The organism is Streptomyces sp. CoH27 (assembly GCF_020181035.1).
Classification (GTDB): domain Bacteria; phylum Actinomycetota; class Actinomycetes; order Streptomycetales; family Streptomycetaceae; genus Streptomyces; species Streptomyces camelliae.
Window position 1 is genome coordinate 316,677 of the sequence record NZ_JAIQYY010000001.1, and the last position, 57,445, is coordinate 374,121.

At 73.0% G+C, this 57,445-nt stretch carries 50 protein-coding genes and 1 pseudogene (1 of these 51 running past the window's edge); 24 read left to right on the forward strand and 27 right to left on the reverse strand.

The annotated features are described in order from the left end of the window. On the forward strand, positions 1–510 hold a 510-nt coding region (locus LE548_RS01520; protein ID WP_308029667.1), incomplete at its 5' end, for a hypothetical protein. 164 nt (positions 511–674) lie between these two features. Continuing rightward, positions 675–2,117: a DUF4157 domain-containing protein gene (locus LE548_RS01525; RefSeq protein ID WP_225094731.1), complete on the forward strand. Its 1,443-nt coding sequence runs from the start codon at positions 675–677 to the stop codon at positions 2,115–2,117. 91 nt (positions 2,118–2,208) lie between these two features. Here the strand turns inward: LE548_RS01525 and LE548_RS01530 are convergent, their stop codons facing one another. From LE548_RS01530 to LE548_RS01555, 5 genes are all read right to left on the reverse strand, one after another. Beyond that, positions 2,209–4,959 carry an alkaline phosphatase family protein gene (locus LE548_RS01530; protein ID WP_225094732.1) on the reverse strand — a complete coding sequence of 917 codons (2,751 nt, stop codon included), beginning with the start codon at positions 4,957–4,959 and terminating at the stop codon, positions 2,209–2,211. Between the two features lie 4 nt (positions 4,960–4,963). After that, a complete protein-coding gene (locus LE548_RS01535) occupies positions 4,964–6,328 on the reverse strand; it encodes an ABC transporter permease (protein WP_225094733.1) in 1,365 nt (454 codons plus the stop codon). Continuing rightward, positions 6,325–7,338, reverse strand: a complete 1,014-nt coding sequence (locus tag LE548_RS01540) for an ABC transporter ATP-binding protein (protein ID WP_225094734.1) — start codon at positions 7,336–7,338, stop codon at positions 6,325–6,327. The genes LE548_RS01535 and LE548_RS01540 overlap by 4 nt, the downstream gene beginning before the upstream one ends. 212 nt (positions 7,339–7,550) lie before the next feature. Further along, positions 7,551–8,645 (reverse strand): enoyl-CoA hydratase/isomerase family protein, encoded by a 1,095-nt coding sequence (locus LE548_RS01545; protein ID WP_225094735.1) that lies wholly within the window; start codon positions 8,643–8,645, stop codon positions 7,551–7,553. A gap of 414 nt (positions 8,646–9,059) precedes the next feature. Beyond that, on the reverse strand, positions 9,060–9,695 hold the full coding sequence (locus tag LE548_RS01555; protein WP_225094736.1) for a hypothetical protein: 636 nt from the start codon (positions 9,693–9,695) through the stop codon (positions 9,060–9,062). Between the two features lie 386 nt (positions 9,696–10,081). Between LE548_RS01555 and LE548_RS01560 the strand changes: the two genes are divergently transcribed. Continuing rightward, entirely contained in the window at positions 10,082–14,170 is a 4,089-nt protein-coding gene (locus LE548_RS01560) for a CHAT domain-containing protein (protein WP_225094737.1), read from the forward strand. A gap of 103 nt (positions 14,171–14,273) precedes the next feature. Here LE548_RS01560 and LE548_RS01565 read toward each other — a convergent pair whose 3' ends face one another. From LE548_RS01565 to LE548_RS01580, 4 genes are all read right to left on the reverse strand, one after another. Continuing rightward, a complete protein-coding gene (locus LE548_RS01565; protein WP_225094738.1) occupies positions 14,274–14,429 on the reverse strand; it encodes a hypothetical protein in 156 nt (51 codons plus the stop codon). Positions 14,430–14,601: 172 nt separating this feature from the next. Next, positions 14,602–16,299 (reverse strand): DUF885 domain-containing protein, encoded by a 1,698-nt coding sequence (locus LE548_RS01570; RefSeq protein WP_225094739.1) that lies wholly within the window; start codon positions 16,297–16,299, stop codon positions 14,602–14,604. 70 nt (positions 16,300–16,369) lie between these two features. Continuing rightward, entirely contained in the window at positions 16,370–17,200 is an 831-nt protein-coding gene (locus tag LE548_RS01575) for a M55 family metallopeptidase (RefSeq protein WP_225094740.1), read from the reverse strand. Positions 17,201–17,248: 48 nt separating this feature from the next. Continuing rightward, positions 17,249–18,259 carry an alpha/beta hydrolase gene (locus LE548_RS01580; RefSeq protein WP_225094741.1) on the reverse strand — a complete coding sequence of 337 codons (1,011 nt, stop codon included), beginning with the start codon at positions 18,257–18,259 and terminating at the stop codon, positions 17,249–17,251. 124 nt (positions 18,260–18,383) lie between these two features. On the opposite strand from LE548_RS01580, the gene LE548_RS01585 reads away from it, so the two are divergent. Then, positions 18,384–19,301 carry a hypothetical protein gene (locus LE548_RS01585; RefSeq protein WP_225094742.1) on the forward strand — a complete coding sequence of 306 codons (918 nt, stop codon included), beginning with the start codon at positions 18,384–18,386 and terminating at the stop codon, positions 19,299–19,301. Positions 19,302–19,351: 50 nt separating this feature from the next. Here the strand turns inward: LE548_RS01585 and LE548_RS01590 are convergent, their stop codons facing one another. The 5 genes from LE548_RS01590 to LE548_RS01610 all read right to left on the reverse strand — a co-directional run bounded on the left by LE548_RS01590 (position 19,352) and on the right by LE548_RS01610 (position 25,963). Next, positions 19,352–19,867 (reverse strand): hypothetical protein, encoded by a 516-nt coding sequence (locus LE548_RS01590; RefSeq protein WP_225094743.1) that lies wholly within the window; start codon positions 19,865–19,867, stop codon positions 19,352–19,354. Positions 19,868–19,997: 130 nt separating this feature from the next. Continuing rightward, on the reverse strand, positions 19,998–23,618 hold the full coding sequence (locus tag LE548_RS01595) for a hydantoinase B/oxoprolinase family protein (RefSeq protein ID WP_225094744.1): 3,621 nt from the start codon (positions 23,616–23,618) through the stop codon (positions 19,998–20,000). An 85-nt stretch (positions 23,619–23,703) separates the two neighbouring features. Next, complete coding sequence (locus tag LE548_RS01600; protein ID WP_225094745.1) at positions 23,704–24,561, reverse strand: biotin-dependent carboxyltransferase family protein; 858 nt, start codon at positions 24,559–24,561, stop codon at positions 23,704–23,706. Further along, the gene (locus LE548_RS01605) at positions 24,558–25,214 is read right to left on the reverse strand and encodes an allophanate hydrolase subunit 1 (protein ID WP_225094746.1); all 657 of its coding nucleotides are present in this window, start codon (positions 25,212–25,214) and stop codon (positions 24,558–24,560) included. Before LE548_RS01605 ends, LE548_RS01600 begins: the two co-directional genes overlap by 4 nt. After that, on the reverse strand, positions 25,211–25,963 hold the full coding sequence (locus LE548_RS01610; protein WP_225094960.1) for a LamB/YcsF family protein: 753 nt from the start codon (positions 25,961–25,963) through the stop codon (positions 25,211–25,213). The genes LE548_RS01605 and LE548_RS01610 overlap by 4 nt, the downstream gene beginning before the upstream one ends. Before the next feature lie 177 nt (positions 25,964–26,140). Between LE548_RS01610 and LE548_RS01615 the strand changes: the two genes are divergently transcribed. Genes LE548_RS01615 through pcp form a run of 3 tightly spaced genes read left to right on the forward strand, consistent with a single transcriptional unit; the run spans position 26,141 to position 28,522 of the window. Continuing rightward, positions 26,141–26,860, forward strand: coding sequence for a DUF969 domain-containing protein (locus LE548_RS01615; protein WP_225094747.1), 720 nt, complete (start codon positions 26,141–26,143; stop codon positions 26,858–26,860). Continuing rightward, the gene (locus LE548_RS01620; protein ID WP_225094748.1) at positions 26,857–27,831 is read left to right on the forward strand and encodes a DUF979 domain-containing protein; all 975 of its coding nucleotides are present in this window, start codon (positions 26,857–26,859) and stop codon (positions 27,829–27,831) included. Before LE548_RS01615 ends, LE548_RS01620 begins: the two co-directional genes overlap by 4 nt. A gap of 40 nt (positions 27,832–27,871) precedes the next feature. After that, complete coding sequence (pcp, locus tag LE548_RS01625; protein WP_225094749.1) at positions 27,872–28,522, forward strand: pyroglutamyl-peptidase I; 651 nt, start codon at positions 27,872–27,874, stop codon at positions 28,520–28,522. Between the two features lie 28 nt (positions 28,523–28,550). Here the strand turns inward: pcp and LE548_RS01630 are convergent, their stop codons facing one another. The 4 genes from LE548_RS01630 to LE548_RS01645 form a co-directional block, all read right to left on the reverse strand. Continuing rightward, on the reverse strand, positions 28,551–29,171 hold the full coding sequence (locus LE548_RS01630; RefSeq protein ID WP_225094750.1) for a phosphatase PAP2 family protein: 621 nt from the start codon (positions 29,169–29,171) through the stop codon (positions 28,551–28,553). A 156-nt stretch (positions 29,172–29,327) separates the two neighbouring features. Beyond that, positions 29,328–30,578, reverse strand: a complete 1,251-nt coding sequence (locus tag LE548_RS01635; RefSeq protein WP_225094751.1) for an MFS transporter — start codon at positions 30,576–30,578, stop codon at positions 29,328–29,330. Continuing rightward, positions 30,578–31,333 (reverse strand): GntR family transcriptional regulator, encoded by a 756-nt coding sequence (locus LE548_RS01640; protein ID WP_225094752.1) that lies wholly within the window; start codon positions 31,331–31,333, stop codon positions 30,578–30,580. The genes LE548_RS01635 and LE548_RS01640 overlap by 1 nt, the downstream gene beginning before the upstream one ends. Positions 31,334–31,925: 592 nt before the next feature. Continuing rightward, the gene (locus tag LE548_RS01645) at positions 31,926–33,119 is read right to left on the reverse strand and encodes an acyl-CoA dehydrogenase family protein (RefSeq protein WP_225094753.1); all 1,194 of its coding nucleotides are present in this window, start codon (positions 33,117–33,119) and stop codon (positions 31,926–31,928) included. Between the two features lie 243 nt (positions 33,120–33,362). Between LE548_RS01645 and LE548_RS01650 the strand changes: the two genes are divergently transcribed. The 3 genes from LE548_RS01650 (at position 33,363) to LE548_RS01660 (ending at position 35,930) form a co-directional block, all read left to right on the forward strand. After that, positions 33,363–34,754 carry an MBL fold metallo-hydrolase gene (locus LE548_RS01650; protein WP_225094961.1) on the forward strand — a complete coding sequence of 464 codons (1,392 nt, stop codon included), beginning with the start codon at positions 33,363–33,365 and terminating at the stop codon, positions 34,752–34,754. Between the two features lie 160 nt (positions 34,755–34,914). Further along, positions 34,915–35,175, forward strand: a complete 261-nt coding sequence (locus LE548_RS46380) for a rhodanese-like domain-containing protein (protein WP_374116000.1) — start codon at positions 34,915–34,917, stop codon at positions 35,173–35,175. After that, entirely contained in the window at positions 35,172–35,930 is a 759-nt protein-coding gene (locus LE548_RS01660) for a sulfite exporter TauE/SafE family protein (RefSeq protein WP_225094754.1), read from the forward strand. The genes LE548_RS46380 and LE548_RS01660 overlap by 4 nt, the downstream gene beginning before the upstream one ends. Before the next feature lie 140 nt (positions 35,931–36,070). Here LE548_RS01660 and LE548_RS01665 read toward each other — a convergent pair whose 3' ends face one another. Continuing rightward, entirely contained in the window at positions 36,071–36,358 is a 288-nt protein-coding gene (locus tag LE548_RS01665) for a metal-sensitive transcriptional regulator (RefSeq protein WP_225094755.1), read from the reverse strand. A gap of 84 nt (positions 36,359–36,442) precedes the next feature. On the opposite strand from LE548_RS01665, the gene LE548_RS01670 reads away from it, so the two are divergent. Continuing rightward, entirely contained in the window at positions 36,443–37,033 is a 591-nt protein-coding gene (locus LE548_RS01670) for a rhodanese-like domain-containing protein (RefSeq protein ID WP_225094756.1), read from the forward strand. A 215-nt stretch (positions 37,034–37,248) separates the two neighbouring features. Beyond that, entirely contained in the window at positions 37,249–38,535 is a 1,287-nt protein-coding gene (locus LE548_RS01675) for an FAD-dependent oxidoreductase (protein ID WP_225094757.1), read from the forward strand. A gap of 25 nt (positions 38,536–38,560) precedes the next feature. Here LE548_RS01675 and LE548_RS01680 read toward each other — a convergent pair whose 3' ends face one another. Together LE548_RS01680 and LE548_RS01685 are read right to left on the reverse strand one after the other, a co-directional pair. Next, complete coding sequence (locus LE548_RS01680; protein ID WP_225094758.1) at positions 38,561–39,547, reverse strand: M56 family metallopeptidase; 987 nt, start codon at positions 39,545–39,547, stop codon at positions 38,561–38,563. Positions 39,548–39,566: 19 nt separating this feature from the next. Then, complete coding sequence (locus tag LE548_RS01685) at positions 39,567–39,977, reverse strand: BlaI/MecI/CopY family transcriptional regulator (protein ID WP_225094759.1); 411 nt, start codon at positions 39,975–39,977, stop codon at positions 39,567–39,569. Positions 39,978–40,118: 141 nt separating this feature from the next. On the opposite strand from LE548_RS01685, the gene LE548_RS01690 reads away from it, so the two are divergent. The 5 genes from LE548_RS01690 (at position 40,119) to LE548_RS01710 (ending at position 45,163) form a co-directional block, all read left to right on the forward strand. Further along, positions 40,119–41,501, forward strand: a complete 1,383-nt coding sequence (locus LE548_RS01690; protein WP_225094760.1) for a glycosyltransferase — start codon at positions 40,119–40,121, stop codon at positions 41,499–41,501. Then, the gene (locus LE548_RS01695) at positions 41,498–42,295 is read left to right on the forward strand and encodes a polysaccharide deacetylase family protein (protein WP_225094761.1); all 798 of its coding nucleotides are present in this window, start codon (positions 41,498–41,500) and stop codon (positions 42,293–42,295) included. The genes LE548_RS01690 and LE548_RS01695 overlap by 4 nt, the downstream gene beginning before the upstream one ends. 88 nt (positions 42,296–42,383) lie before the next feature. Continuing rightward, positions 42,384–43,052: a DedA family protein gene (locus LE548_RS01700; protein ID WP_225094762.1), complete on the forward strand. Its 669-nt coding sequence runs from the start codon at positions 42,384–42,386 to the stop codon at positions 43,050–43,052. A gap of 117 nt (positions 43,053–43,169) precedes the next feature. Beyond that, a complete protein-coding gene (locus LE548_RS01705; protein ID WP_225094763.1) occupies positions 43,170–43,895 on the forward strand; it encodes a polysaccharide deacetylase family protein in 726 nt (241 codons plus the stop codon). A gap of 83 nt (positions 43,896–43,978) precedes the next feature. Then, positions 43,979–45,163, forward strand: coding sequence for a hypothetical protein (locus tag LE548_RS01710; RefSeq protein ID WP_225094764.1), 1,185 nt, complete (start codon positions 43,979–43,981; stop codon positions 45,161–45,163). Between the two features lie 15 nt (positions 45,164–45,178). On the opposite strand, the gene LE548_RS01715 is transcribed toward LE548_RS01710, so the two are convergent. The 5 genes from LE548_RS01715 to LE548_RS01740 all read right to left on the reverse strand — a co-directional run bounded on the left by LE548_RS01715 (position 45,179) and on the right by LE548_RS01740 (position 49,275). Then, the gene (locus tag LE548_RS01715; RefSeq protein ID WP_225094765.1) at positions 45,179–46,456 is read right to left on the reverse strand and encodes a P-loop NTPase fold protein; all 1,278 of its coding nucleotides are present in this window, start codon (positions 46,454–46,456) and stop codon (positions 45,179–45,181) included. Positions 46,457–46,546: 90 nt separating this feature from the next. Further along, complete coding sequence (locus LE548_RS01720) at positions 46,547–47,122, reverse strand: TerD family protein (protein WP_225094766.1); 576 nt, start codon at positions 47,120–47,122, stop codon at positions 46,547–46,549. A 131-nt stretch (positions 47,123–47,253) separates the two neighbouring features. Beyond that, on the reverse strand, positions 47,254–47,538 hold the full coding sequence (gene tatA / locus LE548_RS01725; protein ID WP_225094767.1) for a Sec-independent protein translocase subunit TatA: 285 nt from the start codon (positions 47,536–47,538) through the stop codon (positions 47,254–47,256). A 63-nt stretch (positions 47,539–47,601) separates the two neighbouring features. Further along, positions 47,602–48,297: a lytic transglycosylase domain-containing protein gene (locus LE548_RS01730; protein WP_225094768.1), complete on the reverse strand. Its 696-nt coding sequence runs from the start codon at positions 48,295–48,297 to the stop codon at positions 47,602–47,604. Positions 48,298–48,891: 594 nt separating this feature from the next. Further along, entirely contained in the window at positions 48,892–49,275 is a 384-nt protein-coding gene (locus LE548_RS01740; protein ID WP_225094769.1) for a nuclear transport factor 2 family protein, read from the reverse strand. Between the two features lie 104 nt (positions 49,276–49,379). Here LE548_RS01740 and LE548_RS01745 point away from each other — a divergent pair, with 104 nt between their 5' ends. The 3 genes from LE548_RS01745 to LE548_RS01755 all read left to right on the forward strand — a co-directional run bounded on the left by LE548_RS01745 (position 49,380) and on the right by LE548_RS01755 (position 51,102). Then, entirely contained in the window at positions 49,380–49,937 is a 558-nt protein-coding gene (locus tag LE548_RS01745) for a TetR/AcrR family transcriptional regulator (RefSeq protein ID WP_225094770.1), read from the forward strand. Between the two features lie 96 nt (positions 49,938–50,033). Further along, positions 50,034–50,396, forward strand: coding sequence for a 5-carboxymethyl-2-hydroxymuconate Delta-isomerase (locus tag LE548_RS01750; RefSeq protein ID WP_225094771.1), 363 nt, complete (start codon positions 50,034–50,036; stop codon positions 50,394–50,396). Between the two features lie 52 nt (positions 50,397–50,448). Beyond that, positions 50,449–51,102, forward strand: a complete 654-nt coding sequence (locus LE548_RS01755) for a maleylpyruvate isomerase N-terminal domain-containing protein (protein ID WP_225094772.1) — start codon at positions 50,449–50,451, stop codon at positions 51,100–51,102. A 60-nt stretch (positions 51,103–51,162) separates the two neighbouring features. Here the strand turns inward: LE548_RS01755 and LE548_RS01760 are convergent, their stop codons facing one another. Next, complete coding sequence (locus tag LE548_RS01760) at positions 51,163–52,050, reverse strand: MBL fold metallo-hydrolase (protein ID WP_225094773.1); 888 nt, start codon at positions 52,048–52,050, stop codon at positions 51,163–51,165. 215 nt (positions 52,051–52,265) lie between these two features. Here LE548_RS01760 and LE548_RS01765 point away from each other — a divergent pair, with 215 nt between their 5' ends. The 4 genes and pseudogenes from LE548_RS01765 to LE548_RS01780 all read left to right on the forward strand — a co-directional run. Next, positions 52,266–53,474: a sugar MFS transporter gene (locus tag LE548_RS01765; protein ID WP_225094774.1), complete on the forward strand. Its 1,209-nt coding sequence runs from the start codon at positions 52,266–52,268 to the stop codon at positions 53,472–53,474. Between the two features lie 170 nt (positions 53,475–53,644). Beyond that, a pseudogene (locus tag LE548_RS01770) lies at positions 53,645–55,653 on the forward strand (beta-galactosidase). A gap of 110 nt (positions 55,654–55,763) precedes the next feature. Further along, complete coding sequence (locus LE548_RS01775) at positions 55,764–56,828, forward strand: LacI family DNA-binding transcriptional regulator (protein ID WP_225094962.1); 1,065 nt, start codon at positions 55,764–55,766, stop codon at positions 56,826–56,828. 168 nt (positions 56,829–56,996) lie between these two features. Further along, positions 56,997–57,445: the beginning of an ABC transporter ATP-binding protein gene (locus LE548_RS01780; protein WP_225094775.1), read on the forward strand. Its footprint extends 499 nt past the window's final position; only the first 449 of its 948 coding nucleotides appear in the window; the start codon lies at positions 56,997–56,999; its stop codon lies beyond the right edge, outside the window.

Sequence of the window (57,445 nt, forward strand, 5' to 3'; positions counted from 1 at the left end):
TCCGGCTATAACGAGCGTTATAGGAGGCAGTCCATGACCGTCATCACCGTCACCACCTCGAAGGGGCGTCTGAATCGCGAGCAGCGTCGCGTGCTGGCCGAGACCCTGACGGACGCGGTGCTGGTCCCCGAGGTCGGCCGGTTCGCGCCTGCCGCGCGGGCCGGCTTCCAGGTGCACTTCGCGGAGCGCGAGCCGGACATGATGGCCATCGGCGGCCGGCTGCTGGCGGATGCCGGTCCGGGAGCCGACGTCATGGTGATCGATGTGACGGTGATGGACGGCGACTGGCCGGGGGAGGTCCGGGCCGAGGTCATCGAGCGCGTGCTGGCCGCGCTGGCCGAGGCGTGCGGTCTGCCGGAGCCGTCGCCGGCCTGGTGGGTCACCTTCCGGGTGATCGAGAAGGGCAGCTGGGGCTCGCGCGGCGGTGTGCTGTCCGTCCTCTCCCTCCTCGACAGCGGGGTGTTCAGCGCGGAGAAGGCCGAGGCGATCCGGGCCGCCCTCAGCGGCTGAGGCCGGTGGGACGGACTCCGGCCCGCGAGGGCAGCGGCCACCGGCCGTTCGTGCCACGGAACCGCCCGGCGGTCCCCGCACTCTGCCCGCCGGTACATGGCCGTACGTCACGCCGCTCCGGTATACCGGGAGGGCAGGTACACCGGCGCCGGGGAGCAACCGCCTTGTACGACCGCACGAGCAGCCGCGCAGCGAACCGCACCAGCGCCGCGACGACCCGGAAGGCCCTGGGGCGGGCGGTCGTGCCCGCCGAGGCCCTGCTCGCCCTGCAGCGCTCGGCCGGGAACGCGGCCGTCGTCCAGATGGTGCGCCGGTCCGGGGCGCACGGCCGGCACCGGCACGGCCCCGGTGAGGACCAGGAGCAGTACGCGGTGCAGCGCTCCGCCGTGCACGACGTCCTGCGCGGCAGCGGACGGCCGCTCGGTGTGCGGGACCGCGCCGAGATGGAGGCGCGCTTCGGCGCCGACTTCTCCGATGTGCGCATCCACACCGACGCGGCCGCCCAGGCCTCCGCCGCCGAGGTCGGCGCGGCCGCCTACACCTCCGGGAGCCACATCGTCGCCGGTGCCGCCGGCCTCGACCGGCACACGCTCGCCCATGAACTGACCCACGTCCTGCAGCAACGCTCGGGGCCCGTGGCCGGGACCGACCGGGGCGACGGGCTTCGGGTCAGTGACCCGGCGGACCGCTTCGAGCGCGAGGCCGAGGCCACCGCACGGCGGGTGCTGAGTGCCCCCGCGTCGGCGGGGCACGCGCTCACCGGACCGCACCCGGCGCGGGCGACGGCCGTCCCCGGACAGCCGGCCGGCATTCAGCGCGTCGAGCACCCGGACAAGATCGACGACGAGGTCCAGCGGATTTTCGCCCAACTCCAGGACGGTCTGGACGACTACCTCACGCACTACGGCACCTGGAGTGCGGGGGACTACAAGTGGATCACGAGGAATGCCGATGTCGCCGACATGATCGAGACCCTCGATTTCTATCTGGGCGAGCCCGACGGGCGCAGCAAGGGTGAGCTCCGCACCGCCCTCGCGGCGCGCATCCGCAGCGATCTGACGGACACCGCGGCGCAGACGATGGCGGACACGCGGACGGCGAGCCGCGACGCGAAGAACAAGCTCGTCCTCGGCCGCACCGGCGACACTTTGCGCTGGGCGGACCGGCAGAAACTCAAGGCGGAGGGCGGCGACCGGCTGCCGCTGAGCGCGCGGCTGGGCAGGAGGCTGAACACCGGAAAGTGGTCCGTACCCGTCAACTACGCCTTCATGGACGGCGGTATCGAGGAACGCGCGGTCTTCAAGATCCTGACCGATCTGGGGCCCCGGCTCGAAACCATGCTGATCAGCGGAGCACTTGACGCGAACAACTTCTGGGACGAGGTCGAGAAGCAGGGGAACAGCGCCCTGTGGGACACCGGCAAGACCGCCGACGAGGGAGGACCGCAGGCGATGCTGGGCCACGAGATCCTCCAACTGCTGCGGGCGGGCTACCGGTTCTACGGGCGGGACAGCCGGTACGCCCAGGGCTCCCGCCTGGTCGCGGTACATCCCGACAAGCCGGCCGTCGACCCCGAGGACAAGACGCAACCGCTCACCCTTCCCTGAACCCGCGCCGGTGGCGCCGCCGTCCGAAAGCACAGCGGCCCCCGGCCGGCGCTGCTGCCGGTCGGGGGCCGGTGTGCCGGATCGGCCTGGGTCAGCCGTCGTTCTCCGCGGACGGGATGTAGGCGCCGGGCACGTCGTTCGGCGCGTAGATCCTGTTCTCACCGGGGTACGGCTTGGTCCAGTTGTGGGTCTCGTACCACGTGAGGTGGTTCATCTGCGCGGGGTTCGCGTAGTCGGGCACGGCGTTCGGACCGGTCAGCCGCTGCTGCGACTTCCAGGTGTTCCACTGGGCCACGAGCGACTTCTTGTCCGCCGGGACCTTCGTCGCCGGGACGAGAGCCGCCTTGGTGTTCTGCGTGGCCGGGGTGTCCACACCGCAGGACGGCGGGGTGCTCAGGCCGTCGGTCAGCGAGGTCCGGTTGGGGAGCGCCGTGAACGGCGTGTAGTCCGGGTGGCTGGTGAAGGCGCCGCGCATCGGGGTGGCCGCGGTGTCCTTCTGGTTCATCGGGCGGATCCCGAGGATCTGCTCGATGGTGCGGATCATGGTGATCTGCGAGTAGTAGTGGCTGTCGACCGTGTCGTGCTGGGCCCACGGGCTGATGATCTGGATCGGCGCGCGGTGGCCGTCGACGTGGTCGAGGCCGGCCTGGGAGTCGTCCTCGACGACGAAGATCGCCGAGTCCTTCCAGTACTTGCTGTGCGAGATCTCGTCGACGATCTTGCCGGTCGCGAGGTCGTTGTCCGCGACCTGGGCGGCGGGGCTCGCCGGGCCACCGGTGTGGTCGCTGGAGAGCCAGAACATGTTCAGGTTGGCCGGACCGTTCTTCTCGAAGTCCTGCTTCCAGATCTGCTCCCGGTAGACGTCCGGGACGCTGGTGTCGAACTTCGGGAAGCCGGGCACCGACACGCTGTTGAGCGACGGGATCGGCGAGGAGGAGTTCAGCGGATAGGCGGTGCCCTGCCCGGTCGCGGCCATGTTCTTGGCGTCGCAGTACAGGTTCTGCCAGGTCGCGCCGGCCGGCTTGGTCAGGAATTGCTGGAACTCGCCGAAGTCCCGCACGGACTTGCCGGCCGCCTGGGCGCCGGACCACAGGAAGCCGGTCTTCTGGTGGCCGAGGGCGTCGTCCTCGGTGTCGTAGCTGCGCTGGTACTCACCGGCGGAGGACTCGGTGTACTCGGGGTTGTCGGCCTGCATCAGCCAGTTGTGGCCCTCGGCCGAGTTGGTGCCGATGTCGTAGGTGTTGTCGTAGAGCCCGAACTGCTCGGCCAGCGCGTGCTGGTTGGGCGTCACGTTCTCGCCGAACTGGGTCAGCGACGGGTCGCCGTTGCCCTTCGGGATGTCGCCGTAGACCTGGTCGTAGGTCCGGTTCTCCTTGACGATCAGGAAGACGTGCTTGATCGTCGAGGGGTCGCCGAGCCGCGTCGGGACCGGCACGGGCCGGGCCTTGCTGTTCCTGGTCGCCAGCCGGACCGCGCCCGCCGTCCAGCCGTTCTGCTGGAAGACCTTGCGGGTCTCGGACCTGATGACCCGGTCGCTGGGCAGCGCGAACTGCGTCAGGCTCGACGTGGTGTCGTGGGTGTTGTGGCCGGCGCTGTCAGGGCGGCGGGCGTCGATGCCGCGGGTGTTGGAGACGACGACGGTCTTGCCCACGGTGGTGATCTCCGCCGGGAAGTAGTCCGTCGGGAGCAGGCCGACGTAGGAGACGGGCTCCTGCGCGGAGGTGTAGCGGTAGACGGCGACCGCGTTGGCACGGCCGAGCGTCACCAGCAGGTGGCCGTCGTCGGTGAGGGTCACCGCGTTCGGCTCGTAGCCGACCGAGGCCTCCGGCCAGGGCTGGGTGGAGATGGTCTGGACGACCTTGTCGTTCTTGGTGTTGATGACCGACACGTTGTTGTCCGCCGTGTTGGTGACGAACACCGCGCCGTTCTTGGCGTACACGGCGGTCGGGTGCAGACCGACGTCGATGCTGCCGACGGCGGCGGACGGGTTCTTCAGGTCGATCACGCTGACCGTACCGGTGGTGGCGGCACCGGTCTTCGGGTTGGCCGGCACCTGGGTGCCGTAGGAGTTGATCGTGGTGTCGCCGGCCTTCGCCGGACGGCCGCCCTCGTTGCTGACGTAGAGCTTGTCGCCGACCTGGACCATGCCGCGCGGGGCGTTGCCCACGGACCAGCTCTGCTTGACGGCACCGGTCGCCGCGTCGATGGCGACGACCCGGTTCTGGCCGTTGACCGCGGAGTACACGGTGGAGCCGTCGGCGGAGAACACGGCCGCGCTCGCCAGGGCGTGCTTGGTGCCGTCGGCCGGGATGGAGACGGTCGTGGGGTTGGCGAGGGTGCCGTCGGCGTTCACGGTGAACTTGGTGTAGCCGTCGGTCTGGCCCAGCCACAGCTGCGTGCCGTCGGGCGAGTACGTCGGGCCTTCCTGGCCGACGGAGCCGCTCTTGATGCGCAGGTCGTCCGCCGCGTTGGTGCCGACCTTCTGCTTCACCTGCCCGGTCTTCAGGTCCACGATGACCAGTGCGGCGTCACCGTCGGCGACCGCGGCCGCGAGGTGGCCGCCGTCCGGGCTGACCGTGGACGACATGATCTTGCCGTCGTTGATGACGAGGCGGCTGCCGTACGGGTTGATGTACTGGTCGCTGGCGATGACCTGGCCCTTGTCGGTGACCTGGCCGACCTGGTCGGTGCCGAACTGGTGGGTCGAGGCGACCGCGGTGCCGGTGGCCAGGGCGACCGTGGTGATGCAGGCCGTGAGCAGCGCTGCCCGGCGGCCGACGCGTCTGCCCAGCAGGTCGACGTACTCCTTCTCGACCTGTCGACGGCGGCGCGTTATCTGCATGACGTCATCCCTTCGGGGAGGTGGTGAGCAGGTCGACATGGCCGTCGAACTGCCAGAGCGGGTTCGGTGCGTCGCCGGTACCGGTGCGCACCAAGAAGTAGCCGTTGACTTCCTTCGGTCCGTCGCCGTCGGCCACGAACCGCCCGTCAGCGGTGATGTCGAGCTGGTAGACGGCCTGTCCCGTGGCCTGGGTGCCGGGCAGGTGCCAGGAGACGACGCAGCGCCAGTCGTTGCCCGCTCCCTGCGCGTCGTCCGCGACGTCGCCCTTGGTGCAGGCGGCCGTGGACCTCAGCTGCGCCTCGGTGACGGCGGGCCGGTTGAGCTGTGCGGTCTGCATCCGGTAGAGGTGGGCGAACGCCGTCGCGAGCGAGCGCTGCACCTTGTCCTGCTGGATCCCGGAGCCCGTGCCCGCCCCGGTCACCGCGAAGACGACCGCGACCGTGACGCCGGTCAGCCCCGCGAGCGGCAGCAGTCCGGCGGTGACCGCGCGGCGCCCCGAACCGTCGTCGGTCGGGTTGGTGAAGTCGCGGCGCAGGAACAGCAGATACGCGAGCGTCGTCGCCGTCACGGCCCACGCCAGGCTGACCACGATGCCGATGACGAGCGGACCGAGCTGTGCCGGGCTGGTGAACAGGCCGTTCCAGGCGATGAAGGCCCAACTGGGCAGGGCGAGCCGGACGGTGACGGGCAGCGGCAGCATCTGGGCGAGCTGCATCGCGAGCGCGACGACCACGGGCAGCAGCAGCCCCATCGGAGAGCGCCCGAGTGCGACGGACCCGAGGAGACCGATCCCGGCGAGGGCCAGGGTCGGGGCGAGCACGCTGAGCCAGGCGAGCAGGACCTTGCCGGCCGCGTCACCCGGGGAGAGCAGATGGCCGTCGAGGCCGACCAGCGGATGGCTGCCGACGGCCAGCAGCCCGCCGATCGTGCTCGAAGCGGCCAGTCCGAGCACAAGCAGCAGGATGACGGTGAGACTCGCCAGTGCCTTGGCCACGAAGATCCGACGGGGCGAGCGGACGGCGACGAGGAGATGCCGCCAGGTGCCGAGCCGGTCCTCGGCGGCGAACACGTCACCGGCGGCCACGGAGGTCAGCAACGGAAGCGCCCATGTGCCCGAGAACCCGAGGATCACCAGAGGTCCGGCCCAGCCGGTGGCCAGCATCCAGCGGCCGAAGAGGGTGTCGGAGGGCAGTGTGCTCTGCTGGCTCACCCCGGCGACGAAGAGCGCCGGCGCGATCCAGCAGGCGAGGACCAGCAGCCGGATCCGCCACTGTGAGACGAGTTTGACCAGTTCGAAGCGGTAGCCACGGGCCACGGAGACGCGGCCGGCGCCGGCGACGGGGGTGGGAGCAACGGCGGTCGCGGTCACGTGTCGGCCTCCTGCCGCGCGCTGTCGTGGTCCTGTCGTACGGCTGGTACGGCGTCGGTCCGCTGCCGGTCGGCGCCGGCTTCCTGCTGCTCGGTCAGGGCGAGGAACGCGGCTTCGAGCGGGGAGACCACGGGGGCGAGTTCACGCAGTGCGATGCCGGCCCGCACCAGCCGGGTCACGAGTTCGTCCAGGTCGGGCACGAGCCCGCGCACGACGACCGGCTCGCTGCCCTGGCGTGCGCCGACGCCGTCGACCAAGCGGATCCCGGGCGCGTCGGCGGCGAGTGCGCGGGCGGCCGGCGGGTCGGAGGTGACGAGCCGGTAGTCGAGTTCGCGGTGCTCGGCGGCCAGTTTGCTCAGCGGACCGGAGAAGACCACCCGTCCGGTGGCGATGATGGTGACCTCGGAGCACAGCGCCTCCAGGTCGTCCATGCGATGGCTGGAGAGCACGACGCCGGTTCCCTGCTCCGCGAGCCGGGTGAGCACCCCGTGCACATGTCTCTTGCCGGCCGGGTCGAGACCGTTGGCCGGCTCGTCCAGCACGAGCAGCCGGGGCTTGGTGAGCAGGGCGGCGGCGAGTCCGAGCCGTTGACGCATGCCCAGGGAGAAGCCGCGGGCCTTGTCGTCGGCGACATCGGTGAGCCCGACCTGGTCCAGCACGTCGTCGACGCCGGCCGCCCGCGCGTCATGGCCGCGCAACGCGGCCAGCGCGGCGAGATTCTGCCGGGCGGTGAGCGACGGATAGAGACCCGGGCCGTCCACGAATCCGGCGACACCGTCGGGTGTGGCGTACGTCCGCCCGACCGGCGTGCCGAGGATCTCCAGGCTCCCGCCGTCGGCGACGGCCAGGCCGAGCAGCAGCCCGAGCAACGTTGTCTTGCCCGCGCCGTTCGGTCCGACCAGGCCGTGGATCTGACCCTGCGCCACATCCAGGTCGATGCCGTCGAGCGCGACGACCTCACCGAAACACTTGGTGATACCGCGCGCCCGGACCGCAAGGAGTGTGTCCATGTGCCCCTTCCTTCACAAGCCTCAAGGAGGTTAAGGAGGGCACACAACGGTGACAGGGGTGGCCGGTTGAACGCTAGGGGAACGGAAGCCGACCGTGGCCCCCGTTCCGGATGGCGCCCGGTGGGCGAGGCTGTGCCCCAACTGGCGTGCCAGTGGCGGCTGTTGTGCTGCGGACACGGCCTCCGGGGCCCGCCGGTGCTACCGCGCCCGCTCTACGTGATCTTCCTCTCGCGCCCGGCGAGTCCCAGTTCGCGCGCTCCGAGCGGGGCGAAGAAGCGGTCCACGTCGGTGTCGGTGACCTCTGTGAGGGTCGCCGGGGACCAGCGGGGACGGCGGTCCTTGTCGATGACCTGGGCGCGGATGCCCTCCACCAGGTCGGGGGTGCCGAGCGCGGCGCAGGAGACGCGGTACTCCTGGTCGAGCACCCGCTCCAGCGAGCCGAGGCGGCGGGCGCGGCGCATCGCGGCGAGGGTGACCTTCAGGGCGGTCGGCGACTTGGCGAGCAGCGTCTCGGCCGCCTCCTTGGCTCCCGGGTCACCGTGGTCGAGGAGCCGCTGGACGATCTCCTCGACCGTACCGGCGCTGTAGCAGGCGTCGATCCATTCCCGCTGCTCGGTCAACTCCCCCGGCGGCGGCTGCTGCACATGGTGCGCGACGGCGTCGTGCACGGGCTGTACGGCGAGGGCGGCCACGAAGTCCCGGAGTGCGGCGGACGGGATGTAGTGGTCGGCGAGCCCGCACAGCAGGGCGTCGCCGGCGCCGGTCTGCGCGCCGGTCAGTGCGAGATGGGTGCCCAGCTCGCCGGGTGCCCGGCCGAGCAGAAAGGTGCCGCCGACGTCGGGGACGAAGCCGATGCCGGTCTCCGGCATCGCCACCCGCGACCGTTCGGTGACGATCCGGACACCGCCGTGCGCGGAGAGACCGACCCCGCCGCCCATCACGATGCCGTCCATGAGGGCGACGTACGGCTTGGGGTAGCCGGCGATACGGGCGTTGAGGTGGTACTCGTCGCGCCAGAACGCCGCGGACGCGGTGCCGTCGCCGTCGCGGGCGTCGTCGTGGACGGCTCGGATGTCACCGCCCGCGCACAGGCCGCGCTCCCCGGCGCCGGAAAGAACCACGGTCTCCACATCGGGATCATGCTCCCACGCGGTGAGGGCCGCGTCGATGCGGCGCACCATCTCATGGTTGAGCGCGTTGAGGGCTTTCGGCCGGTTGAGGGTGATGTGGGCGGCCCGTCCGGCGGTGTGGAACAGGACGGGTGCGTCGTCGGCGTGCGGCAGGCCGGTTCCCTCGGTGCCGGTCATCCGAACACCTCTGTCAAGCCAAGGGCCGCGTTGACGTGCATGATCTCTCCGGTTCCGTCCAGCATGCGGTGCGCCCGCAGGTCACGGACGATCTTCTCAATGCCGCGCCCACTCCGGTAGCCCGGCCCCCGTGCACCCCGAGACGCGGGCCCGCTCCTGGCGGAGGCCTCAGTGGCCGGTCCGGACGACGGGGCGGTGTTCGTCGTGGACGGCTGCCCAGGTGACGAGGAGTTGAAGGCGTCGTGGCCGGGGCACGAAGTAGGACGTCGCTCTCGGTACTCACACCTTCCCGTCCAGGCCGGTGGATCCGGGGGTGGGGGTCCGGTCATCACCCGGCATGCCGGCCCGGCGGCACCTTGGCGACCTGGGTTTCCCGCCGGCCGGGAGCGGCCGCTCCGGTCGGCCCCGGCGGAACTACAGCGTGCCGGCCTCGGGCCAGTGGGACCAGTGGGTGTTCGCGGGCAGGGTCGGCCGGTAGCGGGCCGGATCCCCGGAGTCCAGCACCTCGGCGATCAGCTGGAACGTCTCATGGGCACTGGGCACGACGTCCCAGAGGTCTTCCGGCTGGTTCCACTCGTCGATCCGCAACAGCACCGGCACATCGCCGGGCAGGCCGGCCCGCAGCTCCGTCTCGTCGGCCAGCAGCAGTTCCCGGTGCTCCGGGACCAGCTGCCGGAACACGTCCTGCAACGGGGTGCCTGCGGCGGCGTCGACCGCCAGACCGGTCCCCCGTACGACGACCGGTGCCGTCGCCCCGTAGACCTCGGCGCCGTCGGGATCGACCTCCGCCATGTTGTCCACGCGGGCCAGGAAGTCCCCGAATCCCGGCTCGCCGCGCGTCAGGCAGTTGCCGAAGCGGTGCACGATGTCGAGGAGGTTGCCACCCCGCGGGCTGTATCCGAGCAGCTCGGCGACCATGGCCCAGCGCGTGGCATCACCGAACAGGTGGATCCGCCCGTCGACCGGGTAGTAGTAGCCGTTGTCCAGGTCGGGGAACTCCGCCTTGTCCGCGCACAGGTCGAACTGCCCGAGGATCGATGAGATGGTCATCACGGGTCCCAGGCTAGCCAGCCCCGGTCAGGTGCCGGTTCCGTCGACGCATGTGTCATCGAATACGACGACTCTCCCGCGCCGCGCCCCCGACGGACCCCCATCGAGTGGCCCGGGCCGGGCAGGGAGCCGTACATGGCGCGGCAGGGCGATCGGAGCAGCGCCCGAGCCCGTGCTCGACACGATGCCGGTGCGCCGCCTCGTGGCCACACGGTTTCCGCAATGGACCGAGCTGCCCCTGGAGTTGCCGAGTCGGCGGGCTCGGACCGGGTGATGCACCGGCTGGGCGGTCAGGTGTCGTCCGGGCGATCGAGTGACCGGCGCCCGGAATCAGGGCCCGGCCGTCGTGGAATGTATGGGGGCAGGGGCCGACAGCGGGGGAACCGATGGTCAGCGAGGAACAGCCGGAAGATGCCGCCGGGTTGGCGGAGGTCCAGGCGCGGGCGGACGACGCCCTCCGTGAAGCCGAACGGCTGCTGGAAGCGTCGGAAGGCTGGCCACCGGCCGATGCGTTCGGGCCGGTGATCGGCCAACTGGTCGGCGTGGAGGCCGACTTGGCGCAGCGCGGGGCTGACTTCGCCGTCGTCTTCGTGCACCTGGGGATCCTATTTGGCGCGCGCTGGCTGAGCGGCGGCGGCAATGTGCCGGCGGATTCCACGGACCGGACGGAGGCGTTACGGCGGCTGCGCTGGACCGACCGCAACGGGCCGCCGGGCAACCTGCTCGTGGTCCAGGCCCGCATGATGCTGGTCTTCCTGCTCGCGCCCTGGGCCCTGCCCCGCGGCGACGGCTCGCGCACCGCCCTGCTCGACGCGCTGCTCGCCGCCGCGGACGAACGCGTGCTGACCGAGTCGTTGCGCCGGGACCTGACCGAGGCCGGGCAGGTGGTCGACCGGCTCGCCGCCGCGGCACCGCTCGACGCGGAGTTCCAGGCGCGGACGGCGCGAGTCAAGGCGACCATCGAGCGGATGCTGACCCCCGGCCCGGGTCCCTCCGCCATCGATGCGGCCGACGCCCGTTCGGCCGATGCCGAGGCGCCCGGCACCGACTCGTCCGGCTCCGCTTCCACCGACGCCACGCCTGCCCACAGCGCCTCCGCCGACGCCACTTCCCCGACCGCCGGCTCCGCCAGGACCACGGAGGAGAAGCGCCGCCCCGCGGCCGCCGAGGGCCCGGCCGGGCAGACGTTCCCACCCGCCACCGATCCGGACGCCCCCATCCCGGATGCCACCGTCGCATACGCCAACGAGCCGCACGTCACCAAGCCTTGCGCCACCGACCCTGACGCCGCCATCACGCACGCCACCACCCCTGACGCCGCGGTCGGGCACGCCGGCGTCCCGCATACCTCCGCGCGCACCCCCGCCCCCGGCCCCGACCCCGCCGACAACGCCCTGCTCGACGCCGTACGCGGCCTGGTCGCCCTCGCCCCTTCCCGCAGTACGGCGCGGTTCACCCGGACGCTGGTCTGGCTGAACGCCCAGTTGCACACACGAAACGGTGCGCGGAACACCGGCTGCGCGCACGAGACGCTGGAGCTGGACCCGGAGGCCGGGCCGCTGCTGGACAAGGCCGGCGTCGGCAGCGCGGCCGGTGTCGCCGGTGTCCGGCGCGCCGCCGATCTGGTCCTGCGGGAGCTGCGCGCGCTGCCGCCGGACGCACCCGAACGGGCCCGTGTCGCCCGGCTCCACGCCTATCTGCTGGTCAACGCCGAGACCATGGAGCCGGGTTCGGTCGACTTCGGCACGGCGGAGCGGCCTGTGCCGGAACCGGACGGCGACAGCCGCGGTCGTCTGGAGGACTGGCCGGCCGGAATCACCCCGGAGCCGGGCCTCGCCGCCCATCTCGACGGCCGGCTGCTGGATTTCCTCGCCCACCTCGGCGTACGCGAGCGGCGCAGCGCGGCCGGCTACGACCGGCTGCTGGCCTACCGCACCGGCGATCCCGGCTATCTGGAGGATGCCGCCCTCCTGCTCAGGGAGGCGGTGGAGGCGAGTCCGCCGGACTCCTGGTGGGTGGTGTCGCTCCGGGCGGAGCTCGCCGAGATCCTGCGGCAGGCCGCCGCGTTCGGCGGCAGCTTCCAGGACGCCGACATCTCCCTGGCCACCCTGCGCGGGCTGGACGCCACCCTGCGCCGCGACGGTTCGCTGCCGCCCGATGCGCCGTTCGCCCTCAGCCTCTCCCTCTCCACCGCGGACGGCGAACTGCTCCACGCGGAACGCACCGGGAACCACGAGGCGCTCCCGCGCCTGCTGGAGGACCTCCGGGGCCGCTACGCCGTCCTGCCGCCGGACAGCCCCTGGCGCGGCGAGGTGTCCCAACGGCTGAGCCGGCTCGACGAGGTGCTCGCCGACGCACGGCAGAGCACCGGGCGGCAGGCGGCCACGGCGGCCCCGACCGCCGGCCCCGCCACCGTGCCGGAAGCGACGACCACGGCGGCCGACCCCGCCGCTGAGCGCGAAGCCCTGAAGCGCGCCGTCGCCGACATGCGCCGGGCGCTCGACGAGCCGGCTGTGTATCACGAGGCGGAGTACGACCGGCGGGCCGCACTCGGCCTGCGGCTGCTCCTCTGCGTCGTGCGGGGCGAGGAGGATCCGGCCGTCCTGGACGAAGCCGTCGTGGAGCTGAGCCGCGCCCGCGAGTTGCTCGCCGAGGGGCGGGGCGGCACACGCCGGGTCGATGTCCTGATGAAGCTGGCCGAGGCCCACATCATGCGTGCCGCTCGGCGCGGCCCGCACGCTGTCGCGGACGTGCGGGCGTTCGTGGAGATCACCCGCGAGGCGCTGGCCGAACTGGCCGCCGATGTGCTGCTGCAGATCGGCGCCGACCACGGCCTGTCGGCGGCGCTCAACGGTGCCGTACTGTCACGGCGGCTCGCGTTCGCCGCCCTGCGCGCCGGCCGGTCGGCCGAGGCGGTGGCCGATCTGGAGCAGGGGCGGGCCGTGGTGCTCCAGGCCGCGGCGGTCTCGCGCAGCCTGCCCCAGCTGTTGGAGACCGCCGGTCATCCCGAGCTCGCCCGGCAGTGGCGCGCCCAGGTACCCGCCGTCCCGCTGCGACCGGAGACCGGCGAGATCCCCCCGCCGTCGCCCGGTGAAGCGCCGATCCCGAGCGGACTCAGGCGTCGGGCGCTGGCCGTGCTGGGCGTCCGCCCGGGTGCCGGAGAGCGCCCGGGGGTCCGGCAGTTGCCGGGCGTCGCCGGGGTGGCCGAACTGACCGCCGGCCTCGCCGCGACCGGCACCGACGCGCTGGTCTACCTGGTGGCCGGCATGCCCCTGCCGAACGGCCCGGCGCCCGGCCACGCGCTGATCCTGCGCCCCGGCGCGGAACCCGCCGTGCTCCCGCTGCCGCATCTCATGGTCCCTGGCAGCGCCCCGCTGGAGCGCTACTTCGACGCGGCCGCGGAGCGCTCCCGGGCGCTCACCGACCCGGACATGCACTCCTCGTGGCGGGCCGCCTGGGAGGGGCACTGGCAGGTCACGCTGGACGAGCTGTGCGAGTGGGCCTGGAAGGCGGTGATGGGGCCGGTGCTCGCGGCCGTACGTCCGGTGCTCGCGGCCCAGTGGCCGCTCGCCCGGCCGCCGCGGATCGTGCTGGTGCCGTGCGGCCGGCTCGGTGCCGTGCCGTGGCACGCCGCGCGGATCCGGGGACTGGGCCGGCACGGCCACCGGTACGCCTGCCAGGAGGCCGTCCTCAGCTACGCCTCGTCCGGCACGCAGTTCCTCGCCGCGGCCACTCGCCGGCGGATGCCTCCCGCGGCCGGCCCGCAGGTGCTCGTCGCCGATCCGCAACTGACGCTGCCGTGGGCCGAGGTGGAGACGGCCGCGCTGCACGCCGCCTGCTATCCGCACGCGCTGCGGTACGGCGAGTTCGTGGGCACCGGCGAGCCGGGGGACGCCTCGGGCACACCGGCGGAGCTGCTCGCCGTCCTGCCCGGCGGTGCGTCCCCGGCGTCCGTGATCCATCTGTCCTGCCACGCCGTCGCCGCTCCCCGGCCCACGGACTCCGCGCTGTGGCTGGCCGAACCGCCCGGCGCGCGCCGGGAAGCCGGACGGCTGACCGTGGCCGGCATCATCGACGGCGCCGCCGGCCGCCGGCCGGACTCGGCCGGCCCGCTGGTGGTGCTCAGCGCCTGCGAGACCGATCTGAGTACGCGGCACCACGACGAGGCACTGACGCTCGCCACCGCGCTGGTCGCGGGTGGCGCGGCCGACGTCGTGGGTTCTCGCTGGGCGGTGCGCGAAGGTCCTACGGCGGTGATGATGGCCGTCTTCCACCACCACCTCACGGCCGGCGGGCTGGCGCCGCCCGATGCCCTGCGCGCCGCCCAGCTGTGGATGATCAATCCGCGCCGCAGGCTCCCGCTCCCCCTCGACGGCCCCCTGCGCCGCGAGGCCACCCGCTCCGACCTCCACCGTCTCCACCACTGGGCCGCCTTCACCCACCAGGGCAACCCGGCGGCGTCACCCACGAGTTGACCCGGTCCCGTACGAGGGCCGGCCGGGGGCGCCGTGAGCCGCGAAGTCCGTCCAGCCGGTGCGCATCCGCGCGGACCGTTCCGCCGCCTCCGGGGAGGGCGGATCACCCGGGCCCGGCCACGGCGGCGCAGGCGGCGGCGATGTCGGCGAACGGCTCGGGCGAGGAGAACGTACCCGGAACGCCCTGTGCGACGGCCTGCCGGGAGAGCCCGGCGGCGCGCGGCAGCGCAGCGACCGAACCGCCGCCGGGTATCCACACCGGCGCAGGGCCTCTCGGGCGGGTCGGGCCTGATCGGCCGACTTCCTCGTGCACGGGCGTCGGTGCCCGTACCCGGTGGAGTATTCCGCCCGTACCCGGTGGAGTATTCCCTCGGCCGCCGGACGCAGGCCGGCCAGTACGCACGTCCCGCCCGCGCCGGCGGAGCCGTGTCTCACAGCGCCGCGAGGGTGTCCGCCAGGTCGGCGAGGCCGAGCGAGCCCAGGGCGAGCGCCTTCGTGTGCCAGGCCCGCAGGTCGAAGTCGGCACCGAGGCGGCGCCGGGAGCCGGCGCGGCCCTCCAGCCAGGCGCGTTCACCGAGTTTGTAGCCGATGGCCTGGCCGGGCCAGCCGAGGTAGCGGTCGATCTCGCTGGTGCGGCGGGCGGTGTCGCTGCCGTGGCGGGCGGCCATGAACGCGGTGGCGAGGTCCGGAGTCCAGCGTGCGCCGGGGTGGAAGCCGGAGCCGGCCGGGATGGCTCGCTCCAGGTGCATGCCGATGTCGACGATCACGCGGATGATCCGGAGCATCTGCTTGTCCAGGTAGCCCAGGCGGCGGGCGGGGTCGGTGAGGAAGCCCAGTTCGTCCATCAGGCGCTCGGCGTACAGAGCCCAGCCCTCCTTGTCGGCGCTGACCGCGCCGAGGGTGATCTGGTAGGTGCTGAGACGGTCGGCCTCGGACGTCCAGCGGGCGGTCTGCAAGTGGTGCCCCGGTACGCCCTCGTGGTACCAGGTGCTGACCATCTCCCAGGTGGGGAAGGTCTGTTGGCCCAGGGTGGGCAGATGGGTGCGGCCGGGGCGGCTGAAGTCGAGGCTGGGGCCGGTGTAGTAGGGCGCGCCCGAGCTGGCCGGGGGCGCGATGCGTGTCTCGACCCTGCGGATCGGCCCGGAGATGTCGAAGTGGGTGCCGTCGAGGGCGTCGATCGCCTCGTCCATGATCTGCTGGAGCCAGACACGGATGTTCTCCTCGCCGGTGACGGCGTGGCCGTGCCGGTTCAGGTGGTCCATGGTCTCGCGGACACCGGCACCGGGGAGGACCCGGGCGGCCTCGGCCCGCATCTCGGCGTGCGTGCGGTGGAACTCTTCCCAGGCCCAGGCGTAGGCCTCGGCCGGGTCCAGGGCGGCGCCGGTGGCCCAGCGGGCCGCGCGCAGATAGCGTTCACGGCCGACGGCGTCCGGGGTACCGTCCGCGGCGGGCAGATAGGCGGTGCGCAGCCAGTCGCGGAACCCGGCAACCGCGGCCGTGGCCCGCTCGGCGGCGGCGTCCAGTTCGGTCCTGAGGCGGTCCGGGGCGCTCGCCACGAACGTCGCGAACCAGCTCGGTCCGCCGGCGTCCTGCCCGGTCCAGGCCGCGAGCTGGCCGCGCACGGCGTGGACCTGGCGGGGCGCGCACAGCAGGCCGCGGGCGATGCCCTCGGACAGGGTCGCCCGGTAACCGTCCAGGGCGCCGGGCAGGTTGCGCAGCCGGCCCGCGACGGCCGCCCAGTGCTCGTCGGTCTCGGTGGGCATCAGGGTGAAGATGCCCCGCACCCGGTGCAGGGGTGAGCCCACGTTGCGCAGCTCGCGGAAGTGGTCGCCCGCCTCGTGCTGGGCGAGTTCGGCGGTCAGCCGTTCCCGCAGGAGCCGGGCGCAGTTCCGCTCGGTCGCCGCGAACTCCGTGCCGTGCTTCTCGCCGTACCGCTCGGCCGCGTCGAGCGCGGACAGCGTGTGCCGGGCCACGTCGGCCAGTGCCGCGAAGCCGTCCGGCGACAGATCCGGCTGCCGGTCGTCCTCGGGACGCAGGCCGAGCCGGGTGGAGGCCATGGGGTCCAGGGCGGCGACCTGTGCGACATGGTCGTCGGCGATACGGCGTGGCGTGCTGGGTGTGTCGGCCATGACACCCATGCTGACGCACCGTCACCGTGTGTGTCAGCAGGGTGCGTTCCGTTTCGGCCGAGGCGGCGGTTCAGCAGTACGGCGGCTGGTCGGTGAGGGAAGCGGCCACGCGCATCCATACGACGAACTGGCGGTAGAGATCCGGGAGCGGGCCCCGCGCCTGGACGGTCCGGCTGTCCGTCGAGGTGACTCCGGGGATTCCCGGCAGGGTCGAGGCCACGGAGGCCGATTGCCAGCGGACGGTGAGCGTGGCCGGGCCGGCGGGGGCGGCCGGGGCCGGCAGAGGTGCGGAGAGGGCCGCCGTGACCGCCTCCTGGATGGCCGCATATACCTCCCCGGCCGGGCGCAGTTCGGCCGCGAAGCGGCCCCGGGCGTACTTCACGGGCACGGTGGTGACCGCCGGGTCCCACGCGGTCATCTCCGCGCAGGCGCTGTCGTCGCCGGTGAGGACCACGGTCGGCACACCCATGGTCGCCGCGGTGGCGTGGGCGAGCCCGATCTCGCCCACCGGCCGGCCGTCCAGCCAGATGTCCTCGATCTCGTGGCCCATGAAGCTGTGGCTCAGCACCCCGAGCGCGCCGGCCCGGGAGTGGTAGCCGACACAGACCATGGCGTCGTGCTCGGGCGTGAGACCTTCGAGCATGCTCATGTGCTTGGGCTTGCCGCGGACGAGGCGGACCGCCGGGTCCAGGTCTTCCGGAAGGATGTTACGCATGGGGCCGTGGGCGTCGTTGACGAGGATGTCGGTGGCGCCGGCCGCCACGGCGCCCCGGACGGCCGCGTTGACGTCCTGCGCCATCAGCCGCCGGCCGCGCTCGTAGTCCCGGCCGCCGGGCTGGACGTCGTCGGCGTCCACGAGCCCGGTGATGCCCTCCATGTCCACGCTGATGTAGATCCGCACCGTGTGCACTCCTCAGACTTGATCACCTGGGAGACATCCGCCGCCGGGTCATCGGTTCCCGGATCGCGCCAGGATCCGGCGGAGCCAGCGGGTGCGGGCGTCGCGGGCGTCACGGCTGAGGGCGGCTTCGGGCGCGAAGGTGTCGAAGCCGTGGCACGCCCCGGGCCACACGTGCAGTTCGGCCTGGCCGCCCGCCTGCCAGAGGGCGTCGGCATAGGCCACGTCCTCGTCCCGGAACGTCTCGGCCGCGCCGACCTCGATATAGGCCGGAGGCAGCCGTGACAGGTCCGTGGCGCGGGCGGGGGCGGCGTACGGCGGCAGGTCGGCGGCGCCGTACCGGTCGCCCAACAGAGCTTGCCACGCGGTCGCGTTGGAGGTGCGGTCCCAGACGTCGACGCCGGCCATCTGGTGGCTGGAACGGGTGTCGTTGCGGTCGTCGAGCATGGGGCAGATGAGCAGTTGCCCGATCGGGGCCGGGCCGCCGCGGTCCCGGGCGAGCAGGGCTAGGGCGGCGGCGAGTCCGCCGCCCGCGCTCTTTCCGCCGACGATGACACGGCCGGCGTCGATGCCCAGTGCGGTCGCGTGCTCGGCCGCCCAGACGAACCCGGCGTAACAGTCCTCCAGCGGACCGGGGTAGCGCGTCCGCGGCGCCAGCCGGTACTCGACCGAGATGACGGCCAGTTCCAGCGGGAGGGCCCAGTCGCGGAGCAGCTTCGGCAGGACGGACCAGGCGTTGCCCATGATCATGCCGCCGCCGTGCATGTAGTACAGCAGCGGCAGCGGCCCGGCGACCCCCGCGGGCCGAGCGCTGACGAGCGTGACGTCCGGCGCGCCCGGTGCGCCCGGCACCCGCAGTTCCTCCACCTCGAAGCGGCCGTCGGCCCGGAGGTCCCGCGCCGTCGGCCTGGGCCGGGCCGTGGCGTCGCGCGCCTGCCGGGCCGCGAGGTTCTCGGGGGTGAAGGGCTCCCTCGCCGCCGGCCCCAGCGCCGCCAGGGCCTCGCTCAGTTCGGGGTCGAGCGGCGGTGCTTCCCGGGTCGTCGAGGGCGAAGTGAAGTCCATACGGCGTAGTCAATCACCGTCACGGAACGGTGTTACGCCCCTGTGACGCGGAGCGGACCGTTCCGAAGACGGAAGCCGGTCATGCTCGGTCCCACCGAACCACGCTCCTGGGGGACTGCCAGTCATGACCACGCGCACCCGCACCCGCACCACCACCACCGCCGCCATCGCCGTGGCCGCGGCCGTCACCGGCACGGCCCTGCTGGGCGCCTCCGGCGCCGCCTCGGCCGCCGCCGGCACCTCGCACGGCACCCTGACCATCAGCAACGGCACCAAGTACGTGCTGATCGGCGGGCACCGGGTGAACTTCGGGGTGCCCGTCCGGGACCTGGCCTGGTCCCCGGACGGCACCAAGGCCGCCTTCGTCGACGGCTCCGGAAACCTGGACATCGCGGACCCGGACGGCAGCCACCGCGTCGTCGTCGCCAAGAACCCCGGCAACCAGAACTGGTCCCACCCGACCTGGCAGGTGACCGCGAAGGACACCCAGAACGGCATCCCCGCCAAGGACAACCTCATCTTCGCGGCCCGGGACAAGGGCGTGTCGCGCCTGAAGTTCATCTCCGCCAAGGCCGTCCACGGCACGCCGAAGACGCTGTCCCTGTTCGGCGACCCGGGTCCGGGCGGGGCGCTCCCGCAGACCGGCAATGTGTGGCCCGACGCGGCCGGGCACTACGGCACTTCGGTGTACGCCAATGTCGACACCGGCGCGGTCTACATCCGTGACGACTACCTGCGTCAGCAGGGCGGCAAGCTCACCAAGGGCTCCCAGCCCGCGCTGTCCCCGAACGAGGAGGAGGTCGTCTTCGTGCGCTCGGTCGCCGGTCACGACCACGTCCTCGTCGAGGACTTCATGCACCACGACCGGCTCACGGACCTCACGCCGCACGCGACCACCGACTACACCGAGCCGGCCTGGTCCCCCGACGGCAAGACCCTCGCGGTGCGCACGCCGTCCGGCACGGTGACCCTGCCGGCGAACGGCACCGGCCGGCCGACGAAGGTCACCTCGGCCGTGGGTCTGGCGGCGTACCGCCCCTGACCCAGGGGCCGATCATGCGGGCCGGGTGGGTCCGGGCGGCGGGGTGCGGGTCACTTCGCCGTCCGGGCCAGCTCGGCCCGCAGTGCGTCCAGGTGCGTGTCGGCGGTGTCGTGCGGCAGGAACTCCACGACATCGAGGAACCGGAACAGCACCTGGCTGCTCGTGACGGCGTACTCGTACTCCGCGAAGCCCACCACCGCGCCCAGCGCGCCGCGGACGGCGCCGCGCACCACATGAGCGGTCATCTCGTCCGGCTCGGCCGCCGACATGCCGCGCCGGGCGTTGGGCCGGGCCAGATACGGGCAGACCATCGAGGCGTAGAGCATGCAGGCCCGGTGTCCCGGTCCTTCGAGGGTCGGCGCGAGGTTGCGGTAGGGCCGGCCGGCGGCCCGTGCCTCCGCGATCGCCGCGCTCTCCGCGGCCCCCACCACGCGCCACACCGGGCCCTGCGGCATGGCCCGGTTGCACACCGAACACAGCCGCTTGCGCGCGCATTCGGCGCTGCGGTCGTAGTCGGTCAGGGCGAACTGCGGCTCGTCGTTCTCCCACGGAGTGATCGCCGGCACGGGATATCCACGAACGTCCCGGGGACGCGCCTCGATGCCCGCGGGCATGGGAACCTTCTCGAATCGCACAGGACATGCCTATCAGGCCAGGCCCCCCGGCACCACCACGAGGCAGACACCGCCCGGCACGTCAGCGAGTGTCCTGGGCGCCGTCCACGGAGCCGTACCCGCCTCCGCCGGGTGTGCGGATCACCAGCACGTCGCCCTCGGCGACGTCCGCGGTGTCGCAGCCGCGCAGCCGCCGGCTGCGGCCGTCGGCGTGTTCGATCAGGTTCTCGCCGAGGGCGCCGGCCTCGCCGCCCGCCATGCCGTAGGGCGGGACGCGGCGGTGGCCGGAGACGACCGCGACCGACATCGGCTCGGTGAAGCGGATCCGGCGCTCCACTCCGCATCCGCCGTGCCAGCGGCCCGCGCCGCCGCTGCCCTCGCGGATGCGGAACTCCTCCACCCGCACCGGATAGCGCCACTCCAGGATCTCGGGGTCGGTCAGGCGCGAGTTGGTCATGTGGGTCTGTACGGCGTCCGCCCCGTCGAAGCCCTCGCCCGCGCCGGCACCGGAGGCGACGGTCTCGTAGTACTGGACGCGGTCGTTGCCGAAGGAGACGTTGTTCATCGTGCCGGAACCCTCGGCCTGCGCGCCCAGGACGGCGTACAGGGCACCGGTGACGGCCTGGGAGGTCTCCACGTTTCCGGCGACGGTGGCGGCCGGGAAGGCGGGCGACAGCATGGAGCCGGCGGGGATGCGCACGTCGAGGGGTTTCAGGCAGCCGCTGTTGAGCGGGATGTCGTCGGCGACGAGGGTGCGGAAGACGTACAGCACAGCCGCCATGACGACGGAGGAGGGCGCGTTCAGGTTGCCGGGCTGCTGGGGTGAGGTGCCGGTGAAGTCCAGTACGGCGCCACGCCGTTCGCGGTCGACGCGCAGGGCGACCTGGATGACGGCGCCGTTGTCGGTCTCGTAGCGGTGTTCGCCGTCGTGGAGGGTGGCGATGATGCGGCGCACGCACTCCTCGGCGTTGTCCTGGACGTGGCGCATGTAGGCGTGGACGACGTCGAGGCCGAACTGGTCGATGACGCGGCCCAGTTCGTGGATGCCCTTCTCGTTGGCGGCGATCTGGGCGCGCAGGTCGGCGAGGTTGGTGTCCGGGTCACGTGAGGGGTGGCGGGCGGTGGTCAGCAGCTCCCGGGTCTCGGCCTCGCGGAAGTGTCCGTCGCGCATCAGCAGCCAGTTGTCGAAGAGCACGCCCTCCTCGTCGATGGTCGTGCTGAACGCGGGCATGGATCCGGGGCTGATGCCGCCGATCTCGGCGTGGTGGCCGCGCGAGGCGACGAGGAAGAGCAGCCGCTCGCCCGCCTCGTCGAAGACCGGGGTGACGACGGTGATGTCGGGCAGGTGGGTGCCGCCGTGGTAGGGGTCGTTGATGGCGTAGACGTCGCCGGGGCGGAGCGAGTCCTCGTTGCGGCGCAGGACCTCCTTGATGGACTCGCCCATCGAGCCCAGATGGACGGGGATGTGGGGCGCGTTGGCGATGAGGTTGCCGTCCGGGTCGAACAGGGCGCAGGAGAAGTCGAGGCGTTCCTTGATGTTCACCGAGTGGGCGGTGCTCTCCAGCCGCACACCCATCTGCTCGGCGACGGACATGAAGAGGTTGTTGAAGACTTCCAGCAGCACCGGGTCGACGGTGGTGCCGACCGCCGTACGGGCCGGGCGGGGCCGGGAGCGGGTGAGGACGAGGTCGCCGTGCTCGTCGGCCGCGGCGCGCCAGCCGGGGTCGACGACCGTGGTCGCATCCGCCTCGGCAATGATCGCCGGGCCCTCCGCCGTGTCCCCCGGGCGGATGTCCTCGCGCCGGTAGAGCGGAGTGGGCAGCCGGCGGCCCTCCGTGAACATCCGTGCCGTGGCGGCTCGTTGCAGCGGGCCGGTCCGCGCCGGCAGCACCGGCGTGGTCTCGGTGCGCGGGCCGGAGGAACCGATGGCTTCGACCGAGATGGCCTCGACGACCAGCGGCTTGTCCATGGTGAAGCCGTAGCGGTCGCGGTGCTCGCGTGCGAAGTCGGCCCGCATGCCCTCGGCCGGGCCCAGCGGCACGGGCAGCGAGAAGTCGGTGCCCTCGTAGCGCAGCAGCGCGCGGGCACTCGTACGGATGCCGTCCTCCGGCACGCCGTCCTCGCGCAGCTGGGTGCGCGCCCGCTGCGCCAGCTCCGCGTGGACGGCTTCGAGGCGGGCGGCCGTCTCCGGCCGGTCGAGGGGGGCCTCGACGGAGCGTTCGCGCAGCGCGACCGCGTCCGCCCTCCCGATGCCGTACGCGGACAGGACCCCGGCGAGCGGCGGGATCAGGACGGTGTCGATGCCGAGCCGGTCGGCGACCGCGCAGGCGTGCTGGCCGCCTGCGCCGCCGAAGGCGACCAGCGCGTAGCGGGTGATGTCGCGGCCGCGCTGGACGGAGATCTTCTTCACCGCGTTCGCGATGTTGAGCACGGCGATGTCGAGGAAGCCCGCCGCGACCTCCTCCGGGCTGCGGCGCTGCCCGGTCGCGGCGGCGGTCCGCTCGGCGAGTTCGGTGAAGCGGTCACGGACCGTGGCCTCGTCCAGCGGCTGATCACCGTTCTTGCCGAACACGCGGGGGAAGAAGCCGGGTTGGACGCGGCCCAGCATGACGTTGGCGTCGGTGACGGTCAGCGGTCCGCCGCGCCGGTAGCTGACCGGGCCGGGGTCGGCGCCGGCCGAGTCCGGCCCGACCCGGTAGCGCATGCCGTCGAAGTGCAGGACCGAGCCGCCGCCCGCGGCGACGGTGTGGATGTCGGTCATCGGTGACCGCATCCGCACCCCGGCCACCTGAGTGCCCAGGACCCGTTCGATCTCGCCCGCGTAGTGCGAGACGTCGGTCGACGTGCCGCCCATGTCGAATCCGATCGCCCTGGTACGGGCCGCGCCGGTGGCGGCCCGCGCCATGCCCACGACGCCGCCCGCCGGGCCGGACAGCACGGCGTCCTTCCCTCTGAAGTGACCCGCCTCGCGCAGGCCGCCCCCGGACTGCATGAACATCAGCCGCACACCGTCCAGTTCAGCGGCCACCTGGTCCACATAGCGGCGCAGGATGGGGGAGAGATAGGCGTCCACCACCGTCGTGTCGCCCCGCGGCACCAGCTTGATCAGCGGGCTCACCTCGTGCGAGCAGCTGACCTGCGCATAGCCGATCGCACGGGCCGCCTCGGCGACGGCGGTCTCGTGGTCCGGGTGACGGTAGCCGTGCAGGAAGACGACCGCGGCGCTGCGGAACCCGTCCGCGTACGCCTCCCCCAGCGCCTCGCGTGCGGCGTCCAGGTCGAGCGGGCGGATGAGTTCGCCGTGCGCGCCCACCCGTTCCGGTACCTCGATCACCCGGTCGTACAGCGGCTCCGGGATCAGGATGCGGCGGTCGAAGATGTGCGGGCGGTTCTGGTAGGCGATGCGCAGGGCGTCCCTGAAGCCCCGGGTGACGACCAGGACGGTCGGCTCGCCGGTGTGCGTCAGCAGCGCGTTGGTGGCGACGGTGGTGCCCATCTTCACCACCTCGATCCGGTCGGCCGGGATCGGCTCGTCCGCCTCCAGCCCCAGCACCAGCCGGATCCCCGCGACCGCGGCGTCCCGGTACGCCTCGGGCCGCTCCGACAGCAGCTTGCGGGTGATCACCGCGGAATCCGGCGTCACCGCCACCACGTCGGTGAAGGTGCCGCCGCGGTCGATCCAGAACTGCCAGCGACCGGTCATGCACCCATTGTGCGCCCTCGGCAGGTGACCGGAGGGCCGGTGAGCCGCGGCTGCGGACCCAGGGGCCTGCCGCGCGGGCGGTGTGTCAGCCCAGGGTGAAGCGGACCGGGGTCCCCGCCGCGGCCTGGGCCGCCGCCGCCAGGGCCGGCTCCGTGACCACGCCGATCACCGGGTACCCCCCGGTGGTCGGGTGGTCGTGCAGGAACACCACCGGGCGGCCGTCGGGCGGCACCTGTACGGCGCCGAGCACCATGCCCTCGCTGGGCAGTTCGCCCGTCGACGCGCGTGCCAGCGGCGGGCCCTCGGTCCGCAGGCCGATGCGGTTGCTGTGCTGCGACACGTGGTACGTCGCCGAGGTGAGGGTGCGCAGTGCCCCGAGGGTGAACCAGTCGGCGCGGGGTCCGAGCCGCAGCGGCAGGGTCAGCCGGGCGGGCGGCGCGGGCCAGGGGGCGAGGTCGGCGGGCGCCGGCTGCGGGGCGGGCGTGCCGAGCGGGAGGACGTCTCCGGCGCGCAGCGGGTCGGGGCCGAGTCCCGAGAGCAGGTCCGCCGAGCGGCTGCCGAGGACGGGCTCGACGGCGACACCGCCGGCGACGGCCACGTAGGAGCGCACGCCCGCGGTGACGGCGCCCACGTCCAGGACGGCGCCCGCGGGCACCCGTACGGGCAGGCCCCAGGCGGCCGGCCGTTCGTCCACCGTCACCGGGCAGGGCGCGCCGCCGACCACGACGGTCACGGTGCGGTCGGGACGCAGGGCACAGCCGGTCAGGGTCGTCTCCAGGACGGCGGCGTCCGGGGCGTTGCCGAGCAGCCGGTTGGCCAGGGTCATCGCCGGGGCGTCGAGGGCGCCGGAGCGGGGGACGCCCAGGTGGGCGTGGCCGCGCCGGCCGGCGTCCTGGACGGTGGTGAGGGCTCCGGGGCGTACGACGGTGAGTCCGGCGGTCATGGCGCACCGCTCTCGGCGCTCTCGGCGACGAACCGCACGCGCGTGCCCGGGGTGAGCAGCGCCGGTTCGTCGCGGCTGAGGTCCCACAGCGGGGCCGGGTCCGGCATCGTGCCGATCAGCTGCCAGCCGCCTGGCGTGGCACGCGGGTACACGGCGCTGTACGGACCGGCGAGCGCTACGGCACCGGCCGGCACCCGGGTGCGTGGTGTGTCGCGGCGCGGCAGGTGCAACTCGGTGGGCAGACCGGTGAGGTAGCCGAAGCCGGGGGCGAAGCCGCAGAAGGCGACGCGGTAGGTGTACGCGGAGTGCCGCACGGCGACCTCCTCGACGGCGACGCCCCACAGCGCGGCCACGTGGGGCAGGTCCGGTCCGTCGTAGCGCACGGGGATCTCCACGGCTCCGCTGTCGTCGGCGGCACGGGACGGCACGTCCCAGTCGGCGATCCGGCGCGCCAGCTGTTCGGGGTGTGTGACACCGTCCAGCAGCACCGTCCGTGCCCCCGGGACGATCTCCCCGAGCGGCGGCAGGGTTCCCGCCGCGCGCCGCCGCAACAGCTCGGTGTGGAAGGCCGCGGCCTGCTCGGCGTCCGGCAGTTCGACGAGCAGTGCGCGCCGCCCGGCGAGGCGCACCCGCACGGACCGGCTCCGTGTCATGCGAACGCCCCGACCTCGACCCCGGCCGCCTCCAGGGCCGCGCGTACCCGCGCCGCGATCCGGGCGGCGCCCGGGGTGTCGCCGTGCACGCACAGGGAGCGGGCGGTCACCCCGACGGTCGTACCGTCCACGGCCTCGACCGCGCCGTCCACCGCGAATGCCAGCGCACGCCGGACCACCATCTCCTCGTCGGTCACCACGGCGTTCGTCTCGCGCCGTGGCACGAGCGTGCCCTCGGAGGTGTACGCGCGGTCCGCGAACGCCTCGGGTACGCCGGTCAGGCCGGCCTCCTCGGCCGCGGCGAGCAGGCGGGAGCCCGGCAGGCCGAGCACCGACAGCGCCCCGCCCGCCAGTCGTACGCCCGCCACCACGGCCGCGGCCTGCTCGGCGTCGTGCACGGTGCGGTTGTAGAGCGCGCCGTGCGGCTTGACGTAGGCCACCTCGGCCCCGGCGGCCTGCGCGAAGACCCGCAGGGCGCCGATCTGGTAGGCCGTCTCGGCCGCCAGTTCGTCGGGCGGTACGTCCATGGCGCGGCGGCCGAAGCCGGCCAGGTCGCGGTAGGACACCTGGGCGCCGATCCGTACGCCGCGTTCGGCGGCGAGGTCACAGACGCGGCGCATCACGACAGGGTCGCCCGCGTGAAAGCTGCAGGCGACGTTGGCGCTGGTCACGACGGAGAGCAGAGCGTCGTCGTCGGTGAGGGTCCAGCGGCCGAAGCCTTCACCGAGGTCCGCGTTGAGGTCGATCACCACGCGGAGAACGTAGTCGATTGTTGAACGATCCGACAAGACCTCGATTTTTCTGAACCGCCCTCTTGTTCGATCGTTGAACGATCCCCTACGGTCCCTGCATCCCCGCGGATCCGAAAGGCCCCGGATCCGCGCCGCCCGGGCGCCCAGCCCCGTCTGCGGGAAGAAGGCCACCGCATGATCGTTCTCCTCGGCGTGGTCGTGGTGATCCTCGGCTTCGTCACGCGCCGCAATCCCGTCCTCGTGATCGGTGTCGCCGGTGTCTTCACCGGACTGATCGGCGGGATGAACCCGCTGGAGGTCCTCGCGGCCTTCGGCCGGTCCTTCGCCGACAGCCGCTCGGTCACCGTCTTCGCCGTCGCGCTGCCGGTGATCGGCCTGCTGGAACGCTACGGCCTGCGCGAACAGGCCCGCCGGCTCATCGGCCGGCTCGGCGCCCTGAGCGCCGGCCGGTTCCTCACCGTCTACCTGCTGATCCGTCAGATCACCGCGGCCCTCGGCCTCACCGGCATCGCCGGTCCCGCGCAGACCGTACGGCCGCTCGTCGCCCCCATGGCCGAGGCCGCCGCCGAACGCTCGACAGGCACCGCGCTGCCCGACCGCCTGCGCGAGAAGGTGCGCTCCTACGCCGCCTCGGCCGACACCGTGGGCCTCTTCTTCGGCGAGGACTGCTTCATCGCCATCGGCTCGATCCTGCTGATCACCGGCTTCGTGAACTCGACGTACCACCAGGATCTCGAACCGACCCAGCTGGCCCTGTGGGCGATCCCGCTCGCCGCCTGTGCCTTCGTCATCCACGGTGCCCGACTGCTGCTCCTGGACCGGCAGTTGCAGCGAGAGACGGCCCTCGCCCACGCCGAGCACGATCTGCCGCTGCCGAAGGGAACCGACAAGTGATCAAGGTCGAATGGCTCTACTGGACGGTGGGCCTCGTCCTCGTCGTCATGGCCGTACAGATGGCGGCCGACCGCACCAACCCCAGGCGCTGGACCTCCGCCGCCTTCTGGGGCCTGCTCGGGCTCGCCTTCCCCTATGGCACCGGGGTCGCCGACGCCACCGCGCACAACGGTGGCTGGACCCTGCCGGCCGAACCGCTCGGCGTCGCCGTGCTCGCCCTGATCGTGCTCGCCGGATTCAACTTCCTCGGCAAGGGCGAACCCGTCACCAGCACCGCGGAGGAACGCGAGGCCGCCGCGACCCGGCTCGGCAGCAGGATCTTCGTCCCCGCACTGACCATCCCGCTCGTCGCCCTCGTGTGCGCCTCCCTGCTCGACACGTCCGGCCTGTTCGAGAAGGGCAAGGCCACGCTCCTCGGGCTCGGCATCGGCTGTCTCGTCGCCCTCGTCGTCGGCATGCTGGTCACGGGCGAGCGCAAGCTGTCCGTGCCGCTGCACTCCGGCCGCTCCATGCTGGAGGCGATGGGCTCCGCCCTGCTGCTGCCCCAGCTCCTCGCCGTGCTCGGCTCGATCTTCGCGCTGGCCGGGGTCGGTACCCAGGTCGGCAGGATCGTGCACGACGTCCTGCCCGACCACTCCAAGTACCTTGCCGTGATGGCGTACTGCGTCGGAATGTTCCTGTTCACCGTGATCATGGGCAACGCGTTCGCCGCCTTCCCGGTGATGACCGCGGCGATCGGCTGGCCCGTCCTCGTCCAGCAGATGCACGGCAATGAAGCCGCTGTCCTCGCGCTCGGCATGCTGGCCGGTTTCTCGGGGACGCTGTGCACGCCGATGGCCGCCAACTACAACATCGTCCCGGCCACGCTGCTCGAACTGAAGGACCAGTACGGCCCCATCAAGGCCCAGATCCCGACGGCGCTGCCGCTGCTGGCCTGCTCCACCGCGATCATGGCGCTGTTCGCGTTCTGACCGGTACCGGCCGCCCCTCTGCCCGCAGGAAGGAAGCGCCATGACCCGCGTGCTCATCACCGGCTTCGCCCCCTTCGGCGGCGAGAGCGTGAACCCGTCCTGGCAGGCTGCCTCCCTCGTGGCCGCCGAGCCGCCCACCGGACTGACCGTCACCGCCGCCGAACTGCCGTGTGTCTTCGGCGAGTCCGTCGACGCGCTGCGCGACGCCGTCCGCGTGTCGGCCCCCGACCTGGTCCTGTGCCTGGGCCAGGCCGGCGGCCGCCCCGGCGTGACGGTCGAACGCGTCGCCGTCAATCTCGACGACGCGCGGATCCCCGACAACAAGGGCCGTCAGCCGATCGACGAACCCGTGGTCCCGGGCGGCCCCGCCGCGTACTTCTCGTCCCTCCCCGTGAAGGCCTGCGTCGCCGCGGTGCGCGCGGCCGGAGTCCAGGCCGCCGTCTCGCTCACGGCCGGTACGTTCGTGTGCAACCACGTCGCGTACGGCCTGGGCCACCTCATCGCCACCGAACTCCCGTACGTCCGGGGCGGTTTCGTGCACGTCCCCTGGGCCCCGGAGCAGGTCACCGACGCCACCGCCCCGGCGCTGGAGTCCACCACGGTCGCCCGCGGTCTGCGCGCCCTGCTGCGTACGGCGGCCGCCACCCCCGCGGGCCAGGACCTGAAGGTCACCGAGGGGGCCATCCACTGACCGGCCGGACGGGGCGGCGCAGCGGACGCTACGACGTGAGCAGCGGGCGCAGCGCGCCGTCCCGCAGCCGGTCCACCAAGGGCGGGGCGAAGCGGCGGGCCGCGAGGACCGTGGCGAGGGCGACGACACTGCCGACCAGGGCGCCCACCGCGACGTCGTGCGGGTAGTGCGCGCCGACGTAGACGCGCGACGCCCCCATCACGACGGCCGCGAGCAGGGCGACGGAGCCCAGCCACCGGCTCACCAGGAGGAGCGACACCGCGAAGGCGAAGGCGACGGTGGTGTGGTTGCTGGGGAAGGCGTAGTCGTCGGGGGCCGGGCACGCCTCGATGAGGAAGTCGTGGGGCAGCGCCCGGCAGGGCCGGGGCTCCTGGAAGACCATCTTGATCCCGCTGTTGACCACATAGGCGAGGACGACGGCGAACGGCGTGGCCAGCACGGCCGCCATCATCGAGCTCCCCTGCCCCCGGGCCCGCCACCAGGCGACCAGCAGAACGAGTGCGAAGATACCGGTGCCGTACGCGCTGTACGCGGCCGCGGCCCCGTTCAGCCAGTGCGTATGGCGGGCGAAGTCGGTGACGTCGGTGTACAGACCGCCGTCTATGGCCGCGCCGTCGAGTGCCTGAGCAGTCGGGGAAGAAGTCGTCATCGAGCGGATCTCCGGGCCGTGGTGCACGCGCGGCGCGTTCCGGGGAACGCACCGCGACACTGAGTGGACGTACAGATGACCGGCAGGCGTCCAGAAGTTGAACGTCTACAAGTGCGTAGACGTTATCAGGCGAAGATCGGTTCCCCCACCAGCGCGTCAGCCGACCGGGGCGAGGTCCGTACGCAGGAGCACCCGGCTCGCCCGGCGAAGGACGAGAGAGCTCAGTGTCATGCCGGCGGCACCGATCCACAGCGTCACCGCGGCTCCCCACACCGAGCCCGACACTCCGCCCAGCACTCCCCCCAGCGGAACGCCGCCCCAGGACACGAATCGCGCCGTCGCGCTCATCCGGCCCAGGAGCCGGTCCGGGGTGAGGGACTGCTGAAGGCTCGACTGGGACACCACCCGGACGACTCCGCCCAGGGAGAGAGCCGCGAGCCCGACCGCCGCCACGCACACGTTCCAGCCCGGCCGCGCCCAGGGCATCAGGGCGGTCGGCGGACACGTCACCAGGGGCGCGAGCCAGATGACCCGGCGCTGTCCGAGCCGCCGCGCGACTCCGGTCGCCAGCAGAGCACCGAGCAGCGCACCGCAGCCCATTCCCGAAAGGACGAGACCGATACCGAGGGAGCCGAGCCCGATGTCCCTGTCCAGGTAGACCAGCAGCATGGTCTGATACAGGACGAGGAAGAGATTGAACATCGCGTCCCCCGCTGTGATCGCGCGCAGCACGGGATGCTGAAGAACGAAATTCAGCCCTTCTTTCACTTCCCGTGACAGGTGACGTTTCCCGCCCGCCGACGGTTTCTCCTCACGGCTGCGGATACGGAGGGCGAGAAACCCCGACGCGGCCATTCCGACCGAACTCGCCAGCAGCGCCGCGGGAGCGCCGGCCCAGCCCACCAGCGGGCCCGCCACCGCCGGGCCGCCGATGCTCGTCACCGAGCGCACGGCGGAGAGTCTGGCGTTTCCCTCGATCAGGTGGTGCCGTCCCACCAGGTGGGGGACATAGCTGGCGTAGGCGACGTCGAAGAAGACGGTCAGCACTCCGTGCAACAGCGCAGCCGTGCAGAGCCACCCGATCGTCAGCAGATGCGCCCACCAGGCCGGCGGAATCGACAGCAGGAGCAGCGCGCGCACCAGATCGGCGCTGATCATCACAGGCCGTTTCCGCATCCGGTCCACCCACGCACCGGCCGGGAGTCCGATCAGGAGCGAGCCCGCGGTGGTCGCCGCGGTCAGCAGGCCGACCTGGAATTCACCGGCGTTCAGGACCGTGATCGCAACCAGGGGCAGGGCCAGGAAAACAATCCGATCGCCCAGCTGGCCGAGCGCGGTGGCGGCGAAAAGGAGACCGAAATCCGGATTGCGCAGGAGACCGAGCCGGGAGGAAGTCTCCTTCGACATCACCGTTCGACACCGAATTCGTAGACCACTGCCCGGCGGGCGTCCGGAATGACGATGTCGGCGGTTTCCACCGGGCGGCCGTCGGTGTCGTGGATGGTCCGCTCGATCTGCAGCACGAGGTCTCCGACGCCGATCCCCAGCAGGTTGGCCTGCGCCTGGGTGGCACGGGCCGGGCGGGGCAGTTCGACGACCGTGTCGACGACCACACCGATGGAGCGCATGCGCTCCATCACCCCCTTCCCTGCCAGCGGGCCCCGCTCGGGCAGCACGATCGGCGTGCCGTCCGTGATCGCCATCGGTTCCCAGGACTCGGACAGCTGCACGGGCTGCCCGTCGGCCAGGAACTCGTAGTGCGTGGTGACACAGGGCTCCCCGGGGCCGATGGCGAGCCGCTCGGCGATCGCCTCCGGCGCGCGGACCCGCACCTGGCTGTGCGCCTCCCAGGCATCCGCCCTGCCCCGCTCCCGCGTGCCGGCGAGGAACGGAGGACCGCCCCGGCGCTCCTGGTGCCGTGCGCGGACCAGCCGGAGGCGTTCGCGGGGCGTGCGGACGTAGGTGCCCGAACCGGCACGCCCTTCGAGGAAGCCGTCGCCGATCAGACGGTCCATGGCCCGCTGGACGACATTGCGCCCGACCCCGTACTCCTCGGCGAGCCGGGCCCGGGACGGCAGGCGTTCGCCGATGTCCCACTCCCCCGAGAGAACGCGGGCGCGCAGCACATCGGCCATCGCGAGATACGGCGCTTGTCGGGGCATGGGCGGCTCTCTCTCCGGTCGCTCCACTGGGCGACAGACAGTGATGTCAGGGGAGTTGAGAAGCTACCGCGCCACGCGAAAGCTACTGGAGCAGCAATACGCTGGGCCACGCGCCCAGGATCCCGGGGGTGGTGTGGGCGAGGGCGCCGTCCCAGGAGCGCAGCCGTCCGTGCCGTACGCAGGTGTCCTCACCAACTCGCCAGCCGCCCCGAGGCGCGTCGATCGCAGGCGAGCAGCGCACCGGCCCAGCCCGCCGGGCCGGTACGCGGGGTCGACGAGGCCGAGGGCCGGCAGGGCGACTGCGATGGCGAACACGCCGTCGCCGAACGCCCCGGGTGGTCCCGAACCGGGAGAAGTCACGGGATCGGTTGCGGGACACACCGGCTCCTGACCTGCTCGGCCGGCGCCGCGACGAGCACGGTGTCTCCGGTCTCCCGCCGGCCTCTTGCCTCGCCGTGCCCCGCGCTGTCCGGGCAGTGCACCGACCGCATCCGCATACCGACGTCCGGGACGAGCCCGGTGGCGGCGCAGGGCCGACCCGGTGGGCGGTGCGGTGGCAGGCGTCCTCCGCCGTCACGGCTCCGCCCGCACGTCAGCGCCCGCGCTCCGCACCCTCCACGCCGAGCACCCAGGCGCCGAACGCGGCCCCGGTGGTCTCGAAGTCGAAGATCACATGGGACGCGGCGGTGTTGATGTCCCGCCAGTAGCGCTGGACGGGGTCGGACTCGAAGTGGGCCGTGGTGCCGCCGGACTTGAAGATGCGGTCGACGGCCGACACCAGCAGTTCCACGGCCAGCGCGAGGTCCCGCGGCCCGCGGACCGCCGCCTCGCCCTCCCGGGCCGGTTCGTCGCCGTCGGCGACCCGGGCGGCGCGCTGCATGAGGAGTTCGGCGGCGTCCACCTCGCCGGCCGCGCGGGCCAGTTCGATCTGCACCGGCGGCTTCTCCCGCGCCGGGGCGCCCCGGCGGTCGACCCGGCGCATGGTCTGCTCGGCGCCGACGCGCAGCGCGCCCCGGGCGGCGCCCAGCAACGGGACGGCGAGCGGAAGGGCGTTCAGGGCGTCCACGGGGACGGTGTGGCAGCGGGCCTCGGAAGCGGGCGCCCGGCCCGCGTTGATGTCGAACCGCGACAGGGTCCGGTGCCCGGGCACGAAGACGTCGTCCAGAACCATGGTGTCGCTGCCGGTCCCGCGCATGCCCATCGTGAACCAGGTGTCCTTGACGGCGATGTCCGCCCGCGGCACCGCGAAGAACCGCACCTCGGGCCGTCCGTCGGGACCCACCTGACCGTCGGGCACGGCCGAGCAGGCGAACACCCAGTCCGCGAAGCGCACTCCGCTGATGTACTTCCACTCGCCGCTGAGCCGCCAGCCACCGGAGGCGGGCTCGGCCTTGCCGGCCGGCATCAGCGCGCCCGCCATCAACGCGTCCGGACCGTCGGCCCAGATCTCGGCCTGTCCCTCCAGGGGCAGGAAGGCGCCGTACCGGGCCGCGTACGCGGACAGCGAGGCGGCCCAGGCGGCCGAGGCGCAGCCCTGGCCGACCAGGGTGACCGCGGCGGTCATGTCCGCGAAGCGGCCCTCCGCGCCGCCGAAGGCCGCGGGGACGAAGTGCCGGCCGAATCCGGCCTCGCGCACGGCCTCGACCACCTCGGGCGCGAGCCGCCGGGTTGCCTCCGTCTCCGCGGCGCACCGGGCCGCGATCTCCGCCACGCGCGGCGCGCCGGCGACGACATCCGCCACGAGCGGACGCTCGGTCACGATCGTCGTTGTGCTGTCGCTGAGCATGCTGTTCGCCACCTCCACTGGGATGGCGGCAGTCTCCACGGCCGAGCCCACCAGGGGCCGCACCCGAGCCCTGGACCGGCCCGCCGATCACCCGAGTGGCTTCAGAACACACCGGGCGACTCCCGCTTCCCGCCCTGTCCAGCGCGGCGTCCACGGCTCCAAAAATACCCCCGGGGGTACCGTGCTACTGTCGGACGCATACCCCCCGGGGTAATTGATGCACGGGAAAGGAAGGAGCACGTGGTGTACTTCGTCGACACGATCGAGGTGCCGGGGCTCGGCAACCGCAGCTACCTGGCGGGCGGCGAGCGGACGGCGGTGGCGGTCGATCCGCCGCGTGACATCGACCGCGTGATCGCGGCGGCGGCACAGCGGGGCGTGCGCATATCCCACGTGGTGGAGACACACGTCCACAACGACTACGTCACGGGCGGCCTGGAGCTGGCCCGGACCACCGGCGCCGCCTACCTCGTCCCCGCCGGCGCCCGGGTCTCCTACGCACGCGTGCCGGTGCACGACGGCGACCGCCACGAGGTCGACGCCGCCGCGGGACTGGTCCTGCGCGCGCTGGCGACCCCCGGCCACACCCCGCACCACACCTCGTACGCGCTGGAGCAGGACGGATCGGCGGTCGCGGTGTTCACCGGCGGTTCGCTGCTGATCGGCACCGTCGGCCGTCCCGATCTGGTCGAGCCGCGCCTGACGGAGGACCTCGCGCGGGCCCAGCACGCCTCCGCACACCGGCTGGCCGCCGAGCTGCCGGACGAGACGGCGGTGCTGCCCACCCACGGCTTCGGCAGCTTCTGCGCGTCGGGCCAGGCGGGCGGCGGCGAGACCACGACGATCGGCAAGGAGAAGGCGGACAACGCTGCCCTCGTCCGTGACCTCGACACCTTCGTCGCCGGCCTGCTGGCCGCCCTGGACGACATCCCCGCGTACTACACGCACATGGGTCCGGCCAACGCCGCCGGTCCCGCTCCGGTCGACCTGACACCGCCCGCCGTCGCGGACGCCGACGAGATCGCCGCGCGGCTCGCCGCCGGGGAATGGGTGGTCGACCTGCGCCATCGTGTCGCCTTCGCCGCCGGGCATGTGGCGGGTTCGTTCAACTTCGAAGCCGGCGGGCAGCTCGCCACCTACCTGGCCTGGCTGATCCCCTGGGGCAAGCCGGTGACGCTGCTGGCCGAGTCGGCCGATCAGCTCGCCGCCGCCCAGCGTGAGCTGGTCCGGGTCGGGATCGAGCGTCCGGCCGCCGCGGCCACCGGGAATCCGGCGCACTGGGTGCCTGAGGGCACGGACCTGGCCTCCTTCCCCCGGGCCACATTCACCGATCTCGCCGAACGGCCCCGGGACGGCGTGGTCGTCCTGGACGTCCGCCGGGCTTCCGAGCGGTCGGCCGGTTTCATCGAGGGCTCGGTGCACATCCCCGTCCACAGCCTGCGCGATCGCCTCGGCGAGGTGCCCGCGGGGCAGGTGTGGGTGCACTGCGCGGGCGGCATGCGCGCCGCCGTCGCCGCATCCCTGCTGGACGCCGTGGGGCGCGACGTCGTGGCCGTCGACGACTCCTTCGACTCCGCCGTACGGGCCGGGCTCGTCGTCCGCTCCCGGGAAGCCGGACAGGAGCGAGCCGCATGACGCGTCACGTCGGAGGAGGCCGCGCCGGCCGTGGCGGGCCTCGGCGGGTGACCGCACCCGGGGCCGCCGCGCACACCGGCCACGGCCCGGTCACCGGCACCCGTCGGATCACCGGGGGAGGCGAGGCCGCCGTACTGCTGGACGTCCGGCAGGCCGACGAGTGGCCGGCCGGGCACGCGCCGCGCCGGGTGCCGTCCACCTGCCCCTGCAGGCGTCGGCCGCCGGTACCGGGCTGCCTCCGGCGGCGGGGGTGCGGCCGGTGCTCGTGATCTGCCGTTCCGGGCGCCGCCCACAGCAGGCCGTCGAGCTGCTGCGGGCCAGGGGCGTCGAGGCCGTCGCCGTGGTCGGCGGCATGCGGGCATGGGCCGACGCGGGGCTGCCGGTGGTGGGCCCGGCCGGCGCAAGCGGGATCGTCGCGTGAGCGCGGTCCTGCTCGCCCTGGCCGCCGGGGCCGTCATCGGTCTGACGCTCGGGGCGCTCGGAGGCGGTGGCAGTGTGCTGGCCGTCCCCGCCCTGATCTATCTGCTCGGCTTCACCCCGGTCGCGGCCACCACGGCCGCGCTGGTCATCGTCTCCGTCACCTCCGCGACCGCCCTGTCCGCGCACGCCCGCGACGGTCACGTGCGCTGGCGTACGGGGCTGCTGTTCGCGGCAGCGGGCATCGGTCCGGCCATGCTGGGCGGAGCGCTCGCCGCGCGCCTGCCGGCGGCCGCGCTGACGCTGGGCTTCGCCGTGGTCGCGGCGGTCGCCGCGCTGCGCATGCTCCGGCCGCGCTCGTCGGCACACGAGGCGGCGCGGGAGTCGGCACGGGTCCGGCCGGGCCGGGCGGCGGCGGCCGGTGCCGGGCTCGGCACGGTCACCGGCGTGCTCGGCGTGGGCGGCGGCTTCCTCGCCGTCCCGGCGCTGGTGGGCGTCCTCGGGATGCGGATGCGCGCGGCCGTGGGCACGAGCCTGCTCGTCATCACGGTCAACTCCTTGGCCGCGCTGGCGACCCGCACCGGCACGGCGAGCGGTCTGGACTGGGCCGTCATCGGGCCGTTCGCCGGTGCGGCCGTGCTCGGCGCCTGGGACGGCAGACGGCTGGCGGCGAAGCTCCCCGCGCGGACACTCCAGCGGGCCTTCGCAGTGGTCCTGCTCGGGGTGGCCGGCTTCATGCTGGCCGACGCGGTGCTGTGACGGCCGGCGTGCGGCCGGACGCATCACGCCTGCGGCACGACCGCCGAAGCCGGATGCCTCACATCGGCGACACGACAGACATACGGCCTGTCAGCCATACGACTGCCGAAGCCAAGGGCCCGAACCGCACCACGGACGCCTTACGCCAGCGACAGGAACAGCTTCTCCAGCCGGGCGCGCATCGCCTCGGGGTCCTCGCCGTTCTGGCGGCCGGACTCCATGTCGGTCATGCACTGCTGCAGGCCGGTGGCGATGATCGCGAACCCGGCCCGGTCGAGCGCCCGCGAGGCCGCGGCCAGCTGCGTGACGACGTCCTCGCAGTCCCGCCCCTCCTCGATCATCCGGATCACCCCGGAGATCTGCCCCTGCGCCCGCCGCAGCCGGTTGAGCACGGACTTCAGGGAGTCGCCCTCAAGTTCCAGTTCCACGATCAACTCCTCACCGAATACCCCTAGGGGTAACTCTACGTCCCCCAGCGGCACGACCACGAACAGCGAAGGACCACCTCAGCCATGCCCAACCCGCTCTCCCCCGTCGCGCTCGGCCCCGAGCAGGCCCGGACCCGCCTGACCGAACTCACCGTCATCGACGTGCGCACCCCCGGCGAGTACGCCTCCGGCCATCTGCCCGGGGCCCTCAACATCCCCGTGGACCAGCTCCGGCGCGCGCTGCCCGAGCTACGGCAGGCGGCCGGGCGCGGTGACGTCCTCATGGTGTGCGCGTCCGGCGCCCGGTCCGGCAACGCCTGCCGGTTCCTCGCCGAGCAGGGCATCCCCACGGCCACGCTCACCGGCGGCACCTCCGCCTGGGCCGGTGCCGGACACGCGCTGGACCGGCCCACGGCCTGCGACACGGCGAAGGCCGGCTGGTCCATGGAGCGGCAGGTCCGCTTCACGGCCGGGACACTGGTCCTGTTGGGCCTGCTGCTCGGTCTGCTCGTGCATCCGGCCTTCGGGATCCTCTCGGCGGGCATCGCCGGCGGCCTGGTCTTCTCGGCGCTGACCGACACCTGCGGCATGGCTGTGGTTCTCGCCAGGCTGCCGCACAACCGGCCGCGCTCGGCCGACCTCGCCGCCACGCTCGCCGCGCTGCGCGCCCGCTGAGTCGCGCCGCGCCCCGCCGTGACGTCTCCGGTGACGTGCAATACACCGCACACGGTTCGACCATGTTTCGGGCAACGTGCGGCGTTTTCACACACCGCTGACGGGCGACAGGTCACACTCGGTGGCGGAGGGGGGACGAGTGCGACGGCGGTCGCACCATCCCGACGTGGCGCGCCGCCCGGGGGAGGGCGGCGAGCGGACCAGCAGGGGGATGCATGACGCAGTCGCTTCCGGGTCAACGCCCCGCCCCCGAAGGGGCGTTCACCGGGCGCGCGGGGCTTCCGGTCGTCGTGGTGGGGGCGGGGCCGTACGGGCTGTCGGTGGCCGCGCATCTGCGGGCGGCCGGGGTGCCGGTGCGTGTCTTCGGGGAGGTGATGGGCAGTTGGCGGCACGCCATGGCCACCGGGATGTTCCTGAAGTCGACCCCGGCGGCCACCGATCTGTCCGCCCCGGAGCCGGGCGCCAGGCTCGCCGACTTCCGCCGGCTGTCGGGCGAGCCGGAGCTGACCGAGCTGACACCGATCCCGTGCGATGTGTTTGTGCGCTACGGGCAGTGGTTCCAGGAGCGGTACGTCGGTGACGTGGATCCCGCCCGAGTGGTGGCCCTCGACCGGGTCGGCGCCGGCCCGGGGTTCATGGTCCGGCTGGCGGACGGGCGGGAACTCACCGCCGGGACCGCCGTCGTGGCCACCGGACTGAACGGACTGGCACACATACCGGGCCAGTTGCGGCGGCTGGCACCCGACGGACCGGGGCCCGGGGCTCTTGTGTCGCACACCAGCCACCACACCGACCTCTCGCGCTACGCCGGACGGCGCGTCGCCGTGATCGGCGGCGGCCAGTCCGCGCTGGAGAGCGCCGCGCTGCTGCGCGAGTCCGGCGCCGAGGTGCGGGTGCTGGTCCGGGAGAGCCGGGTGCGGTGGGGTACGACACCGGTCCTGTCCCGCCCCTGGGCGCAGCGCCTCGCCCGGCCGGCGTCGCCCCTGGGCACCGGCTGGGTCCTGGCCGCGGTGTGCAAGGCCCCGTACGCCGTGCGCCGGTTGCCCGCGTCCGCGCGGCTGCTGCTCTTCCGGCGCGCCCTGGGCCCGTCGGGCGGCTGGTGGCTGCGGGACCGGGTCGAGGGCGTCGTACCGGTGCACACCTCGTGCCGGGTCACGCACGCCGAGGTGACACCTCGGGCTGCGGTGCGCCTGCGGCTCGCCGAGCCTGACGGTACGTCCGCGCTCACCGTCGACCATGTCCTCGCGGCCACCGGCTACCGGCTCGACCTGGACGCCCTGCCGTTCCTCTCACCGGAGGTCCGGCGGGCGCTGGTGTGCGTGCCGGGGTCGAGGGCCCCGGAGCTGACGGGCGCCTTCGAGTCCTCCGTTCCCGGGCTGTACTTCACCGGGTCGCTCGCCGCGCCGGTGTTCGGACCGATGATGCGGTTCGTCGCCGGGACGGAGTTCGCGGCCACCCGCGTCGCCGGGGACGCACTCCGCCGGATCCGGACCGCTCCCTGAGCGCGGCGGCCGCGCCGGCCGGGCGCTATGCGTGCCGCTCGCCCGGCCGGTGATGCCGGCAGCAGAAGTGGGCGTCCACGCCGAACTGCGCGGCCGCAGCGGCACACTGGGCCCGCTGTGCGTCGTCGACCATCTTGTCGCTGTCGGAGGCCGCGTTGGCCAGGCCGGCACAGCACAGGGTGAGCAGCAGGGCTCCGCCGGCGATGGGCAGGGTCCGGCGGGGCGGGGGCGGGGCGAGCAGAGCGCGGACCCGCTGGGGCACGGCACCCCCGGTGACGGCGAGCGCCGGGGGGCTCGACGCGTGCGCCGAGGCGGCGAGGGCGGCCCGGCCGACGGCGCGGGCCACGACCTTGCGGCTGCCGACGTGCGCGGCCGCCTCCTCGTCGGCCCAGCGCTCCAGGACGTAACCGCCCGCCTCGGCCAGGGGCCGCAGCAGCGGATTGACGGCGGCGGTGAGCCGCCACAGGGTCTGGAACAGATGGTGCCGGCCGCGCAGATGGGCGCGCTCGTGCGCGAGCAGGGCCTCGCGTTCCGCGTCGTCGAGGCAGCGCAGCATGCCCCGGGAGACGACGATACGGCCGGGCGCGCCGGGCAGGGCGAACGCCTGGGGCGCGTCGGCGTCGACCACGGCCAGTTCGCCGTCGCCGGGCACGCGCGCGCACTCGCGCCGGGCCCACAGCAGATGGCGCAGCTGCCGTACGGCGGCGAGCACCAGGGAGGCGAATCCCACGAGCAGGACGAGGGCGCCGGCGACCGCGACGGTGAGATGGACGGGGTCCTCGGCCCGCAGGACGGACACCGACCAGCGGCCCTCCGCGGCCACTTCGGGGATCTGGGCGACGCCGGTGAAGGCCAGCAATGCCAGCGAGCCCGTCCAGCCGACGGTCGTCACGAGCGCGGCGCAGGCGAGGGCCCAGGCGGCGGGGCGCGGGGCGAGCCGGCGGGCCGGGCGGGGCGCGAGGACGCTCAGCACGGCCGTCACGACGAGCGGGACATAGACACTGATCAGCACCGGCTCACTTCCCGTCGTCTCAGTGGCCGGCGCCGTGGCGGCCGTCGGGCCCCTCGGGTCCGGACAGCAGGTGCTGGAGCAACTGCTCGTCCTGTTCGGACAGTTCGGAGACGAAGCGGGTCAGCACCGCCTCACGGTCGGAACCGCCCTCCAGCAGCGACTTCATGCGGTGCGCGGTGTGCGAGGCCTCGTCGCGGGCCGGTTCGTAGGCGTAGCCGCGGCCCTCGCGGTGCCGGACGAGCATGCTCTTGTCGTACAGCCGGGACAGGATCGTCAGGACCGTGGTGTAGGCCAGGTCGCCCGGCAGCCGCTGAAGGACCTGTCGTGCCGTCAGCGGTCCGTCGGCGGACCAGAGGGCGGCGAGCACGTTGCTCTCCAGTTCGCCGCGCGCCCGCCTGCCGGGTGTGCCTCCGTCCCTGAAGCCGTTCACCGTTCACCCTTCCGTCGCCTTGCCGTGGGCAAGACTACCCGGCAGTCTCCTACTAGTTGTAGGAGGTATGCTCCGGGCTTCGAACCGCGAACTACTACAACTTGTAGTTGCGCACCCTTCCACCTGCGCAGAGGAAAGCCCATGGCCATTCCCGGACGTACGCACCCGAGGTCCGCGCCCGCGGGTCTCCCGCCGGCGCCCCACGCCGTGGCACCGGCCGCGCGCCGGGTCGCGATCGTCTCGGCGAGCGTCGGCGCCGGCCACGACGGTGCCGCGGCCGAACTGGAGCGCCGGCTCGTCGCGGACGGCTTCGCCGTCGACCGGTACGACCTGCTGGATCTGCTGCCCGCCGGTTTCGGCCGGGCCGTCCGGGACGGCTACCACCGCATGCTCGTCGCGGCGCCCTGGGCCTACCAGCGGATCTACGCCGGCACCGAACGCGCCGGCGGCAGCGGCCCCCTGGCACGGGCGCTGCTGCGCGCCGCCGAGGACCGGGTGCTGCGAGCGCTGCGGCCGGACGTCGGCGCGGTCGTCTCCACCTATCCGGGAGCCAGCCGCGTGCTGGGCGAACTGCGCCGCGCCGGACGCCTGGCCGTCCCCGTCGTCACCTACCTGACCGACTTCTCGGTGCATCCGCTGTGGGTGGCGGACGGTGTGGACGTCCATCTCGCCGCCCACGCGGTGCCCGCCGCGCAGGCCAGGGCGGCCGGGGCCCGGGACGTCCGGGTGTGCGGGCCGGTCACCGACCCCCGCTTCCGTCCCGGCGGCCCGGACGACCGCGCCCGAGCGCGGGAGCGGTTCGGGCTGCCGGCGCACGCCTCGCTCGCACTGCTGGTCGCCGGGTCCTGGGGAGTCGGCCCGGTCCGGCAGGTCGCGCGGGAGCTGCGGGACTGCGGGGCCGCCGTCCCGGTCGTCGTCTGCGGCCGTAACCAGGCCCTGGCCCGGCAGCTGCGGGCGGACGGGATCGAGTACGTCTACGGCTGGGTCGACGACATGCCCGGCCTGATGCAGGCGGCGGACGTCCTCGTACAGAACGCGGGCGGTCTCACCTCGCTGGAGGCCTTCGCCACGGGGCTGCCCGTGGCGAGCTACCGCTGCATACCGGGCCACGGGCCGGCCAACGCCGCCGCCCTGGACGAGGCGGGCACGGCCGTCTGGATCCGGGACCCGGCCGACCTCAAGAGCGCGCTGTCCGCGCTGGTCGACGGCCCGTTGGGGCTGCGCCAGCGTGCGGCCGGGCTCGGCCTGTTCGCACACTCCCCGGGCGACGGCCCCGCGGCCGAGATAGCCCGCCTCCACCGGCCGGGCCCGCCGCCCCCGCCGCCGGGACCAGGCCCGCGGCGCCGCCCCCGCGCCCGGCGGCTCGCGCTCACCACCGCCGCGGCCTGCGCGGTGTGGGGATGCGCCGTCGGCACCGGGGTCGCGACGACGTACGGCGGTCCCGCGCTGCTGCACACGCTGGGCCACGATCTCGATCTGGCGCGTCTCGCACCCGCCCTCGACGAGGAGGGACACCACTCGTGACCGCGTCCCGCCCGCTGCGCACGGCCGCGCTGGCCGCCCTGCCGGCCGCCGCCCTCGCCGCGGTCCACTGCGCCCCTGTCGTCTCCACCTTCGGCCCGCTGCGCAACCGCACCATGCCCCGCCTCTCCGGGCAGGGCCGCGCGGACCATGTCGCCCTCACCTTCGACGACGGACCCGACCCGCTGTCCACACCGTTCTTCCTGCGACTCCTCGACCGGCGCGGGGTACGCGCCACCTTCTTCCTGCTCGGCGCCGAGGCCCGCCGCTCCCCCGGCGTGGTGCGCGAGATCGCGGCGGCCGGCCACGAGATCGGCATCCACGGCTGGCTCCACCGGCCCCTGCTGCTGCGCGGCCCGCGCGCGACGTACGACGACTTCGCCCGCGCCCGCGACACGGTCGCCGACCTCACCGGAACCCGGCCCACGCTCTTCCGCCCGCCGTACGGGGTCATGTCCGCCGCCGCCCATGTGGCGGCCCGGCGCCTCGGGCTCACCCCGGTGCTGTGGACGTGCTGGGGCGAGGACTGGACGGCGCGGGCCACGCCCGAGTCGGTGCACCGGACGGTCACCGCGGACCTGGAGGGCGGCGGCACGATCCTGCTGCACGACTCCGACTGCACCTCGGCCCCAGGTGCCTGGCGCTCCGCCCTGGGCGCACTCCCCCGCATCCTCGACACCTGCGAGGAGCGAGGCTACGAGGTCGGCCGGCTGTGCGACCACGGACGGTCCGGTACCGGTGCCGTTCCGGACGTTCACCCGGCCGGTACCGGTGCCCCGGGCCGCGCCGGCCGTTAGACACCGGGAACGCGCCACTCTTTCCGCTCGTCTACAGTTCATAGACCGTCTACATGCTTGTAGTCACCCTCCTGGAGGCTCGGAGCCTATGACCACATCCGTGCACCTCGCCACGCAGCTGGCCGTCAACGTCCTCGACGCGCGTTCGCTGCTGGCCGCGTTCGGCGTCCTGGGCGTCGGCGTGGTCATGTTCGCCGAGACGGGGCTGCTCGTCGGCTTCTTCCTCCCCGGCGACTCGCTGCTGTTCACCGCCGGCCTGCTCTGCACGGGTTCGGCCGACCAGAGCCTGCATCTCTCGCTGGGGCCGCTGCTGGTCTCGGCGGCCGTGGGGGCGCTCGCCGGCGCCCAGTTCGGATTCCTGCTCGGCCGCAAGGCGGGCGGGGCGCTGCTCGCCCGCAGCCGTTCGAAGCGGTTGCTCGAAGGAGCCCAGCGAGCCGAGGAGCTGCTGGAGCGGTACGGCCATGCGAAGGCCGTCGTCCTGGCCCGCTTCGTGCCGGTGGTGCGTACGGTGCTCAACCCGATGGCGGGCGCGCTGGGCGTGCCGGCGCGGACGTTCACGATCTGGCAGGTGGCCGGCGGTCTGGTGTGGAGCCTCGGCCTCACGCTCGGCGGATACGCGCTGGGTTCCTCGATCCCGAACGTCGACCGCTATCTGCTGCCACTGGTGGGCCTGATCGTCGTCGTGTCCCTGCTCCCGCTGCTCGCCGAGATCCTCCGCTCCCGCCGGGCCGCCCGCGCACAGGAGGAGCGCGGCTGAGGACCGCCGCCCCGGCCCGCCGTTCTCTCCCCGTTCTCACCTGCTTCTCACGCCCCCGGACTACGCTGGCGATGTTCCGGGGGCCGGCGCCCCGGCCCCCTGCGGAAGGAGCAGGGCATGTCCGGTCTCCCCCGCGCAATCGCCGCCCTGGCGGCCGTGACGCTGCTGTCCGGGACCGCCGCCGTTCCGGTCACCGCAGGCGAGCGGGCTCCTCAGGCCCCTCCGGTCGACTGCCGGGCCGTCAAGTGCGTCGCGCTGACCTTCGACGACGGGCCGACGCCGTACACGGCCCCGATCCTCGACACGCTCCAGCACCGGCACGTGCCCGCCACGTTCTTCCTCATCGGACCGCACGCGCTGCGCTACCGCGCGGACGTGCTGAGGGAGTACCGGGACGGCGACGCGATCGGAGACCACACCGTCACCCATCCGCGCCTCACCCGGCTCCCGCTCGCCCGCGTCAAATACGAGATCGGCACCGCGGCACGGCAGATCGCCTCTGTCACCGGGCGGCGGCCGACGCTGTTCCGGCCCCCGTTCGGGGCGTGGAACGCGCGCGTGCGGGCGGCGGCCGGCGCGGAGGGCATGCCGGTGATCATGTGGAGCGTCACGGCCCTGGACTGGAAGCACCATGATCCGCCCCTCATCGAGCACCGCGTGCTGCGCCTGGTGCGGCCGGGCGCGATCGTCGTCCTCCACGACCGGTACGCCACCACCCCGCCGGCGATCTCCTCCATCGTCCGCGCGCTCCAGGCCCGCGGCTACCACCTGGTCACCGTCCCCCAGCTGTTCGCCACGAGCACCGACCTGAGACCGGGCACGGTCTACCACCACGGACCGTGACCGACGCCCGGCCTCGCTCCGTGCGGGACCCGGTGGGCGGGTTCCGGATTGCGCCCGGGGTTCCGTCCGTTCATGGTCGAAGGGTGAGCACGTCCTCCGCGCTGAGGCGATCGGACCGTCCCGGCGGGACCGGACGTCCACCGGTCGAGAGTCCACCGGGTGTTCTGCGGGCCCTCGCCCTCTTCGCCGCCGTCCGTCTGGCCGGGGTCGTCGTGGTGGTGGCGGTCGACGAGGTCGCCGGTCGCCCGTTCGGCAAGAGCCTCGCCCATGCCTGGGACTCGGTCTGGTACCTGCACATCGCCGAGCACGGGTACGGCACCCAGGTCCGCATCACGTCGACCGGCGCGGTGCAGACCGACTGGGCGTTCTTTCCCCTGTATCCGGGGCTCATCCGGGCCCTGAGCGGCCTTCTGCATCTGACCGCGGGGCAGGCAGGCGTGCTGATCGCGTGGGCCTGCGCGCTGATCGCCGCGTACGGCGTCTACGCCGTCGGACACCACCTCCATGGGCAGGCGGTCGCCACCGCCCTGGTCGCGCTGTGGGCGGCGCTTCCGCACGCGGTCGTCCTGAACCTGGCCTACACCGAGCCGCTGTTCACCGCGTGCGCGGCCTGGGCCCTGTACGCCGTGTTGAACGGCCGCTGGCCGGCGGCGGGGGCGCTCGCGCTGGTGGCCGGCCTGTCCCGGCCGAGCGGCATCGCGGCTGCCGCCGCAGTGACCACCGCGGCCGTGTACGAGGCCGTACGACGGCGCGGGCGCGTGCCACCCGGGCTGTGGGCCGGCGCCGTTCTCGGCCCCCTGGGCTGGATCGCGTACGTGCTGTGGGTGGGCCGGCAGACCGGGGACCTGCTGCACGGCTACTTCCGGGTGCAGAGCGCCTGGAGGTCACAGCTGGACCTCAGCGTCGGCCCCCTGCGCATCCTGCGGTCGATGCCCCTGGACGGCACCGGAGCCGCCTATCCGGTGGCCGTGTGCGTCGTCCTGGCGGGCATCCTGCTCTTCTGTCTGCTGTGCCTGGACCGCACCCCGCTGGCGCTGGTGGTCTTCGCGGGCTCTCTGCTCCTGCTGGTGCTCGCCATGTCCGGCCCCTTCTCCTCCAGGCCGCGTTTCCTCCTCCCGGCGTTCCCCCTGCTCATCCCGGCGGCCCGTGCCCTGGCGACGGCCTGGCGCACCCGCCTGCGCCGGACCCGTGCCCTGTACGCCGGTCTCACCGCCGTGTCCCTGCTCTACGGCGCCTATCTGGCCGCCCTCGCGCCCAAGCCGCTGTGAGACCGGTGTCGTCGGCTATGACTCCTCCGGGTCGACCGGGCCGGCGGTGCTGCGCAGGGTGCTGATCATCTGCCGGACCGCGGGACCGTCCGGCGGGCTCAGGCGCTCCTGGCCGTTGTGAGTGAGGAGGCGTTCGAGGACCGAGTCCGTGGCGACGTCGTGCAGGTACGGGGGGAGTTGCAGGGAGGCGGTCTGGCGGATGGTCGCGTTGGTCTGGGCCTGCTCGAAGAACCTGGTCAGCGTCAGCCAGGAGTCGGGCTCGACGGTCAGGGTGTGGTAGAAGCCGCGGTGCAGTGTACGGATGATGAGCAGCACCGCCAGCTGGAGGCTGTACCGCCGGTCGATCGCGCCGGGCGGCAGCTGTCCGCGTGCGACGGCCAGCGCCATGTTGAAGACGTTGATGTACCGCTTGAGGCGACGCGGATTGCTGCCCAGACCGCGCTGGAGCAGCTCCCAGAAGAAGGGGTCGTCCGCCAGCTCCGAGACATAGGGTTTGAAGGCCTCACGCAGGGTGTCGAACCCCACGTCCGGGAGGAAGAACGGCAGCTGGACGATCTTGTCGAGGTAGGCCATGCCGGAGGCCACCTCGGCCGGTGCCCCCTTGAGGGCCTCGCCGAACTTGTTGGTGGCGATCGCGGCCAGCACGTCCACGTCCAGGGCGAGGACGAAGATGCACTGTGCCTGTGCCAGGTACAGCTTCAGCGACTCCAGCACCGTCATCGCCGACTCGGGGGTGCAGCGGTCGAGGTCGTCCACGAAGACCACCAGCCGGCCGTCCGCACCGACGAACTCCCGTACGGCGTCGGCGAAGTCGGCCTCGAAGCGGTTCACCTGCCGGTACTGCTCCGCGTCCCCCTCGGACAGGCCCTGCAGCAGCTCGTCTACGTCTTCGCGCTTGATGACGCCGCCGGTGCCGAGCGCCGCCGCGGTACCGAGCCCGGCACGGACCGACAGCCAGGTCGCGGCCTTGGCGAGCCGGACGGCCTTCTCCTTGAGGGTCTCCTCCTGCTCCATCTCGGCGAGGATGGTGTGCAGCAGGGCCGCCCAGACCTCGACCTTGCGGTCGTACTTCCAGGGGTTGAACCAGATGGTCCGCGTCTTCCCCGCCTCGAACCGCCGCTCCCACAGCCGCAGAAAGCTCGACTTCCCCGCACCCCAGGAGCCGAACACCCCGACGGTCAGCGGCAACGGAGTGGCCTGCTCCACCGCCGCGTGCAGGACGTCGACGTACGGCCCGAAGTGGAACGAGTCGCCCTCGGGGCTGGTGACGGGGTTGTCGGTGAGCGGACGCAACGAGGCTTCTCCAGTCGGTCGATGGCGGGGAAGTCACTTGCCCTGGGGGCGAGTTCGGTCGTCCAGTGTGTCAGGTCGACGCGTGCCGGGTCAGACGTTGACGCCGAAGTCCTGGGCGATGCCCCGAAGTCCGGAGGCGTAGCCCTGGCCGACCGCACGGAATTTCCACTCGCCGGCGTGCCGGTACAGCTCCCCGAAGACCATCGCGGTCTCGGTCGAGGCGTCCTCGGAGAGGTCGTAGCGGGCGATCTCCTGGCCGTTCGCCTCGTTCACCACGCGGATGAACGCGTTGCGCACCTGACCGAAGCTCTGGCCGCGCACATCGGCCTCGTGGATGGAGACCGGGAACACGATCTTGGCGATCTCGGCCGGTACGGCGCTCAGGTTCACCTTGATCGACTCGTCGTCGCCCTCGCCCTCACCGGTGAGGTTGTCGCCGGTGTGCTCCACCGAGCCGTCGGGGCTCTTGAGGTTGTTGTAGAAGACGAAGTGCTGGTCGGAGACCACCTTCCCCGAGGCGTCGCAGAGCAGGGCGGAGGCGTCCAGGTCGTAGTCCGCGCCGGTGGTGGTCCGGACGTCCCAGCCCAGTCCGACCACCACGGCGCTCAGTCCCGGCGCCTGCTTGCTCAGCGACACATTGCCACCCTTGCCCAGGGAAACTCCCACGACACATCCTCCCGACTGCGGTCACTAGTCCGTTCACTGGGTGGAACGTCATCCCAGCCGCCGCGGTTCCATGATGTGCGCAAACGTTGAACTGTGGGAGGCCGGCGGCCCGGACGCGTCCGCGGATCGCGTCAGTGGGCCGCGCGGTTCTCCGTGACCGGTGCGGTGGTCTCCGGCGCCTCGGAGGCGACCGGGGTGAGGCGGGGTGCCGACGCGGGGGTGTCCGTCGTGTCCTGCGCGCGGGCGGGGGACGGGGTGGGGGCGTCCTCCTTCATCGCCGCGGCCTCGCTCTTGAGGATGCGCAGGGACTTGCCCAGCCCGCGAGCGGCCTCCGGCAGCTTCTTCGAACCGAACACCAGGATGATCACGATCGCCACGATCAGCAGGTGCCAGGGTTCCAGTCCGTTGCGGAGCATCCCGCCCACCCCTCCCTAGATTGCCTTTTTGCGCAACTGTACAACCGAGCCTGGGCCGTCGCCTCAGTCCGTGCCGACGGCCTTTCCCGCCTTGGTCCAGTTGGCGTGCAGCCGGTCGAGATACGAGCGGGCCTGGCTGCCGGGGGTGGCCCCGCGGGCAAAAGCGAGCATGTTGCCCGCGCCGGTGTTGTAACCGAGCGCCAGCAGGTCGTCCCGGGTGTAGGCGGCGGACTCGCCGGCCGGCAACTGGGCCGCCAGGTCGTGCAGGTACCAGGCCTCGGCCTCGATCGCGAGATCGCGGTCGTCCGGCAGTTCGTCCCAGCTGCGGTCGGCGAAGTCCCGGCCCTGCTTGACCTCGTCGAAGGCGGCCCGATGCATGTTCGCGATACCGAAAGCGGCGTCGGGCTTGTACTTCTGCCAGGCCCGCTCGAAGGCCGGATCGTGCGGCTTGTACGCCTCGTTGTAGAGGATCGCCATCAGCAACTGGGCGCTGACACCGGCTTGCCGGGCCCGGGTCCGGACCTGGGTGGCGTACCGGGCCGGGTCGTACGACGGGCCGGCCGCCGCAGCGGGAGAGGGACGGGAGTCACTGACCGACGGGGTCGGCGCGGAAGCCGACGCCCTGGCCGGTGGCGGGGTGTCGTCGCTGTCGTCGTCGCCACCGAAGAGGCCGGCGGCACGCAGGACGACGTACAGCGCCAGGGCGAAGACCGCCACAGCGAGCAGGCGGCGACGCCTCGGCCGCACGGAATCCGGCATGCCCGTCTCCTCCGGAGTCGACCGCGCGCGCCGATCGGGCCGCCGGGCGGATGGCCCGGCGCACGCGTGCCGGATCAGTTTAGGCATCCGGTCCCGGCACCCGGGCGCGCAGCACCGTGTCCGTTCCGGACGGGTTCACGGCCGAGGAGGCCGGCCAGGGTTGGGAGCTGTTGCCCGCTGACTGGAGACGAGCGTGTTCCGGCGTGCATGAGTGAGCGCCTCAGCCATGGAACGCGCGGGCCGTGTGGATGCGATCGGCAGGCGCGCCCTGGGACACCCGATCCGGCGACGGACGGCACCGCCCCTGCACGACCGGAGCGATCGTGCAGGGCATCGGACCGCCCAGGCCGCACCGGTGGCCCCGGGGCGTGCGGCCCTGTTCATCAGCGGCCTCCGGCCGTGGGCCGCCCGCGCACCCCCGGACCACGGACCCGATCCGCGCGCCGGACGCGGAGCGAACGCGGTGGACCAGGACGCCCGACACCGTTCGGAACGTCCGGCTGAGCACGAGTCCTGGCAACGGGGCCCACTCCCGCTCAGTCTCTGGGAACCGTCCGCCCTTCAGTTGCCCAAGCGCCCTGCGGCAGCCGCCTCTCAGTCGGTGGCCAGGGGGACTTCGCCGCCCGTCTTGCTGTACCCCAGGGCCTGGACGATGCGGCCGTTCTCGACGCGCATCAGGTTCACGCCGCGTACGGAGTCGCGAGGGCCGTCGCCGAAGTGGTAGCGCCAGCGGATCGTCGCCCGGTCGCCGGCCACGGTGACGTCCTCGGGTGCGAACCGGGTGGTGCGGTCGGCCGCGAGCGTCCGCCAGAAGGTGAGGCACGCCTCCCTCCCCTCAACGCGTTCGCCGTCCGGTGCCGGCTGGATCGCCTCCATGACACATCCCTCGCCCACGAGGTCGTCGAGCAGATCGGGCTCGTGATGGACGAAGGCCTGGTTGAACAGATCGATGACTGCTGCGGTCGTACGAGGTGACATGGTCGCTCCTCAGAGGGGAAGGACGGTCGTAGATAGAACAGTCGGTCTATCTCCACCATATAGACCGGTTGATCTACCGGTCAACGGGTGGCAGGCTGACGCCCATGAAGCCGGGACCGCGTGATCGCCTGCTGGAGGCGGCGCAGCAGCTGACCTACCGTCATGGCGTCGCAGTGGGCGTGGACACACTGCTCAAGAGCGCCAACGTGGCCCGCAGGTCGCTGTACGAGCACTTCGGCGGCAAGGACGGTCTGATCGCGGAAGTGCTGCGGCGCAGCGCCGCCGAGGACGAGGCGGGCTACGAACGGACCATGGCAGCCGCGGGAGAGGATCCGCGCGCGCGTCTGCTGGCGATCTTCGACCAGCTCGGCACCGTCATCACGGAGCCGGACTTCCGGGGATGCCGTTATCTCGCCGCCGACCTGGCCCTGGCCGACCCCGACCATCCTGCCCACGCCGTCACCCGCGACTACCGCGCGCGCGTGACCCGGCTTCTCGCGGCCGAACTGGTCCGGCTCGGCCATCCCCGGCCCGCGCGGGCCGCCGACCAGCTTCTGCTCCTCATCGACGGAGTCATGGCGGCCGGCGCCACACGCCCCGGTACCGACCCGGCCGCGGCAGCCCGTGAACTCGCGGAGCGGATCCTGGCGGAGCGGGCGTGACCTTTCGGCCCCGAGGGGGCCGCGGTGCGGCTGCTGGAGCCCGTGAGGGAAACTGGTTGCCTGGCGAAACCATCGGGATCCCGGGAAAGGTCCTCCATGCCGTACCTCACCGTCGACTACTCCTCCCACCTGGCCGGAACCTTCGACCGGGCGGCCCTGGTGAAGGAGTTGCATCCGCTCGTGGTCGAGGAGTCCGGTACGAGGGGTGTGTGCAAGACCCTGTTCCGGCCGGCGGAGACGTACGTCGGGGACCGGCCGTGCGAGGAGGCGGCCTTCGTGCACGTCGAGGTGGGACTCATGCCCGGTCGTCCCGAGGCGCTGAAGGCGCGGCTGTCCGAGGGGGTGCTCGCGCTGCTGGAAAAGCATCTGCGGGTCGAGGGTGTACCTCCGGACGCGGTCTTCTCGGTGGAGGTGCGCGACCTCACCGGCTCCTACCGGCTCTCGCCGTCCGCGCGCTGACCGGCCGCGCATGCGCTTGAGCACCGTTCCCGTCCCGCACTACGGTGCCCCGGTGGAGCTCTTCTCACGTTCTTGGACAGCGTTGCGCGAGGCGGTCGCCGCACTCGCCGACGAGGACTTCGAGCGGCCCTCCGGCTGTGCCGGCTGGCTGGTGCGGGACCTGGTCTGTCATCTGGTCATCGACGCCCAGGACGTGCTGATCACCCTGGTCACCCCCGCGACCGGCGCACCGACCGTGGACGCGGTCACCTACTGGAAGCTCGTCGAACCCCCGACCGGTGAGGATCCGCTCGACGCGCTGATCCCCCGGCTGGCCGCCGCCTACGGCGAGCCGGGGCTGCTGAGGTTCCACCTGGACGACGTCGGCTCCGCCGCGGGCCGCGCCGCCGAACTCGCCGATCCGGCCGCGTGTGTCGGCACCCGCGACGAGGTGCTGACCGTCGGCGACTACCTGTCCGCGTACGTCGTCGAATGGACCCTGCACCACCTCGACCTGATCGCCCATCTGCCGTCGGCCCCCGAGCCCCCCGCCGAAACCCTCGCGGCGGCGCGCGCGTCGCTGGAGAAGATCGCGGGATCCGGGTTCCCCGCCTCGCTCTCCGACAAGGAGGCACTGCTGATCGGCACGGGCCGGCGCACACCGACCGACGCGGAGCGCGAGACGTTGGGCGACTTCGCGGAACAGCTTCCCTTCATTCTCGGCTGAACGGTCGTCGACGTGGCGGTCGAAGGTTCCCGCGCGCGGACACGGCCGACACGGCGCCCGTCACCAGCGCACCGCCGTGAAGTCGACCGGCCGGGGCCGCAGTTCGCGGGTGCGTGCCGCCAGCCGCCGCATCCGCTCGGCCATGTCGTCGGCGGGCAGCCGGCGCCGGTCGCCGTGGCCCGGCAGCAGCCACTCGAAGCGCAGCCGGCCGGCGGTCCGGGCCAGCGAGGCGGCCAGTTCGCGGATGGAGTACCAGGTGACGCTCTCGGCCACCTCGATGTCCCCCGTGCCGCGTGACCAGTAGAAGCTGTCGCCGCTGAAGCAGTACCGCTCGTCCGCGACGAACAGCACGCTGCCCTTGGTGTGTCCCGGGAGCGGGTGGGCGATCACCCCGTCGGCGACCTCCACCGGATCGGTGCCGCGCAGCACCTGGTCGGCGTCCGGAGCGGCGTCGAGGTCACCCTCGTGGATCCAGAGCCGGGCGCCCAGCCGGTCGGCGTACCGGCGGCCGTGCGCGGCATGGTCGCGGTGGGTGAGCAGGACGTCGGTGACGGGGCCCAGTGCCTCGTAGCGCGTGGCCAGCGCAGTGCTCCAGCGCGGGGTGTCCACCAGCATCACGGTGCCGTCGGGCCGGCGCAGCAGATAGGAGTTGGCGCCCGCGGTGTGCGGGGAGTTGTGCCCGCACAGGAGCACGGCGTCGTCCAGCGCCAGCGGGAACGGGTCCAGGGCCGCGTCCAGCCGTCCGGTCACGGGGCGGACGGCGCGGGTGTGGCAGGCGTGCGCGGCGGCGAGGAGCCGCCGCACCTCGGCCTCGCCGCTCGGCTGGCGCAACACCGCCGAGCGGCCGTCGACCTCACCGATCAGGCCGGGGGCCAGCTGGCGGGCGACATCGCAGTTCGTGCATCGCTCGGTCACATGCCAGCCGTCCGGTAACCGCGTGTCACCCATGGTCCGTTCCCTTCTGTACCGCGCTCGCCGAGCCGCCGCGCACGTCCAGAGGTATCCCGCGCCGGGCGGAAACCGGAAGAGGGTCCGGACCTTGTTCTTGCGGGGGCGTACTGCTCTCGCACGTGACCTTGACGCACGTCATGTTACCGGTAACACTCATGTCCCGTCGGAGCCGAGACAACTCGCCCTGGACACCTGCGACTTCTGGAGTCGGCATGAGCGAACCATCGACCCGGCCGCGTGACACGGGCACCCGTGCGGCCTCCTTCGCCCCCGACGCGCCCGTCTTCAGCCCGGCGGCCGTGGTCGCCTCGTGCGTCGGCTTCGTGCTGATCGGCGCGCTCCAGGCGCTCTACGGGCCGTCGATCCCGGCTTTCCGCCGCGAGTTCGGGCTCAGCCCCGCGGCCGCCGGCCTCGGACTGAGCGCCCATTTCGTCGGCGGTGTGGCGGGCGTGCTGCTCTTCGACCGGCTGTACGGGCGGCTCGGCAACCGGCAGATCCTCGGTGCCTCCTACCTGCTGATGGCCGTTGGCGCGGCGGGCTTCGCCCGGGCCCCGAACTGGCCCGTGGCGCTGGCCACCGCGCTGCTCGGCGGGCTGGGCTTCGGCGGCATCGACTACGGCCTCAACCAGCTGTTCGCGGTCGGTTTCGGACACCGCTCGACGGCCATGCTGAACGTCCTCAACGCGCACTTCGGCATCGGCGCGATCCTCGGCCCCGCGCTGGTCGGCACGGTCGGCGCCGGGCACTACCCGGCGATCTTCCTCGGCTTCGCGCTGGTCAACCTGCCGTTGCTGCTGTGCCTGAAGGGCGTACGGGACCGTGCCCCGCAGCCCTCGGACGCCGCCGGGGACGCCGACGGCGGACAGGCGCTCGGCCGCGGCCTGGCCTCGGTGCTCGCGGTGTTCGTCGCCCTGTACGTGCTGCACGTCGGCATCGAGGCGGGCGTCGGCGGCTGGGAGCCCACCCACCTGGAGACCGTCGGCTACGGCGCCGGGACCGCGGCGACGGCCACCTCCGTGTACTGGCTGATGATGACCGTCGGCCGGTTCCTCGTCGCACCGATCGCGCTCCGTTTCAGCCCGCAGGCCATCATCACCGTCTCCTGCGCGGGCATGACCTGCTGTCTGCTGCTGGCCCCCGTGGCGGGGCTCGCCCCCTACGCGTACGCCGGTGTCGGCCTGTTCATCGCGCCCGTCTTCCCCACCGGACTGCCCTGGCTGCACCGCGCGGCCCCCCGGGCCCGCCGGGCGGGGGCGCTGGTCATCGCCGCGTCCATGGTGGGCGGGGTCGCGGCCGGGCCGGCGCTCGGCAAGGCCATCGAGTGGTCCGGCGTCCGCGCCGTACCCCTTCTGCTGGGCGCCGTCTCGGCCCTGTGCCTGGCCGCCACCCGCTGGCTGATCCGCGCCACGAGCCCCCGCTGAACGGCCGTTCGGCAGCCACGGGAACCGTGGGCCGCGGCGCACCCCGTACGTCCCCGCCCCGGTCCTGCGCCCCGGCACGCCATGACCTCGTCCTGCCCTGACGGCACGTCACCACCGGCCCGACCGCCCAGCTCACCGACGCCCCCCGGCCCCGGACCGGAGAACCCCTGATGCCCCTTGCGCACCGCCTGCGCGTGCCGCGCCCCGCCGCGCCCCCGCTCACCGGCCATCTGCCGTTCACGGACGCACCCGGTGTCCCCGACCCGATCGAGGTCACCAGCCGCTACCTCACCCGCGGCGGCCGCCCCTGGTTCCCGGTCTCCGGCGAGTTCCACTACTCCCGTTGCCCGGCGGGAGAGTGGGAGGAGGAGCTGCTGAAGATGAAGGCGGCCGGGGTGACGGCCGTCGCCTCCTACGTCATCTGGATCCACCACGAGGAGACCGAGGGCCGGGTCCGCTTCGACGGCGACCGCGACCTGCGCCGGTTCGCGCGGCTGTGCGCCCGGCACGGCCTGGACTTCATCCCGCGCATCGGCCCCTGGTCGCACGCCGAGGTGCGGGGCGGCGGACTGCCCGACTGGGTGCTGGCCCGCGACTGCACCCCACGCACCGACGACCCCGCCTATCTGGAACCCGTCCGCACCTGGTTCACGGCCCTCGCCGAGCAACTGCGCGGCCTGGACCGCGCACACGGCGGCCCGATCGTCGCGATCCAGATCGAGAACGAGCTGTACGACCAGCCGGGCCATCTGCTGACCCTGAAGCGGATGGCGCAGGAAGCCGGACTGAGTGCGCCGCTGTGGACGTCGACGGCCTGGGGCGGCGTCCAGCTGCCCGGCGAGGAACTCCTGCCGCTGTACGGCGGCTACCCGGAGGCCTTCTGGACCGAGGCCGACGGCGGCTGGCCCGACACCTGCCGCACGCACTTCTTCTTCACCCACCAGCGCGACGACGAGGGCATCGGCGCCGACCTGCGCCCCGCCACCGTGCGCGGCGCAGACCCGGAGGCTCACACGGACCGCTTCCCGTGGGCCACCTGCGAGCTGGGCGGCGGCATGGCCGTGGCCTACCACCGCCGGCCGCGCGTGGACGCCGCCGACATCGGTGCGCTGGGCCTGACGAAGATCGGCTGCGGCTCGGTGTGGCAGGGCTACTACATGTTCCACGGCGGCACCAACCCGGCCGGCGAACTGACCTCCCTCCAGGAGTCGCACGCCACCGGCTACCCCAACGACCTGCCCCTGCTGACGTACGACTTCCAGGCCCCGCTCGGCGAGTACGGCCAGGTCCGGCCCTCGTACCACGAACTGCGGCTCCAGCATCTGCTGCTGGCCGACTTCGGGGAGCGGATCGCCCCCATGGCGTCCGTGCTGCCCGAGCGGCGGCCGGGGGGAGCGGGGACATCGTCACCGCCGGGGACCGGGTGTTCGTGACCGGTCTGCGGCCCGGTGCCGACGCCCTGGTCGAGGCGGTGACGGCGGACGGCACCCGGGTCGGCCTGCTGGTCCTCGACGCGGCGACCGCGCGCACCGCCTACCGGGGCACCGCCTGGGGGGCCGAGCGGCTGCTGCTGAGCGCCGACCCCGTCGTCTTCGACCGCGACGAGGTCCGCGTGCACAGCACCGCCGCACAGCCGTCCTTCGCGGTGGCGCCCGGCGCGACGGTGAAGGCGTCGGCGGAGGGCGTCCTCACCCGCTACACGCTGGTCACCGCCGAGCACGGCGACGCGTTCCCGGCGGTGGTCACACCGGTGCGCGCCGCCGAAGCGGCACCCGCGGCCGTCACCGGTGTGCAGGGCCGGGCGAGCGTCCCCGACGACACGCACGTCGACACCGTCGCCGCCGAGTACCGCGTCGAGCTGCCGGAGGCCGTCCTGGACCGGGCGGACGGGGCGGACCGTACGCTGCTGCGCCTGACGTGGACCGGGGACGTGGCCCGGGCCTACGCCGGGGACACCCTCGTCGCCGATCAGTTCCACTCCGGACGGCCCTGGGACATCGCCCTCGACCGGCTCCCCGCCGAAGCCCTGCGCGGTGCCGGGCTGCGCCTGCGGATCCTGCCGCTCGCCGTGGACGCTCCCGTGTACCTGCCCGCACCCGCGGACACCGCCAGGGGCACGGCCGTGATCCACCGGGCCGACCTGCTGACCAGCCGGGTCCGGGCGGTCCGCGCGGGCTGAGACCCGGGCACGGCACGGTCCCGGACGGCCGCCTGTCCCGCCCGGCCTATCCTGGGAACCCGCCGGGCGGGAGAGGACCACCGTATCGAGGCCGGAGGACACACACCCGTATGACCGCATCCACCGCAGACGGCTCGGGTCCCCAGCGGCGCAGCCGGCGCAACTTCGCGGGGAGCCGTCCCGTGATGGACGACGTGGCCAAACTGGCCAGGGTGTCCAAGCAGACCGTCTCCCGGGTGCTCAACGACCACCCGGCCGTGCGACCGGAGACCCGCGAGGCGGTCCTGGAGGCGATGCGCACACTCGGCTACCGGCCCAGCCGCAGCGCGCGGTCGCTGGCCAGCGGCCGGTCCGGGATGCTCGGGGTGATCTCCTTCGACGCGGCCAGGTTCGGGCCCGCGTCGATCCTGACCGCCATCAACAGGGCGGCCCAGGAAGCCGGTTACCTGGTCAGCTCCATCGCCCTCGACACCGCCTCCCGGGACACGGTGGTACGCGCCCTGGACCGGCTCTCGGCCGAGGGCGCCGAGGGTGTCATCGCCATCGCCCCGCAGCGCCCGGTCGGCGCGGCACTGGCCGAGGCGGGGCTCGACAGGCCCATGGTGGTGCTGGAGAACGACCCGGGGCAGGGCCCCCCGCGTGTCACTGCGGACTCCACGGCCGGGGCGCGCGCCGCCACCGAGCATCTGCTCGGCCTCGGTCACGCCACCGTCTGGCACCTCGCGGGCCCGCACGGCTGGACCTCCGCCGAGCTGCGCGCGGCGAGCTGGCGGGCCACCCTGGAGGCCGCCGGTGCGCGGGTCCACGAGCCCCTCTTCGGTGACTGGAGCGCCGATTCCGGCTACGCGCTGGGCCGCCGGCTGGCCGAACGCCCCGAGGTCACAGCCGTGTTCGCGTCCAACGACCAGATGGCCCTCGGCGTCCTGCGGGCCTTCCACGAGGCCGGGCGCCGCGTCCCGGACGAGGTCAGCGTGGTGGGCTACGACGACATTCCCGAGGCCGCGCACTTCCTGCCGCCGCTGACCACCGTGCGCACGGACTTCGCCGAGATCGGCACTCGTTCTCTGCGCCTCCTGCTGGACCGCATCGACGGCGACACCACGGCGCGGGCGGCGTCCGTCGTCCCCGTGGAACTCGTCGTCCGCCACAGCACTGGCCCGGCCCCGGCCCGCTGACCCGGCCCGCTCCCCGATCCCGTCGGCCCGCGTGCGTAGTACCGCGGTACCACGGGACACCTCCGGTTCGGCCCCCGGTACGACCGGATCCGGGTCCCGCCGGACCTAGGTTGGCCGTGAGGCGCCAGGGGCTATCGGCGGGCGCCGCGGCCGACAGAGAGAACGCGAATGATCGAGGCACAGCAGCTGACCAAGAGGTACGGCGAGAAGACCGCCGTCGACGGGCTGGACTTCACCGTCAAGCCCGGCACCGTGACCGGCTTCCTGGGCCCCAACGGTGCCGGGAAGTCCACGACCATGCGCATGATCGTCGGGCTCGACGCCCCGACCAGCGGCTCCGTCACGGTCAACGGCCACCCCTACGCCCGGCACCGGGCGCCCCTGCAGGAGGTCGGGGCGCTCCTGGAGGCCAAGTCGATCCACCCGGGCCGCTCGGCCTACCACCATCTGCGCGCGCTCGCGCTGACCCACGGGATCCCCCGGCGCCGGGTCGACGAGGTCATCGACCTCGCGGGCCTCGCCAGCGTGGCGAAGAAGCGCGCCGGAGCCTTCTCCCTGGGCATGGGCCAGCGGCTCGGCATCGCGGCCGCACTGCTCGGCGACCCCCAGACCGTGAT

What these genes read in the sequence shown, in the direction of transcription:
- LE548_RS01530 (WP_225094732.1), bottom strand. Translation starts at nt 4,959, where the DNA reads ATGCAGATAACGCGCCGCCGTCGACAGGTCGAGAAGGAGTACGTCGAC.
- LE548_RS01540 (WP_225094734.1), bottom strand. Translation starts at nt 7,338, where the DNA reads ATGGACACACTCCTTGCGGTCCGGGCGCGCGGTATCACCAAGTGTTTC.
- LE548_RS01545 (WP_225094735.1), bottom strand. Translation starts at nt 8,645, where the DNA reads ATGACCGGCACCGAGGGAACCGGCCTGCCGCACGCCGACGACGCACCC.
- LE548_RS01555 (WP_225094736.1), bottom strand. Translation starts at nt 9,695, where the DNA reads ATGACCATCTCATCGATCCTCGGGCAGTTCGACCTGTGCGCGGACAAG.
- LE548_RS01560 (WP_225094737.1), top strand. Translation starts at nt 10,082, where the DNA reads ATGGTCAGCGAGGAACAGCCGGAAGATGCCGCCGGGTTGGCGGAGGTC.
- LE548_RS01570 (WP_225094739.1), bottom strand. Translation starts at nt 16,299, where the DNA reads ATGGCCGACACACCCAGCACGCCACGCCGTATCGCCGACGACCATGTC.
- LE548_RS01580 (WP_225094741.1), bottom strand. Translation starts at nt 18,259, where the DNA reads ATGGACTTCACTTCGCCCTCGACGACCCGGGAAGCACCGCCGCTCGAC.
- LE548_RS01585 (WP_225094742.1), top strand. Translation starts at nt 18,384, where the DNA reads ATGACCACGCGCACCCGCACCCGCACCACCACCACCGCCGCCATCGCC.
- LE548_RS01595 (WP_225094744.1), bottom strand. Translation starts at nt 23,618, where the DNA reads ATGACCGGTCGCTGGCAGTTCTGGATCGACCGCGGCGGCACCTTCACC.
- LE548_RS01600 (WP_225094745.1), bottom strand. Translation starts at nt 24,561, where the DNA reads ATGACCGCCGGACTCACCGTCGTACGCCCCGGAGCCCTCACCACCGTC.
- LE548_RS01605 (WP_225094746.1), bottom strand. Translation starts at nt 25,214, where the DNA reads ATGACACGGAGCCGGTCCGTGCGGGTGCGCCTCGCCGGGCGGCGCGCA.
- LE548_RS01615 (WP_225094747.1), top strand. Translation starts at nt 26,141, where the DNA reads ATGATCGTTCTCCTCGGCGTGGTCGTGGTGATCCTCGGCTTCGTCACG.
- pcp (WP_225094749.1), top strand. Translation starts at nt 27,872, where the DNA reads ATGACCCGCGTGCTCATCACCGGCTTCGCCCCCTTCGGCGGCGAGAGC.
- LE548_RS01630 (WP_225094750.1), bottom strand. Translation starts at nt 29,171, where the DNA reads ATGACGACTTCTTCCCCGACTGCTCAGGCACTCGACGGCGCGGCCATA.
- LE548_RS01635 (WP_225094751.1), bottom strand. Translation starts at nt 30,578, where the DNA reads ATGTCGAAGGAGACTTCCTCCCGGCTCGGTCTCCTGCGCAATCCGGAT.
- LE548_RS01640 (WP_225094752.1), bottom strand. Translation starts at nt 31,333, where the DNA reads ATGCCCCGACAAGCGCCGTATCTCGCGATGGCCGATGTGCTGCGCGCC.
- LE548_RS01645 (WP_225094753.1), bottom strand. Translation starts at nt 33,119, where the DNA reads ATGCTCAGCGACAGCACAACGACGATCGTGACCGAGCGTCCGCTCGTG.
- LE548_RS01670 (WP_225094756.1), top strand. Translation starts at nt 36,443, where the DNA reads ATGCCCAACCCGCTCTCCCCCGTCGCGCTCGGCCCCGAGCAGGCCCGG.
- LE548_RS01675 (WP_225094757.1), top strand. Translation starts at nt 37,249, where the DNA reads ATGACGCAGTCGCTTCCGGGTCAACGCCCCGCCCCCGAAGGGGCGTTC.
- LE548_RS01690 (WP_225094760.1), top strand. Translation starts at nt 40,119, where the DNA reads ATGGCCATTCCCGGACGTACGCACCCGAGGTCCGCGCCCGCGGGTCTC.
- LE548_RS01700 (WP_225094762.1), top strand. Translation starts at nt 42,384, where the DNA reads ATGACCACATCCGTGCACCTCGCCACGCAGCTGGCCGTCAACGTCCTC.
- LE548_RS01705 (WP_225094763.1), top strand. Translation starts at nt 43,170, where the DNA reads ATGTCCGGTCTCCCCCGCGCAATCGCCGCCCTGGCGGCCGTGACGCTG.
- tatA (WP_225094767.1), bottom strand. Translation starts at nt 47,538, where the DNA reads ATGCTCCGCAACGGACTGGAACCCTGGCACCTGCTGATCGTGGCGATC.
- LE548_RS01730 (WP_225094768.1), bottom strand. Translation starts at nt 48,297, where the DNA reads ATGCCGGATTCCGTGCGGCCGAGGCGTCGCCGCCTGCTCGCTGTGGCG.
- LE548_RS01740 (WP_225094769.1), bottom strand. Translation starts at nt 49,275, where the DNA reads ATGTCACCTCGTACGACCGCAGCAGTCATCGATCTGTTCAACCAGGCC.
- LE548_RS01745 (WP_225094770.1), top strand. Translation starts at nt 49,380, where the DNA reads ATGAAGCCGGGACCGCGTGATCGCCTGCTGGAGGCGGCGCAGCAGCTG.
- LE548_RS01750 (WP_225094771.1), top strand. Translation starts at nt 50,034, where the DNA reads ATGCCGTACCTCACCGTCGACTACTCCTCCCACCTGGCCGGAACCTTC.
- LE548_RS01760 (WP_225094773.1), bottom strand. Translation starts at nt 52,050, where the DNA reads ATGGGTGACACGCGGTTACCGGACGGCTGGCATGTGACCGAGCGATGC.
- LE548_RS01765 (WP_225094774.1), top strand. Translation starts at nt 52,266, where the DNA reads ATGAGCGAACCATCGACCCGGCCGCGTGACACGGGCACCCGTGCGGCC.
- LE548_RS01775 (WP_225094962.1), top strand. Translation starts at nt 55,764, where the DNA reads ATGACCGCATCCACCGCAGACGGCTCGGGTCCCCAGCGGCGCAGCCGG.